The organism is Pseudoalteromonas sp. GABNS16E (assembly GCF_028598715.1).
Lineage (GTDB): Bacteria > Pseudomonadota > Gammaproteobacteria > Enterobacterales > Alteromonadaceae > Pseudoalteromonas > Pseudoalteromonas atlantica.
The window spans coordinates 1-44,477 of record NZ_JAQREZ010000038.1; the positions used below are offsets into that span (position 1 = coordinate 1).

Consider the following 44,477-nt stretch of genomic DNA (forward strand, 5'->3'; position numbering starts at 1 on the left):
TCAGCGAAGGAAGTATTGAAGAAAACCAAACCGATATTTTATGGGGTCACGCCGTATCAGCATATTGGGATACTCAAGCAGGTGTTCGTCTTGATTACAATAAAGAAGGTGAAAATCGGCAATGGTTAGCTTTTGGCTTACAAGGTTTAGCCCCTTATTGGTTTGAACTTGATATGACAGCATACGTAGGTGAGCGAGGCAATACCGCATTTACGTTAGAGGCAGAGTACGAACTATTACTCACGCAAAAGCTAATTATACAACCGCGAGCCGAAATTACACTTTATGGCAAAAACGATAAACAAAACGAACTTGGAAGTGGCCTATCAAGCAGCGCGATTGGCTTTAGGGTTCGTTATGAATTTACACGCCAGTTTGCGCCCTATATTGGCGTTGAATGGAGCAATAAATTTGGCAATACCGCCGACTATGCCACATCAAGTGGACAAAGTAGCAACAACACCGCATTTGTTGCGGGTATTAAATTTTGGTTTTAATCATTTTAAATAAGAGGTAATTATGAAGTTTTTTAATTCTGCAGTAGCCATTTTAGGTTTAGTGCTTACATTTTCCGCATCAGCGCATATATCACTCAAGCAATCAACACCTGCGCAAGAAGCCATGTTAATGAAAAGCCCAGAGCAACTTTCGTTAACTTTTGGTGGTGAAGTAAGGCTAGCAAAAGTCATCATCAAAGATGAAAAAAATAAATCAATAAACTTTGATTTCAAACCCAGCGCCACCCCAAGCACAGACTTTAATTGGTCATTACCGAGCCTAGCCCAAGGCACTTACACGGTTAAATGGACAGCACTGGGTGGTGATGGACATAAAATGACCGACACGTTTAGATTTATGGTACACAAAAGTGAATCGCATAAGATGATGCAAGAACAATCTAATACCCACAGCAAACATAATCATTAAGTAGCAACATAATGCAATTAAGTGAATGGTCAGTACTCTTATTATTATTAAAACTAGCAAGCTATAGTGCTTTGGCCGCACTTGCTGGTACTTTTTTAATTCGTTTTATTATCGCCAGTAATTTATCTGGTCATCACTTTATAAGTTTCTCTCAGTATTTAAAGCGCTGGCAAATTCAATGTGTGGCATTGGGTTTTATTGCTGTCATTTTACAAGTACCAATTGAAGCTGGTGCAATTGCAGAATCTGGTGTAGCGGGAATGCTAGACCCTTTTATGCAAGAGATTGTTTGGCAATCAGTTATAGGAGAACAAGCTCTTTTCAGAGGCGCAGCGCTTTTTGTGGCTATGATTGTTGCACTTAATTGGCGCATTAACATAAAGCACCGTTTTGCAGTGGTTATAAATAATACAGTTATGTTGGTTTTGCTTATATCTATTGCATATAGCTTCACTTTCACAGGTCACAGTGCAAATGAAAATGGGTTAGTAAAAAGCATTTTAACTTTTCACCTTCTTGCAATAGCAAGTTGGGTGGGGTCACTGTGGCCACTATATAAAAGCTGTACCATATTATCTGTTCATGAAGTTAAGAAGGTAATGCACCTGTTTGGGCACTTAGCCATCATCGTTGTATTTGTGCTGCTTATTTCAGGTTTAGCGCTTTTGCTTAATTACCTGCATTCGTTATCAGCGCTGTTCACGTCAAGTTATGGGCAATTAATTTTGCTAAAACTGCTACTAGTGAGCGCGATGCTTATGATGGGGGCTTGGCACAAACTAATTTTAGTTCCGAGAATCACCCAAAAACAGCATGTAGGTACACTAAAACGTTCCATCAGTGTAGAAATGCTGATAGCTGCTTTTGTACTTATTACAACAAGCGTGTTCACCACACTTGTTGGTCCCCCAAATTAATTTAATAAAAAGAGAGCAACATGTTTAATAACTCTGCAAAAATAATCATAACATCGCTATTACTTTTTGGCGCATTGAACTCACTAGCTGTAAGCGCACACAAGAATGAGGAACATGCAAATGAGCGTGTGTTATTTGTTGGTACCGATACCCCAGCTGCGCAAGCAGTAAGTGCCTTTCACCAAGCATTAAATCAAAGTGATCAAAAAAAAGCTCGCTCATTATTAGCTGATAACGTCATTATTTTTGAAGGCGGAGGCGTTGAGCGTTCTGCCGATGAATATGCAAATCACCACATGCTAGCGGATATGAAATACCTCAGTTCGGTTAATAGCAAACTATTAGAACATCAGGTTTATATAAGTGGTGATATCGCTTACTCCATTTCGCGAAGTGAAACGATGGGCAGCTACAAAGGTAAAGCCATTAACACAACGGGTATGGAGTCAATGACTCTAAAAAAGACCCGCAATGGCTGGAAAATCACACATATTCATTGGTCAAATTAAGGAAGTAACATGCGATTAACGTACATAACAACTGCACTTTCAGTGATGTTGGCGGTGTCTATATCAGTAAAAAGTATGGAAAACCCACACAGTGTATTGCCAGTCCAAGAGGCCATAGAAAAAGATAAAACAGAGATTGAGTTGACAGTTTATAAAAGTAAAACCTGTGGGTGCTGTAAAAAATGGATTGAGCATATTAATGAAAGTGGCATTAAAACAAAAGCAATAGATGTTGCTGATATGGGGCTAATTAAAGCTCAATATCAAATAAAGCCAAATATGCGCTCATGCCATAGCGCTGTTTCAGCCGATGGGTATGTTTTTGAAGGGCACGTGCCAGCTAAATATATAAAGCAGTTTTTAGCTGAACAACACCCTCAGAAAACGATCGGGCTGACAGTTCCGGCAATGCCTGTTGGCACGCCAGGTATGGAGATGGGCAATCGTTTTCATAAATATAATATTGAAGTACTTACTCAAGATTCACAGCAACATACTTATAAGCATATCAGCAAATACGCAGTGCAGTTTTAACTCTTATGGCATAGTTATTGAATTAGCCGTAAGTATTAATGCGATGATTAAATATATAGTGGGCTTACGCCTTATAAATTGTAAGTAATACCCCTTAGTATAAATAAAATACAAGTTGAACAACTGAAAAGGAGCCATTGTAATGTCACAGTATTTAAAATTTTTCTTAATGATAGCCACATCAACATTAGTCATGTTTGTACTAATGTATTTGAATAGTTATCAGCTAAGCCATGTGTTTTTTAGTGAAACGCGTACCTATATGGCTATTTATATGGGGGCTGCAATGGCGGTAGTTATGCTGTTGTTTATGCTAAATATGTATAAGGATAAAAAGAAAAACAGCGTAGTTTTAGGGATCAGCATTATTAGCTTTGTAGGCGCATTATTTTTAGTACGTTCGCAAATAACGGTCAACGATCAGTCTTGGATGTCAGCCATGATACCGCATCATTCAATCGCTATACTGACTAGTGATAGAGCTAACATCAAAGACAAGCGCGTCCAAGAGCTTGCAACAAATATTATTGAAGCACAGCGTCGTGAGATTAAAGAGATGCAGTGGTTACTGAACGATATAGAAAAAAATGGCCTAGCAGAAACTCAGGAACAAGCACAATCTAGAGCTGTACCGGATTTTAATGCTAAGTAAAATTTTATAAGAATACGTAAAAGGGAGCTAAACATGAGTAAATCAGCAGAGCTTTATAGAATGGCAACAGATGAGCATATTTGCCCATTTGGCTTAAAGTCAAAAGACCTTCTAGAACGCGAGGGTTATGATGTTAATGATCACTTATTATCTTCTCGTGAACAAACAGATAAATTTAAAGCAAAGCACAACGTAGAGACCACACCACAAACATTTATTGCTGATAAACGTATCGGTGGTTATGACGACTTACGTGATTACTTTGATAAGCCAAAAGCTGGACAGCAAGGTACAACTTACACCCCGGTTATTGCAATCTTCGCGGTCGCATTTTTACTAAGTTTGGCATTTAGTTTTGCAATGGGTCATGGATTAATTTCCATGAAAACCGTGGAGCTATTTGTTGCGTTAACTATGGCTGTGTTGGCAATACAAAAACTTCAAGATTTATTTAGTTTCTCAAATTCATTTATCACTTATGACTTAGTGGCGATGAAAGTAGTGAGGTATGCCTATGTTTACCCATTTTTAGAAGCGTTTGTTGGTATTGGAATGATAGCTGGGTTGCCAGCATATAGTATTGCTCCTATTTCATTATTTATTGGTGGTGTTGGTGCTGTTTCTGTTTTTAAAGCCGTATATATAGATAAGCGCGAACTCAAATGTGCATGTGTAGGCGGTGATAGTAATGTACCGTTAGGCTTTATTTCACTTACAGAAAACCTGTTTATGATCGCTGCTGGGATATGGATGCTTGCCAGGTAGAAGGTAAAGTATTTAATTTAAAAATATAATGAACAGTTTATTTATGGGGGTACCTGACCCAGTCTAAAGTCTGAATTATCTCTTTGAGTCCAGCATCAATCTGTTCTGACACTTCGAAGACCTCACCAACTTCGATTGCTAAATAGCTAAAAGTGTTTTTGACGATAAATAGTTAATTGGCACTGTAAAAACTCACAGTGCCAATTAACAATTAGATTAGAAATCGTTTTTCGATTTTACATCTACAAGCTGACCATTTTTAGCTATTTTGAAATAAACTTGTTCACTATCATTTGATGCTTGGATAATATAAGTATCATCGCTCTCGTTTACGACAGTAAATGCTTCTGAAGAAATACCTTTCCAAGAATCATTTAGTTTTCCAACCTCAAAACCATAGTCTTTAAAGGCCAATTTCTTTATTGATTTAGCTGCAATACTAATAGCTTGTTGATCGCTAACGTGACCATGATCACTATGTGCTAGAACACCAGTACTCATTAATGAAATACAAACTAATGCTATTGGAATTAATCTATTCATTGTTTTCTCCTATTAAGTTTTAAGTTTATTGTTTTAAGCCAATTACTTTATATTGTCCTTTTACTAAAAGCTGTATAGCTACGGGGTTATCTGAGTTGTTTTTCCAGTACCAGCCATGTGAGCCCCCAAATGGGGCGGTAAAGCTGCCCTTCATTTCGCTTAAATTGGCAATTGCATAGCTTTCGAAGTAACCGGTTGTGTCTCCTGCTGGCTCTCCGTGTAAATCAAAATGTAAAGAAGCGCCATCGGTCATCCATTCGTAGGTCATTTTTTCATATTGTTGCATCTCAAATTTATATTCAACCCCGCGATTTGCAGGGATAGTGACTTCAATTGTTTGAAACTCATCACTGCCCACTTGCAATGAATCTGATGTTTTAAGTGGTTTTTGCGCTGATGTCTGAGCTATTTTAGTAACGCCCAGTTGTTTACCGAGCCCGGTTGGATCAATGTTATATTCTGCCGGAAGGATAAATAGCACAAAGGCGATTATCGCAACTAATGAAGCGGTGATACTGGCTTTTATAAGTGTTTTTGAACTAACTGTATGTTGCATATATTTCTCTAAATTAATTAATTATATAGCCGGTTAATTGAAGGCCGACTAGCATTAAGCCGGCACTCATTAACGCACCGTTGATAAATGTTGAAAAACGATGAAATGACGGCCGTTTACGCCACACATTAATGGCAATTAAGATAACTGCGAGCGCTAAAAATTGGCCAAGTTCTACGCCAATGTTAAAGGCAATTAAATTTGTCAGTAATCCATCTTCGGGTAATTGAAACTCTTGTAACTTGGTTGCTAAGCCAAAGCCATGAAACAAACCAAAAATAAGCACAGCCATTTTTGTATTTGGCTGCCAATTAAAACAACGCTTAAACCCACCTAAGTTATCAAAGCCCTTATAAATAACTGAAAAACCGATAATAGCGTCAATTAAATAGGCATTAATCTGAATATCGCCAAGCACACCAAGTAGTAAGGTTGTGCTGTGGCCGATGGTGAACATGGTGACATACAGCAATACATCTTTGCTGCGATATAAAAAGAAGATCACACCGATTAAAAACAATATATGGTCGTAACCGGTGAGCATGTGTTTTGCCCCAATATAAATAAATGGCACAAACTGTACACCTTGGTTTTGCTCTAAAAAAGCGCGAGTACTATCATCGACTCCGTGTGCTAATGCCTCAAAGCTTAATAAAGCCAAAATAAGCATTAAAATCACTATGCTAAAGTTTATTATTTTAGTTGGCATCAGATCGCTCCAACGTTTCACTTTCAGTCAAAATAGACTCCTTTTCTTTGTGTAAAAGTCGATAGAGTGCGGGGATCAAAAATAATGTTAGTAAGGTCGATGAAATGATGCCACCAATCACCACGGTCGCTAGAGGTCGCTGTACTTCTGAACCAATTCCTGTATTAAGTGCCATAGGTATAAATCCTAATGAGGCAACCAGTGCTGTAGTTATAACTGGACGTAAGCGAGTTAATGCCCCTTCTGTTATCGCTTGATTAAGCCCCATCCCTGAGCTGCGTAACTCACGAATAAACGATACCATTACCAAGCCATTTAATATGGCGATACCAGATAAAGCAATAAAGCCAACAGCAGCAGATATTGAAAATGGAATATCACGCAACAACAATGCTGCAATTCCACCTGTAAGCGCTAAAGGCACACCGGTAAAAATAATTGCAGCATCTTTAAGTGAGTTTAAGGCTAAAATAAGTAAACCTATAATCATTAACAATGTAACTGGCACAACCACACTTAACCGCTCAGAGGCCGATTGTAACTTTTGAAACGTTCCTCCATATTCAATCCAATAGCCGGAAGGGATCGTAACTTCATTTTCAATAGTCGCTTGAATCTCACCAACAAAACTTCCTAAGTCTCGCCCTCTAACATTAGTGGTTACTACAATACGCCGTTTGGCATTCTCACGATTAATTTGATTTGCACCATTAGTTAGCTTGATGGTAGCTAATTCTTGTAATGGTATAGAGCTTCCATTTGGTAAGTTAATAGGTAAGTAACCCAACTTTTCAACATTACTACGTTGCACTTCTTCTAAACGAACGACAATATCAGAACGAATATCGCCTTGATAAAACTTGCCTGCGATAGCTCCTCCTAATGCGGTAGCTAACTGTGACTGAATTTGTGCTTTGCTTATACCAAACTGACTTAGCTTTTCAGTATTGGGTATAATTTCAAGCATAGGTAGACCTGTTGTTTGCTCAACCATCAAATCAGCTACGCCATCAACATTTGCAATCGCAGATTCAATTTCTTTTCCTAACGTAGCGAGTGTTTCAAAGTCATCACCAAATACTTTAATCGCTAATTCTGCGCGAACGCCGGCAAGCAATTCATTAAAACGCATTTGAATTGGCTGTAAGAATTCATATCTGTTACCTGGAATAGGCTCGACTAGTGCAGCTAACTCTTCTACTATTTGAGCTTTAGATTTATTTGGGTTTGGCCACTGATCTCGTGGTTTTAGAATAATAAAGTTATCAGCTACGCTAGGTGGTACTGCATCTGTTGCTACATCCGCGGTACCAATTTTTGCAAATACGCGTTCTACTTCAGGCATCTGCGTAATTTTTTCTTCCAAGACTTTTTGTAGCTCAATCGCTTGGCTTAAGGAAGTACCTGGAATACGAAGCGCGTGCATAGCGATATCACCTTCATCAAGATTTGGTGCAAATTCGCTCCCTAAGCGTGTTGCTTGATAACCAAAAAATGTCACAAGTAAACAAGCGATTAGTACTACTGCCCAGCGGCCTTTTAATGCTAATGCGAGTACTGGTTTATAAACACGGCTTAACCCCAGCATAATATGATTAGGTTTTTCTTTAATTGGCTTTTTAAATAATAGGGCGACCATTGCAGGCACAAATGTGATCGAAAGCGCCATTGAACAAAGCAAAGCAATCACAACCGTTAATGCCATTGGATGGAACATTTTTCCTTCAACGCCTTCAAGCGCGAAAATAGGTAAATAAACAACGGTGATGATGAATACACCGAATAAAGCGGGTCGAATAACCTCTCGTGTAGCCGTAAAAACAATATCTAAACGTGCTTTTAAAGAAAGAGGGGTATCACCTCTCATACTTAAACGACGTAAGCAGTTTTCGACGATAATTATCGTACCATCAACCAATAGACCAAAATCTAATGCCCCTAAACTCATCAAGTTTGCACTGACTCGCGTATGTACCATACCGGTTATTGTCATCAACATTGCAAATGGGATCACTAAAGCCGTTAAAAATGCGGCTCTGAAATTCCCCAGTAATATAAATAATACAACAATAACTAAAATGGCCCCTTCGAGCAGGTTAGTTTGAACAGTATTAAGCGTTTTATCTACCAGTTTAGTTCGGTCATAGACGGCTTTTGCAACTATACCTTCGGGTAAACTGGCATTGATTTCTTTTAACTTTTCACCCACGCCTTGTGCAACTGTGCGGCTGTTTTCTCCTATTAGCATGAACACGGTACTCATCACCACTTCGCGGCCATTTTGAGTAGCAGCACCGGTACGAAGCCCCTTACCATCACTTATAGTGGCAACATCTTTAATAAACACTGCGCTACCGTCGATGGTTTTAATGGGTAAATTTGTGATTTCAGTTAAATCAGCCACCTGACCAGGGACGCGAATTAACCATTGTGCACCGCTTTTTTCAATAAATCCTGTGCCTTGGTTTTGATTGTTTTGACCAATAATATCAACAACATCTGCTGAGGTAAGATTATAAGCCAGTAGTTTTTCAGGTTTAAACGCAATGAGAATTTCTCGCTCGTAACCACCAATAGGGTTTACTTCAACAACACCTGGCACCCGCATTAATTGAGGGCGAATTGTCCAATCATGTATTGTTCGTAAATCAATGGGAGTTACCTCACTACCGTCGGGGTTTTTAGCGCCAGGTATAGCATCAACCGTAAACATAAAAATTTCACCTAACCCAGTAGCTATCGGGCCAAGCTCAGGTAAAAGGTTTATCGGTAACTCGGAACGAGCACTAGACAGCCGCTCATTAACCAACTGGCGAGCAAAGTAAACATCGGTATCATCAGAAAAAATAGCAATAACTTGCGATAAACCATAACGAGACACAGAACGTGTGTTTACAAGCCCTGGTAGCCCAGCTAATGCATTTTCGAGGGGAAAAGTAACGCGTTGTTCAACCTCTAACGGCGTATAGCCTGGCGCTTCGGTGTTGATCATAACCTGAACATTAGTTATATCAGGTACTGCATCAATAGGTAGTTTAGTAAAATTCCATAAGCCTAATCCTGCAATGGCTAATACCATGACAAGAACGAGGATATTTCGCTTTATAGCAAAGCGTAAAATCGATTCTAACATTACGCTCTCCTAGTGATCGTGTGACGCGCCAGACTTTTCAATATCGGCTTTGATGATGTAGCTATTTTCAGTAACATACTCAGTACCAGCAGGCAGTCCACCTAGTACCTCTACCCATGTTGCATCTGAACGACCCAGCTCAAGCATCCTGACTTCATATTCATCAGCGACTTTTGTATACACGACCGTAAAATCACGAAAGCTCTGTAAGCCTATTTTCTTTACCGCTAAAGGAACTTCAAAAGAAGCAGTTTCAATATCGGCTTTAACAAAACTCCCTTCCAACAAAGGCTCAGCCTGTTGTGCCAACGTAACCCACACCATTCTTGCCTGATCACTTCTAACTTTTGGCTCTATAAATGATACCTTACCAGCAATATTCACAAGACTACCTTCTGCCTTAATGCTCACTAGAGTGCCTTGAGATACTTTGCTGTAATCGCTCGGGTAGACTGCTAATTTAACGACAGATTGACTCGCGTCTGTGATAACAAGCAGTTCTCGGTTATTCGTTTGCTCACCTGAATTAGCCATTTGTTTTGCGACAAAACCAGCAATAGGCGATTTTATCTCATAGGGGTTTAAACTTTCATTACTTTCAATCGTCATTAAAGTTTGGCCTTTATTTACTTTATCGCCAAGCTTTACATTTAAGTGTGTAATAACACCTTCAAAACGTGCAAAAACAGTGCGGTGCGCACTCGGCGGTAACCAAACCTGTCCATAAGCAGGGATCGTTTGATGAAGCTTTTGAGACCCTGCAATTGCAGTTTCAATCGCCATTGCATCTGCTACTGCGGGTTCGATTTTTGTTCGCCCCTCTAGGTTATCGTATTGCCAACGATATTTTTTTCCTTGGTAGCTCGCATTTACTGTGACAATAAAAGAGTGCGGTTCGTAAATTTCCATATCCCCACGTAAAAAGTCACTTTGGCTAATAAACTTAATATCATCAATCACATTACCTAATCGGGTTAACGTAACCGTTAATTCAACATCGTCGGGATTAATTGGGTTTTTATTATCCGTTAACCATACTCTAAACTCAGGTGGTACGCCTGTTTCGAAAATCGCTAACTCCAATGCGAAGCTTCCTTCACGAAGCATACGACCATTATGCGGCCCTTTTTCAGGCTCTGCTTGCTCTGTAGTAGGTGTTGATACTGCGCTAGCGGGTAAATGTACCCCCGCGCTGAGGCCGAGTAATACGGCAACGGTTATGGAGGGAATAAAGTTTGTCGTTTTCATAAATAATCTCATTGTTCTATCGATGCGCCAGTAAGACGCTGAATTTCTATATGCTGTAAATGTAAGCTTTCATAAGCGCTAAGTAGTTCTGATTGCGCGCTTAATTGCGCCAGACGCACGCTACTCCACTGGTTGTAATTCAATTTACCAACGTTAAATGCTTGTTTTGCTTGGGTAAGCGCGGTTTCTAGCGTGGGAATGATTTCATTTTTTGAGGTGGTAATTACATGAACAGAATGCTTAACTTCTTGAAGCAAAGCATAAAGCTGGCTATTAGCTTGTTGAGTTAAACTCTTCGCTTGCGCTGTTAATACATCTTGCTCGGCACGTAACTTAGCGACCGTTCCGGCATTGCTGCCAGATGCTCCCCACGGAATAGAAACACCGGCCACGAGCCCAAAGTCATCCGTAGATTCATAGCGACGTAAGCCTGTTGTGAATTGCCATTGTGGTTTTGCTTCAATTTGAGCTAATTCAATGTGTGATTGTGCAATACGTTTTTGACTTGCTAACTGCATCAAACGAGGCGCATTTTTAAAGCGCTCGAACTGTGACTGAAAATCTACAATTTTAGGTAACTGCAATAAGTTACCTGTAAGTGTAAAGTCAGTGCGAGGCTCTGCCCACAAGGCTGAAAGCTGATATTTTCCGCTAGCTATTTCATGCTCAAGATCTTCGACAAGTAATTTTTGTTTAATTAGTTCAGCTTTGGCTAAATTTTTATCAATAGCCAACGACTGACCAATACGAACTCGTTTATCTATTGCATTTACAACTTCATTCGCTTGTCTTACTGCCATTTTATTGAGCTTTAGTGCCTCTTCTTTCACCAGTAGTTGAATAAATTGCTTCGCAGTCATCGCGGCTAAATCAAGTGCAATAATTTGTTTATCTAAACGTAACTGCTCAAGTTCAGACTGGCTTGCTTTTACGCGACTATCAATTTGCTCTTGTTGCATCAGCCAAGAGAAAGTTAAGGTTGATTGCATATTTTGCAAACCACTATGCTCACCTGTCCCAAAAGCATCTTCAACCATTAAGCCTATTTGTGGTCTTTGGCCTATACTTGCTTGCTTTATTTTGCCTTGCTGGGCTTTATCTCGATAAAAGAAGCCCTGTAATTGCGGGTTGTTAGCAAGCGTAAATGAGATGGCTTGCTTTAGATTTAATGTTTGATAAGCCTCAGCACTTGCAAAACACGGCAGTGCTGTAAAAGCCATCAATACCCCCACAAAAAACCGACTACCAATCGGTTTTTTGTGGGTAAAATGACTACTAAATGATTTCATTTTAATCCTTACTTAGTGGATGAAAAAAGTTTCGATAAGATGGTGGACACTATCGACAGTCGACAGTGTGAATAAAGTGATAACCACAAAGCTAAACAAGGTGATCATTAAAAGTAGCTTAGGCGTAGTGGAGATTGGCATTAACAATGTTTGTATACGCTGAGTTATTTGTTCATTACTAAAATGACTCATGTATATATTGTCATTCGTAATATGTTGTTGTCGTTGAAATCGAGCAACATTAATAAGTGCTTGAGCCACATCTAATCCATCAAAACTTTGCGTTGCACCGACATCAGCGATTTGTTCTGTTAAAGCCGTATAAGATTGCTGTAACGCCGCGCGCGTTGACGCAGGAAAACACCAACCAAATAGACTAAACAGTGTTTTAAAAAGCGGATCTCGGGCTTTTAAATGTGCTAGTTCATGCTGTATGACTATGTGTACTGTTTTTTCATCAAGTGCTTGTAATCCGCTGGTTATATACACTTTTGGATTGAAAAAACCAACAGTAAATGCCTCTGGTACAAGGTGGTCAATAACGTGTACAGACTGGTTGGGATAATCTTTGTGAGGTTGAGTATTTGATAAAGCCAACAGACTGCTCATTGCTGAACTATGTCTATTAAGACTAAAAAATGCATGTACGCTAGCGCTTGTCATCAAACAAGCTGCTGATATAAGTAATACCGAATGCCAACTATAGACAGAGAAAACCTCTAGGTGATGCCAGTGAGCAACCCCTTGCAACCAATTAGACATTTGGTTTTGATGTGCCTGCCAAAATACAGCTGCACACAATAATGAGATCCACCAAGGGCTGCTAATAGTTAACCAAAGCATGAACTTACGCTCGGTAAACTGGAAAATAGTAAGTTTTTTACAAAGCGAGGTGTGGAAGAAGGAAATCAATATGATCACACAAATAAAAGCGGTCACCGCTGCGCTCGCTAGATTTAAAAACACGGCCCAATTTCCAACAATCATGTTTACACTTTTCCGCTTCGTAGTTTTCGCTGTTGCTCTATAAGCTTTTCGAGCTCATCTAATTGTGTATCATTAAAATTAGTCGAAGTAGAAGAAAATGCAGCAATTAAACTGTTTTCACCCTCTTCAACAAAGTCAGCTGTAATATCATTTATTAAAGTAGCTATAAGCGAGTTACGATCAACTTTAGTTCGGTAATTATAAGCATGACCCTGCTTAGTTCTGCTAAGAAGGCCTTTTTTATAAAGTCTTTCAAGGGTGCTTTGAATAGTATTGAGAGTGCAGCCACGTGTTTTACCTAAACGACTGTGCACATGCTTTGCATCCGCTTCTTTAGAAGACCACAAATATTGAAGTACTAGTTTTTCTAATTCGCCTAACTGCATAATCAAATATCTCTTAACAACATAGCCATATCATGGCAAAATAAAAACCGATAGGCAATCGGTTTTTATTTTTTATTTAAAAAGGAAAGTAATACATGGGTTGGATAATTTTTAAATACTTAGTGACAGCAGCAATTGTTGTAGCGGTTTCAGAGGTCGCAAAGCGCAGTGATAAACTCGGAGCACTAATTGTAGCACTTCCATTGGTAACCATTTTAGCGATGATTTGGTTGTACGTTGAAAAACAGCCGCCAGAGAAAATTGCGAGTCATGCCTGGTACACATTTTGGTATGTTGTGCCTACCTTACCGATGTTTTTAATATTTCCATCATTACTACACCGATTTGGTTTTTGGCCATCACTCGGCCTCAGCGCCTTAATAACTTGTTTTATTTTTGGAGTGTTTGCATTCGTCGTTAGTAAATTTGGAATAAATTTATTACCCTAAAAGTTGTTTCTGAAATTAATAATATGGTGAAATCAAGGATGTAGCTGAGGCAATAATTTCGATACTTATCTCTAAAAAATTTCCCATTACTTAGCAGAGTCAAATAAAAGCTAGCCTTATTTATGTACTAAGAGTGATAATATAAACAGAATATGGCTCATTTTATGGAACTATAAAAATGCTTCTATAACTCTAGTTCTAAGTGATTTAATTTGTATACTGCTTAATGAACAACCTGAAAGCAGCTCATCATAAGCTATACCGCGTTCTGAAGTTAGGCCCCCTAGAACGAGTTTATCAAGGGTTTCTTTTAACTTATTATCCCTGTTTATCTTTGGCGATGTTAAAGGTCTAAATATATCTTCTCTCACCAAGATTGTGTCACATTCCATATCAACATAAGAGCAACTATCTGGTATATCAATATTAATACGCTCAGCAAACTCAACTAAGCTTGTTTCTGCAAATGTGAATAACCATGCGAATTCAATTTTACCTTTGCCAGACCTAAGAATGCGCCCTAGAACTTGCCTAAAATACAACTCTGTTTTTATAGAGCTTAAATGACAGCATACTTGTAGCCTAGGTATGTCGGTCCCTTCACTGATCATACCAACACTAACAATCCACTGTTCAGTAGATGACTTAAATAAATTAATTTTCTGTGTTGAATTATCGTGTAAGTAAGTAACTATGGTTGACGTTTGATTAAATTCTTCAATTAATAAACTATTTATCATTTCAGCGTGCTTAACTGAAGACGCGACAACTAAGCCTCCGGCAGTTGGGTTTGAAGCTCTTATCTCCGACAATTTTAATACGGCTAACTTTAGTAAATATCTAAGTGCAGAGTCATTATTAAGCACCTCTTGGTACGTTGAGTGAGCTTGCCTAACAAATTCAGCTATAGACCCATATGTATCGTGACCATCCGAAATATTATTGCTATCAACTAAAACTATTTTTGGCTCTCTACACACATTATCTCTAATGGCCTGACTCAAGCTGTATTGATAATCGCATATCAACTCACCTTCTGGGTCAGAATAGTTCACTAAAGCGATAGGAAGAGCGTCTGAGCGCCAAGGAGTGCCTGATAGCGCAAGCGTGTAAGTTGCAATATCCTGTAAATGGAAAACAACTCTCTCACCCCACGTATTGATTTTAGATTTATCTTGCGAGAACGAGCAATGGTGTATTTCATCAAAAATAAAAAATGTACGGTATTTACTTAGCCCATCCCAGGTACTTTGAGGAATGGAGCATAAACTTTGATAAGTCATTGAAACACCTACAGCCGTAAATGAGCCATCAAATGAACACCCAATTATTTTTCCAAATGTTCTTTTGATATTATTAGCCACTTCAACCGATGGTGAAAAGCAGATCACTCTGTCTATCATTTTTTTATCAAATAACGTTTTGGCCAATGATGCTGCCATTATTGTTTTACCAGCACCTGGAGTAGCCTGACATAGAAAGTGCTTATCACTAACAGCGTATTTCTTTACCGCTAACTCAACACATTCTTTTTGCCAACTTCTCAACATTGCCGTGCACCATTATCCAAAGAGGCCAATACAGTAGTTAAAGCGTTAACTTTTCCTAATAACTTAGCTGAATTATTTTTAGCATCATCTAATGCAGAGTAGAACAAGCTAAGGTGCTCAGGGAATCGCTTTTGTAGAGCTTTATATTCATCAACTTCCCCTAATAAAATTGCAAGCTCAGCCTCAAAGTGTTTCTTTTCATTTAATAAGGTTTCAACAAGCGGTGATGCTTGATTATCAGTATTACTGCTAATTGATTTTTCTTGTTCAATTACAACCTGTTTCGCCACAAACGTAACGTTATTAAACAGCTCAGTTTTAAAATATTTTTTATGGCGGCCACTTCCTTTTGAATTTAGGAGTTCCTTCCGCTCAAGAGCTGTCGTTTGTCTATAAATGAATTTACGTGCCTCATCTATATCTTGATATGTATCAGTTACGGTTAATAACTCATCCCTGAGCTCGACAATTGTAAAGCCATTGCACTCTTTTTCGATCAAAAGGGAATAAATATGTTGGTTTAATTTGATAACGTGGGGCATTTCTTATACTACAACAATTAAGAAAACTTAGGGTTGCTAAGTATATAGAACAATGCAAAACTTAGAAATACTAAGTTTTATGCTTGAGAGTGATTTTAAGAACATACCCACAAATCAGACTTAGGATTCCTAAGTGTACAAACTATTGTAAAACTTAGACAATCTAAGCTATTAGAGACTGAAAAAATGATACTTTTGTGTTCCAAAATCCAATCCCAATTAGACTCAAACAAGCCCGCGCTAAGTCAGGTATTACTCAAAAGCAGCTGGGGATACTTATCGGTATGGATGAAAACTCAGCGAGTGGTCGCATGAACCACTATGAAAAAGGCCGTCATATTCCAGATTTAACGACTCTAAAAAAGATCGCTGATGAACTAAATGTTCCATTGAATTATTTTTTCTGTGAAGATGAGACAACAGCAGAGCTAGTAATTGAAATATCAAAGTTAGACACGGAGAAAAAGCTTGAGCTAATCAAGGAACTCAAAAAATCAACTAAATAACTAAAGTTTAAGAATAAACAACCTGATACTAACTTGATATTTTTGGATTAAGTGCTGCGCCAACACATTAACTTTTATAACAATTGATCTGAGAGTATATTTTTAACAAACAAGAATTAAAAAAATCAATAAAGGGAAATTAATGTGAAAATTAAAATGTACCCAGCCGAAAATGGAGATGCATTTTTGATTTGCTCTTCCGATACTAATATTTTGATCGATGGCGGTTATGCAAAGACCTTCGATAAACACATAAAACAAGATCTCGATAACTTAGCGAGTAAAGGTAATATTCTAGATTTAGTTATTGTAACTCATATTGATGCTGATCATATTGGCGGAATTATCCGACTTTTATTACTGAACGAAAGTAAAATATTAAGTAAAGTTATCTCGATCAAAAAAGTTTGGCACAATAGTCTTCGAAGCCTTTCATTACCAAATAGTTCTGAAATTTCACAGGAAAGCTTAGAAATCCTGAAATCGTTCATAAGAAGAGGTCACCCCAAGAATTTAATTGCAGAAACTGAGCAAGTAGAAGAAATTAGCGCTAGACAAGGCAGTACACTAGCAACTTTGATAAATAAAGGTCGATATTGTTGGAATGAGAAACATGGTTTAAAAAACATATGCGTAGAAGAGAATTCATACACATCTCTTCCTAATGGTTCAATAAAAGTTATAACCCCTACAAAGTTAAGACTACAAGAACTTCTACACTCATGGAAAAAAGAGCTAAAGCGTTATGGACTTACTGAATCTGTTACATCAAATACAATTGTCGATGATGCATTTGAGCTAAGCTTAGAACATAGGCAAGAAGAAAATACCAAGCTCCCAGAATTAACATCTTCTGGCCAAAATATAAAGCTTGAGGATATATACTCACCTGATGAGTCAAAAACAAATGGAAGTTCAATTGCAACTATAATTGAGTTAGACGGTGTTAGAGTACTTATGCTAGCTGACGCTTGGGCCGAAGATATTATAGTTGAATTAAATGCAATGAAAGCTCAAGGCGATAACTTAGAGTTTGATGCAATAAAAATATCTCATCACGGTAGTATCCACAACACCAGCCCAGAGCTCCTAAAATTGATAGATGCACCGGCATTTTTTATTTCAACTAATGGTAGTGGAAATCATAATCACCCCGATTTAGAACCCCTTTGTGCAATCGTTGATAGAGAAGCGAATTTTATGAGAACTATTTACTTTAACTATTCAACCTCAGCATCTAGGAAGCTTAAAAACTATCAAACAACCACTGGAGCAACTTTCACAGTTGTAGAAAATGCTACAAATTGGATTAATATCAAAAAGGATTAAGATGCTAGATAAAACAGCACAATCAGCGACATGTAGAATTCAATGTGGTGAGGAGTCAGGAACTGGCTTTCTTGTGTCTTCAAAATTAGTATTGACAGCAAGCCATTGTTTGGAAGATCCGACTGAGAGTAACAATGAGGTTGATGTTGTTTTTGAATATGGCACAACCAAATTACCTCACAAAGCAAAAGTGCTGGATTATGATGAGAGCTTAGATGTAGCTCTATTAGAGCTCGACTCAGAACCCGACTTAACTCCGTTAACTATCAGTTGTCAGATGCCACTAGATGGTTCAAAGTTCTACTCTTATGGATGGCCAGTAGCTAAACTAACAATCGGTCACCGTTTAGAAGGAAAAATAATCCAAACTTTTGAAGCTACAAAACTAAAATCTGACATCGAAATTAGTATTAACCAAGAATTATCTCTAAGTAGTTATAAAGGCTTTTCTGGAGCTGCTTTAATATGCGATGAAGCTTGCGTTGGAATAATTCGAGTTTCAATTGAGAAAACATTACATGTCATTTCAACTTTCACACTACGACATTTTTTAGCTCAAAATGATATTCCAATAACACAAGAAGAAAGTTTGTCTAATAATGAAACCATAGCTTCACGATTTGAATTCGTGAAGCAGTTTGATGAACTACTCACCAAAAATTGCAATAGTTATAGGTTCATTAACGGCGCTCATGGGATAGGAAAATCCACTTTTTGTGATACTTACTCCCCATTGAATGACTCACTTGAACACTTCGCTACTTATTGCTTTTCGCAAAGTCAGAAGTCCAAAAATGCAGTACAGCTAGCACAGCCTATAGAGTTCTTTAATTGGCTAAATATGCAAGTATCAAAATTAATAAACGGGACTCCTATAAGGACAGATAACTATGATTACCACAGGTTAATAAAAGAAACAGAACAGCTCCTTTCCATAGCTTGCAATAAATATGATTTAAATAAAAAAGTAGGTATTTTATTTATTGATGGGCTTGACGAAATTTCTCGGCATGACCCTGCTTTATTAAGTAAGTTCATTGGGCTTTTACCAATACAACTACCTAAAGGCTTGATTATTGTTCTAGCAGCCCCTAACTATGAACAATTTGAAGCTCAATTGGGACAAAGGTTGAATAAAAGTTTATGTATTTCGCTCCCTCCCCTGAAATATAATTCAGCCCAAAGTTTCTGCTATACCAACCTATATAATGAATTTGCAGTACCTAAAACTGTAAACTTAATTTGTGAAAGAGCTCAAGGACACCCTCTATACCTTCGCTATTTAATAGACCTAGTAAACTCAGGATTAACTAAAAAAGAGTTATCTGATTTCCCCCTGATTGATGGAACAATCCGAAATTACTACGATTTACTTTGGTCACAGTTAAAAAACGATGAAGCTGCGGTAAATCTATTAGCAATTGTTGCTCGATTACGATGGGGGATTCCTATTAGTTTCTTTTCGGAGATTTTAAATAAAAGCGAACAAGCTATTCTAATAAGTACTCATAGTAGAATAAAACACTTACTTTTAAATGAGAATGAAACAACCGTCTATCACTCATCATTTTCAGACTTTTTGGTTGAAAAAACTCAATTGCTTGAGAAGAGTATTCAACTGAGACTATTTGAGTTTTGTGAAAAAAATCAAAAGAGTCAATACGGCTTACTTAATTTAATTTATCACGGCCTCAAGATAGAGAATGATGATAAATCTCATGTAATTCTATTATGTAATCAAAGTTGGGTAGATAAATGTGTCCTACAAGGAGTAGAGCCTGACACTTTGCAAATTGATATTCATAAAACCTTAGAGGCTGCAACACTGTTAGGTGATTTAGCTGAAACAGTTCGAATATTATTATTGTCCCAAAGAATTAATTTCCGCTATAGCGTTTTATTTGCTCAATCAGCTAGTTTGACAGCTGGAGCACTTATTTCTATTGGGAAACAAGAAGAAGTTTTGCAACATGTAGTTAGGTATGGTCAGTTAATAATACCTCCTCAAGAATCTTTCAAAATAGTTTTACACCTCTCGAATGAAGAAGCTAATCAAGAAGCTCTCAATCTAACAAGAACTACAGAGATGTTTATTGAGGACAAGTTTGAAAATTTATTAAGTGGAGATGGGATTCCATATGACGAATTTATGAACTTCTTTAGCTTGTACTCTCAACTTTTCATGCTTAAAACTCGACTTGGTGACGAATCCGCTTATAAGAAGTTCGTGAACTTTCAACTTTATTGGTCGGAAGTTATTTCATCCAACGCAAAAAATAAAGAGTATAGCGATGCGTTCAAAAACGAAATGGTAGCTAACTCCCAAGCAACCGCAATGTGCCTACTGGAACACTACGTGCCTATTTCAGAGCTACGCAAGATCTATCGAGGTCCTATCAGTGACTACACAGGAATTATTTTATCCTCGATTCCTATTTATTTTGAGTTATGTCGCTATTACGGCTTAACTGCCAATAGAAGTATACTTACAGTAGTTTTTAATGACCTTCTAACCATCATTGCTGAATGTGGTGGTGGAGTTAATAAACTAAATAGTGTAGCTACTAGCGCTCTTTTAACTCTCAATGCGCCAAAAGAAATTATAGAAACCTTTAGTAAAGAAATTGAAGAGTTGAGCTCCTTTACCTTCATCGGAGAAGACGGAATCACGAGTGATGAATACCTTTTCATTCAAAACATGTCTGACTGGCGACTAAAAGCATATGCTAAAACTTGCTTTAAATGTCCGAATTTTATCCCATTCACTAATAACAACTGGGAAGAAAGCATAAGCTCCATCTGTAAAATAGTTGCTTGGTGTAGTGGCAAAGCAAGAAAATACAATCAAAGTAGTGATGCTAAAGAGCTAGAAAATGTATGGGATATACTCAATAAAAGCGTTATTGATAATATAAAGTTTGTTTTGTCAGAGCGAGAGCAATGGCAAGATTCATATAACATACCTGAGGGTATTTTCCCGCTAATTTACAAGGAATTAGCTGAGACGATATCTCAAAGTTTTGAAAACAAAATTAGCTATTTAATAAACCATCTTAATACTCAGTTTGATACTCAATATGGAATATATTCAGAGGGATTTAGAAGAATACTTAAGAATACGATTGAGTGTTTAACGAGAAAAAAAATAGATTCTCAATCAGAAGATCTTGTTTTCAATTTAGTTCATCAATGGAACAAGTATGTAAGTCAAAATCTTAAAAATAGATATGAACTGATCCCTGAGCTTTTAGAAATAATTGCTTTATATAAAAAATTAGACGCACAAGAGGAAGCAAAAAGAACCTATGAGAGAGTTTTATCTCTTTCAATGGGGCCAAGCTGGTATAAAGAGGACCAATTTGGTTTATGCATTACCGCACTCGAATCTTTAAGTACTACTTCGAACTTAAAACATGAAGTTATCAAAGATATTGCAGGTATACTTGACGCAGCTAGCGGAGAAATGACTTTTCAAAGATTTGTTAGATACGCCAAAAGAGATCTTATTGGTGCCTTGTGTGTAAAAGGTAAGTATAAAATTGCTGTAGATTACTTTATTACACAAACATATGGCACATTAGAACAGATGCACATCGAAGTCACTCGAGATAACATTGACCGGCTCAATGAACTTAGGGGATCTCGCTTTCCTGGCAATGCTCTTGACGAGCAAGATTGCATAGTATTGATTGTTAAAAATATTTATAAAGTTGCTGACTGGCAGCTTTGCTGGGCTCTTCTAGAATGTTTTCAATTTGGAGACGATCGCCATTATAGCAGCTTTACCCAAGCATATGGATTAATCTTAAATAATATTTCAGATGACCAAAGTTCAGTGAGTAAAGCTTTTGATAGATTAGAAATAATCTGTGAGTCAGAATTTAATGACGAATTAAGTAAAGCTCAGTTTATTAATACAATTTTTTCAATTATTTCCGAGGGACTCAGAGAGCAGTTTGAAACAAAGTTTCAAACTGAATTAACTCTGATCAATGAGATTGAAAAAGAGGAAATTACAGATAATGATGAGTCGTTAGCTCCAAATGCTGATGTGCATAAAGATGAAAACTTAGGCCGTAACTCTGATGATATGGTTATTCCTGGTATATTTGGTAAACAGTCAGTAACCCAAATTGCAGAGAAGTTATTAGATAACGCTGAGAGTTTACTTCGCCGAAATAATTTCTCGAGTGCAACAAGTAAAATTTTAGCAGGGATGGAGGCAATGCAAGGTGGTGGTTGGACTATTTGGGGAGAAAGCCTATCAACAACTAGCAGAAGTCGTTTTCTATTGGCACAAACCACCGACTCAGTCCCAGAAATAGTAAAACTATTTTCTTCACTTATTTTAAATGAAACAAACACTCAGCGCTGGCAAATAGCTGAAGGGCTAGTTGATTGGCTGGGGAAGCGGTCATCACATGACATACAAAATAAACTACTAAAGTATACTATTGAGCATATCAATATAATAGTCGGAGATACTTCAGAATACATTACTAGCTACACAAAGGAAAAATCAAATAATAAAGTGGGGAGTAGTCTTGAGGAAAGTCTAACACAACTTTTATGCCATACTCTTAACCACCCTGCTTGGCTAAGAAGAGAAAAAGCAGCTGAGTTAACATCTTGGCTATCAAAATCTTATCCTTCTTTTATTAAATTTTTCAGCCCAAAAGCATTCTCTATGGACTCAGGATCACACTCAGATATTATTTGTGGTGCAATTGAGCTAATACCTTTTAATCTAAAGTTATGGGATCAACTTGCGGACACGCTAGATTTTGAATCTATATTAAACAACTGTAGACACACAGGGAGGTATTCTGTTTTAACTAAACTAGCTAATAAAGCTGTAATACAGGAATCTCAATCAGCACAAGATGCATTAAACATACTTAGGCATCGTTTTAATAAATATAATTCTTTAAATCATGATGAAATAGAGTTACCAGAATGGGCTGAGACTATCAAGTATGAGTGGGATAAACTTGTTCAATATGGTGCTATAAATAATGAAGTCGTAGCTAAAGCCGAAAAGATGATGAGGGAGATCTGCTCACCATTACCAATTGAAAAGGCTTTAGAGTTGGAAGAGTTATTGGCTGAAGGTTACTCTAGTAGCACTACTCCTCCCCAACGTTGGAAGGATAAAGTATTTTATGTATTCCAAGTAGCGCTTACTGATAATGCGTCTGAAAAGAACTATGAATACATAGGGAGTCTATTTAGACAATATAATCCTAATTCACTAACCAAAGAACGCATCATCAACTTTAACTCTCCTGTTGATAAATGGTTTAAATCTAATAAAATTACTCCAGTTCATGAAGGAAAAGTTTATTTAGACTACTGTGAGAGACTATTGTTAGAAGGTGAGCTAAAGTTTGTTAGACTAACAGCATATATTGCAGAGTCACAACAAAGCATCCCACTGATTTCTGGCAGATTTTTATCTACCGAACAAATCAATCAATCCAGTGTAAGTGACCTTGACACCTGCGCTAATGTGGTAGCCAATCCTGCATATTTTGGAGGGTTTACACCTGCAAACCCCGCATATCATTTTATGCAAATTACCAATATTAATAGCTCTGACATCACAAGAGGTTACTGGAAGTCAGGTCGTGTATTGGATGACTATAAAGGAGCACCGATGAATGAAGGGTGCTTCCTTGCTATAAATGAAAAGTCTTTCTATCGCGCTATTAACACTAACATTATTTGGCGGTTAGAAATTGATTTCAAAACTGTTGCACATATAACCTACAATTAACACTGGAGAAGTTATGAAGCTTGAGACATATGATACTCCCCATACTAGAGAAGAGTTTGAGTTGAGATTTCACTATCTCAGTGTTCAAATGAAACACGGTAAATGTCATTTCAATGGGAATATAACGATGGATGGATTAAAAAATATGAGAAAGCTACCAAATGGACGAATTGATTTTTTGAGTGTAAATGAAATGGCACGCTTAATGGCAAACCAAATTTACCATATGCGCAACATGAAACTCCCTGATGACAATTAATTTGGGGTGCTGAAATACTTACTAGCTCCCCTAAAGAAATACTCTTTAAATAATAAAAATTAATCATCAAAAGATAGACAAAGCTACTGTCAAAATTAGGATATATTAAATATGAATAGATCTGGAAAACTATTTTCCAGACCTCAAAAAAGTCCAAATTTCTTTGCTATTTTTCACTTTTTCTGGAAAAGCCTTCTAGACTAGGTAAAGTGTAGGTTTCCAGAGTATTTCCAGATTTGGATGTACAGAGTAAATGTCAGACGATGCGCTAAGCAAACTCTGCTTATAACGTTAAAAGCCCTTACTATGTTTTAGTAAGGGCTTTTTTATGCTTAACGCATTTAACCCTATGCAGCACAACTAATTAACTCAACTTATTACAAAAAACACATCATAAATACATAAAATAAAAACATAACCCATTAATTTAACAGCAAAAAAATTAGACCGATAAATTATAAAAAGTTTCTATAATGTTTTGGCTTTTAGCTATTTTTATAATTAAACTGCCGCGCATTGTTTTCTATTTGAGCTTTTATATGTTTTTACTGCGATCTTTTATTTACTTATTATGCTTAGCAGGTGTGGCTTTTTTAATTCAGCTTGAAGGTTTTGATTTACAGCAAAATGCACTTTACAGTGAAGAAACACTAACCGAACACATGCAAGATATTTTAACCTTTTAAGTTGTATGCTGTTTTTTTACGCCTCACGTATTCACTCTGATCTTAAAATAGCCGCGCTGTTACTGGCTGCTTTGTCGGCTGCTATGTTTGTTAGAGAATTTGACACCTACCTAGATATGTATGTGTTTGATGGCGCATGGCAAGCAATTGTATATACGCTGTTAGGGAGCGTACTACTTTACTTAAAAGCCCAACGAGGCTTTATTTACAGCTCGTTAAAAGCCTATTCACAAACACCAAGTTATGGTATTTGCCTATCTGGCTTAGTGACCTTACTCGCTTTTTCGAGAATGATGGGCAAGGGCGAGTTTTGGCACTCAGTTATGGGAGAGCAATACGTTCGGGTCGTTAAAAATATTATTGAGGAAGGCATAGAAACCCTGGGTTACACACTTATTTTTATCGCTGCCATTGAGCTTGTATTGTTTTGCCAAAAACACGCTAAACACACGCAAGCCTCTATTACAGAGCACACAGCCTAGCTGCTAAGTAATACCGGTTTAATTAAGTATTAGCCATTCTAGCGTGCAAAATAAAGCGCTAATAGGGTTTTAACGCTATTCACCTATTACTATAAATGGCTCATGCCTTAACACAATTGGTATAAGTGATTTTATGTAGCTTAAATTTGCTAATTGGTTTGATTACTCAATATACTTAGCGTGCCTATTGCTACTCGTATTTGGAAGTTATGATTAAAGACATACTCATGCACCCTTTTTTAGTTTCTGTGCTCGTGCTTGCCATTGCTTTTGTGCTTAAAGTACTGGTTGATAAACTAGCAAGAAACCGCGCTGAAAAAAAAGAAAAAGACATTCGTTACATCACTCATAACATTAAGCACTTTATTAATTTTGTTATGGTGCTGTCGCTGCTATTTGTGTGGTCGACCGAAATACAAAATTTTGCGCTGTCTATTGCTGCGTTTGCAGTAGCTATAGTGCTTGCAACTCGCGAGTTTATACAATGCGTTATAGGCTTTTTTTACCTAGTTACCACCCGCCCATTTAGAGTAGGTGATTGGATACAAGTAGGTGACTATTTTGGCGAAGTAGCCGAAACAGACTGGGTAAAAACCACCATGCATGAAATAGACATGCACACTTATCAGTTTTCGCGCAAAACAATTTATATACCAAATAATAAGCTGATCACCAGCTCAATTAAAAACCTTAATTATGTAAAGCGCTTTGTTACTCATCATTTTACTATTGTACGCAGAGAGAGCTTTAACCCTTATGTTATTCATGACGAATTAGTCAATCAGGCAAAACTATACTGCGAAGAGTTTCACGATGTAGCAACACGTTATAATTCGATGATAGAGCGTAAACTCGATGCCAAAATTTCGGGTCCGGCACCGGTTATTCATTTTGGCACTACAGAGCTTGGTGAGTTTAAAGCAAGCTTTACGCTATTTTGCCCAACCAACAAAGCACTTGAAATAGAGCATAAATTAACTGAGTGTTTTATGGCTTTGTGGTACGAACAGACGAAGAAGAACAAAGAAGAGCAAAGCGAGGCGTAAACCTCGCATTGGTAACCTATATAGCGCGAATTGCTTCGCGCTTTATTGTTTTATGCGGTGCCACCGACTGTAAGTTGGTCTATTTTAAGGCTTGGTTGACCTACCCCTACAGGTACGCTTTGGCCATCTTTACCGCAGACACCGACGCCTTTATCAAGGGCTAAATCGTTGCCTACCATAGAGATATGCTGCATCACCTCTGGGCCATTACCAATCAGTGTTGCACCTTTAATTGGCTGGGTAATTTTACCGTTTTCAATTAAGTACGCCTCTGATGCGCTAAATACAAACTTACCTGAAGTAATATCTACTTGGCCGCCACCAAAGTTTGGTGCAAATACCCCTTTTTTAACTGAGCTTATAATATCGGCTTGGCTATGCTCGCCCCCTAGCATGTAGGTGTTGGTCATACGCGGCATAGGTAAATGCGCATACGACTCACGACGTGCATTACCCGTTGGGTTTACACCCATTAAACGCGCATTGAGCTTATCTTGCATGTAACCTTTTAAAATACCGTTTTCGATAAGTACGTTATAAGCTGCAGGTGTGCCTTCATCGTCAACGTTAAGTGAACCGCGGCGATCGGCCATGGTGCCATCATCAACTACTGTACACAGCTCAGACGCTACTTTTTGCCCCACTTTACCGCTAAATGCCGAAGCTCCTTTACGGTTAAAGTCGCCTTCAAGGCCATGGCCTACCGCTTCGTGTAAAAGCACGCCAGGCCAGCCATTGCCTAACACAACTTCCATTGTGCCAGCTGGTGCATCAATTGCCTCTAAGTTTACTTTAGCTTGGCGTACTGCTTCTTCGGCAAAGCCCATCCAACGTGGCTTGCCTTCAACTAGTTCTTTAAAGTAACCATAATCTAAGCGTGCGCCGCCCCCTGCACCACCGCGCTCACGGCGGCCATTTTTTTCAAGTAAAACGGAGCAGTTTAAACGAATAAGCGGGCGTATATCGGTAGCAAACGTGCCATCGCTGGCAGCAATTAATACTTCTTCGTATACAGCCGACATTGAACTAATTACTTGCTCAGCATCAGGGGCGAGTTCGCGTATGTAATTTTCAAGCTCACGCAATAAACTCACTTTATCGCTGTCACTCATGCTTGATATTGGCTGATGCGGGGCAAATTGCTCTTTTGCTTTCACATCGCTAAATACTTTAATGGTTTTATCTTCGCCTGCATCGGCAATGCTACGAGCCGCCGTTGCGGCTTTGTTTAACGCTTCAAGGTTAATGGCATCAGAATAAGAAAACCCTGTTTTTTCACCACTAACGGCACGTACACCTACTCCGCGCTCAACATTGTAAGAGCCTTCTTTTACTAAGCCGTCTTCAAGCACCCATGACTCATGATGGCTTGATTGAAAGTATAAATCGGCGTAATCCACTTTGTGCTGATGAATATACCCAAGCGTTTTTTCGAGTTCTTCTCGATTTAGCTGGCTGTCGTGTAATAAATGCTGTTCAACCGAATTCATAATAAATGCTCTCTAAATCGTTGATGAGATTGCACGGGCATATCTCTTCTAATTTTATTTAACTGGTTTAGGTCGGCGTAACCGCTTATAAACCCTACCCCACTTTCAAGCGTTGCTATTTGCTCGCCCCATGGTGAAATAATAATACTGTGGCCGTATGTTTGGCGGCCATTTTGATGTGTTCCATACTGCGCAGTTGCAATAACGTAACACTGCGTTTCTATTGCGCGTGCTTTTAATAAGGGTTGCCAATGTACTTGCCCTGTAGGGACTGTAAAAGCACTGGGCACTAAAATTATTTCAGCCCCTTGGCGCGTAAGTGCGCTAAATAATCCGCTAAAGCGCAAATCATAACATACTGTTAAGCCAATTTTACCAAACGGTGTAGCAACAACCACCACATCATCGCCTGCTTGAGTAAAGTCTGACTCTCGATAGCTGGCGGTTTTATCGGCCACATCAACATCAAATAAATGCATTTTATTGTACGTGGCTACGCATTCACCTTGGCTATTAAATAAGTGCGAGGCCGCAAAGTATTTATTATTTTTGTGTGGCTCAGGGATAGTGCCCGCATTTAACCAAATATTATGCTTTTTACACAATGCACTTAATTGCTGCTTATAGTGTGTAATACGTTTAGCAACCGCTAGCGTATCATGGCCACTTTTACTAAATACTAAAAACGCCTCGGGTAAACATACAAGCATTGGCCTGGCTGCGGGGAGTTTATTTAACGCCTCGCCAAGGGTTGCCATGTTTTCGTCGGGGTTGGTGCCTGAGCACATTTGCAAAGCAATTATATTAGCGTTTAGCGTACTCATTGTGTTGCTGTTACCGCGGCATCTTTAAGTGTGAGAGTACTGGCCGCTTGCGGCTGATTTTGTGCAGCTTGCGGTAAGGTAACTTCTTTACTTTTACGCTCAAGCTCTTGTACCACAGGGTCATTCATTTTGCCGGTTACTTTAAAGTTAATTTCGGAGATCACCCTTGCTGAGTGAATAACCTTATCAAGCGCTAAAGCGGCAAGCCCTGTGACGGGATTAACCATCCAAGCCACAATAACCGGAATACTAGATGTTACTTGTGGTGCCACAGCTAAATCGTAATCTATTTCAAGGGTGTTTAAATTAGCATAGCCGTTAATCGTTAAATCGGCTGGCACGCCATCCATTTTGGTATCTTTTGTGTAGGCTATACCTTTATCTAGCTGCATAGAGCCTTTTAAGCTGTTGTAAAAAAAGCCTTTTGAAAATACATCTCTAAAATCGAGTTTTAATTTACGCACTAGCGAGTCAAGGCTAAGTAACGAAAACACACGTGCCCCACCATCACTTATTTCAGCAATGTGGCCTTCGCCTAAATCCCACTTAACTTCACCGCCCAAACTTGGTATATCAAAGTTATACGGGGCGCCTTGCCAAGCAAGGTTGTAGTTAATATCGGCTTTTGAGTCTTTTATTGCGGTGGTGATATCAAATTCATCAAATAGCGCGCCTATATCGTCACTTTTAAGTTCACCATTAAATTGCGTAAAGCCACCTTGCCATTGCCCTTTGGTACGTAAAATATGGTCGCCCTTATCAACCACAAGCTCAGAAATAGTGAGCTTGTCGCCTTCACCGACCAGCGAAGCGCTCACTTTATCAAGCTGATAACTTGCCACTTTACAATCTGCACATTCAAATTCAATGGCAGGTACTGTGTTAAGCCACGCTAGGTTTTGCTCTGGCAGTACATCGGTGATCTCAAGATCTTCTTCTACTTTAGGTGCAAAGTTAAGTCTTAAGTAATCGCTATTTATACGTATCGGCTGGCTTGGCTGAGAGTTGGGAATAAACACGTCAGCACGCAGCTCTTTGGCATTAAGCTTTAAATATAAGTCGTTTTGCTGGGGCGCTAAGCGCATTTCAAAATCGTTAAAAATAATGTCGCTAGCATTAACCTTGTCAATATGCGCAACCACTTCATTTAATGGCGGCATAATACCCTCAGACTGCTGGTCTGGCTTAGCTTGAGCGGCTTTAATTATTTGGTCTATTAATTCAAACCATGCTTCTAGTTGCGTTTGTTCAAGGTTAATATTAACGCTTAAATCTTTTTGATTTAGCCCTAAATCTTGCTCACCAAGAACAATATGCATATTACTAAATTGCGGCTGACCGTTTTCTAAAATCGCATTAAAATATAGCTGCTGATTAGCATTAGCCGTAATAAGATTTGAAATATCATCGCCTTGCACTATGCCCGTTAACGGCCAAACCTGTTCACTTGTTTTGCCATAGGGCGCTGGTAGCGTGCTCGTTAACCCTAGTAGCTCTGAGCTTACCTGAGCGCGGTAATTAAATCCTTGCTCAGTAAAATTAAGTGCAAGGCCTATATCAACTTCACTTTGCCCACTCAGGTACCCTTTCAGTACACCTTGCGCCTGGGTTGTTAGTGTATCTGCATTTAGTAAGGCCGTTATATCAATATTAGCGGTGTACTGCTGTGCTTCGCTTGCACTATTATAGTTAATGCTAAGCGGCATACCCAACCATGTAGCGCTGGCGTTTTGCATGCTAATTGTATCGTTTTCAAAGCTGAGCTCGCCGCTTAGTTTTTCAAGCGCAATGCCTGGGGCCGCAATATAAACAGGCAAATCGTTTAGTTTTACTTTGCCGCTTACACTGGCTCCACCTTTAAATTTAGAGCCAATTAAAAGAGTTACGCTTGCATCGGCTTGACCTTTGCCCTGCACCACTTCAAAAATATTGGCCAGTGGGTTTGCAATCGGGGTGGCTGCAAAAAAGTCATGCAGTTTTTCCATTTGCGCGCGTTTATCTATTTGTACAATGAGTTCATCAGCGTGCATTAAATCGGCAATACTCACTTGCACGCTATCGCCTACTTCTAAATTAACTAACTGGCCTTGCTGGCTATAAATATCCATTCGCTCGTTGGCAAAATGCAGCTGCACATTAGCGTTAGTTACTGCCGGCCAATTGGGGTCAAACGCATATGTTGCGTTATCTATTTGCGCGAGTACATCAAATTGGCCGCTGCCATCGGTGAAAGGAAAACCTGAAAGCGGACCTGCAAATAATACTTGCGCCTTAGCTACTTCGCCCCCTTTTATTGCACCATTTAAGTAGCTTACAAGTTGAGGGCTCATTGCCTTTAACGGAAAGTAGTGCCCAGCTACTGTGGCATCCGCTGCATAGGCTTCTGCGTATAGATCTAAGCGAGGATGGTCGCTAAGGCTTACATTTAACTCAGCCGCTAAGGTAACTTCGTTATTATCAAACCAAATATTATTACTGCTTACATTCCAGTAATTATCTGTTTTTGCTAAATCCAGATCGATATTAATTTGGTTGTAATCAATATTTTTACTGAAGCTGTCGCCGGTTATTAAAGTCCCGTTTTCGCCAAATAGCTGCACTCGCCCGCGCTGCTGATTTATAAGCCCCGAGACTCTAAGCGCCTGCGCTGCAGGAATACCAGACACTTCTTGCCAGCCAATATTATTAGCTGAAAACCATAACTGCCATTGCTCATCTGGATTAAGTTCTAGGTAGGCTTGATCGATAAAACCACTTGGTTTGCGGTTTAAAAGTGGCTGTAATGCTTCAAAGTTAGTTAACGACGCCAAGTTACTCAGTAAAGAAAGATCAACCTGCTGCAGCCATACTTTATTTTGCTTACCTAAGTTGGCCTCAAATTCTAGACTTGGCCAGGTTGTGTCGTTATTACTAAATGTTAGGCCCGTGCTTTTTAAGTGCCAAGCGTTTGCCTCAGGAAATAAATGAAATCCCCCTTCACTTAAGCTTACTTGTTTAGCTTGTTGGTTGTTTTGCCAGTGCACAAAGCTAGGTAACCACTGCATTTTTACATCGCTGATAAAACCATTTTCGAGCTTAAGCCAAGACTTTAAGTTTATGTCTGTGTAAAGCTGCTGTTTTTCAGTATTAATATATTGCGCCAACCAATTAGACACATCTACGCTATTTGCTTGTACGTAAATATCACCCGCAATTTGCTCTATAGTTTTGCCACTAAGCGCGATACGTGCGTCAAAGCTACCCACACTAATGCCGGGCAAGGCGAGGCTGCCGCTTCCTAAATGTTGTTCATCTTGGTTTTGCCATACTATGTTTTCGAGTAATAGCTTGCGCTCTCTACCGTCTTCTAAAATGAAATTAATACTCGAATTTTCAATAGCAAAATGCCCTGTATCTCCTAAAAATAGCTCTTCAATTAGCTCTTTTTGTTCAAACGAAACATCATCGTTATTAGTGTTATTAAATAAATTTTGAATATTTACACTGGTATGAAAGCCATTAATAACAAAGTAATTAGACTTTAACTGAAAGGCTTTAATGCTCTCCCATAGGTTAAGTTCTAAGCTTGTTTTGGCAATAGTGAGCGATATAGGCGCAGTTTCGTTATCCTTAAAGGAGAGCTCTTCTAATACCAAGGCAGGGCCGGCGCCATGCCAACTGGCAGAGATTGCGCCTATAGAAAGACTAATGGCAAATTTATCGTGCAGGTAGGTTTCTATATCGCCTTTGTAGTCGTTTGCATAAGGTAAGGTGTACTTTAAAATAGAAACAATCACGGCCAGTAATACTAAAATTATGGCGCAGGTTTGCCATAACTTTCTAAAACAAAAAAAACAGACCGCTTTCGTTTTCATTACATCATTACCACATCAAACTGCTCTTGGCTGTATAGGCTCTCTGTTTGAATATTGACCTGTTTTCCAATAAATAGTTCAAGTTCGGCAAGGTTATGATACTCATCATTGAGTAAGGCTTCACTTACAGCAGGTGCCGCATACACCATGAATTTATCGGCATCGTAGGCACGATTAACGCGCACTATTTCGCGCAGTATTTCATAGCATACGGTTTCGACTGTTTTTTGTGAGCCGCGTCCAGAGCAAGCCGGACATACATCACACAAAATATGCTCAAGGCTTTCGCGGGTGCGCTTACGGGTCATTTCTACTAAGCCTAATGCGCTTAAGCCGTTTATGTTGGCTTTTGCACGGTCTTTAGATAGTGCTGACTCTAGTGAATGTAATACTCTGCGTTTATGATCTTCGCTGATCATATCGATAAAATCGATAATAATAATACCGCCTAAGTTACGCAGGCGTAGCTGCCTAGCAATGGCTGATGTGGCTTCCACATTGGTATTAAAAATGGTTTCTTCTAAATTACGATGCCCTACAAATGCACCTGTATTCACATCAACTGTGGTCATCGCTTCGGTTTGGTCGATAATTAAATAACCGCCCGACTTAAGCGTGACTTTACGATGCAATGCTTTTTGAATTTCGGTTTCAACGTCAAATAAATCAAAAATTGGGCGCTCACCTGGGTAGTACTCAAGTGCCTGCGAAAGCAAAGGCACAAACTCCTCAGTAAACAGCTTTAGTTCTTGATAGGTTAGCTTAGAGTCAACTCTAATGCGCTCCATATCTTCACCTACGTAGTCGCGCAGGGTTCTAAATGCAAGCGTTAAGTCTTCGTGTAATATACTGGCTTTATTGGTTTTTTTACGACGTGATACAATTTTTTGCCACAGTTTTCGTAAAAATTCAGCATCGTGTCTTAGCTCCGCTTCGCTAGCGCCCTCTGCCGCTGTACGAACAATAAAACTGCCATTATCGTCGCCGTATTCTGCCACTATTTTTTTAAGTCGCGCACGCTCTTCTTCGGTTTCAATACGCTGACTAACACCAACATGCGTAGCGTCTGGCATAAACACTAAATAGCGCGAAGGTATAGTGATATCGGTAGTAAGCCTTGCTCCTTTAGTGCCTAGTGGGTCTTTAACCACTTGCACCATAATGTATTGCCCTTGGCGTACTAGCTCACGTATGTCTTGTACTTTTTTTATTGGCTCGTCGTCTACACCCTCAACTATTGAGGCACTATTGACTATGTCTGATGCATGTAAAAAAGCGGCTTTTTCTAGGCCTATATCAACAAAAGCAGCTTGCATGCCTGGCAGTACGCGGCTTATTTTTCCTAAATAAATATTGCCTACAATACCTAGGTTGCCTATACGCTCTAGTTGAATTTCTTGTAATACACCGTTTTCGATTAGGGCAACACGGCTTTCACTTGGCGTGACATTTATTAGTAATTCTGTACTCATGTTACCTTCTTAAGAATGCTTGTAATAATTGTTCGGTCTCGTATAAAGGTAAGCCTACAACAGCAAAATAGCTACCCGCAATGTGTGTAACAAAGCGACCACCTAAGCCTTGAATGCCATAACCACCGGCTTTATCTTGTGGCTCGTTTGACTCCCAATAGCTATTTATTTCTTCATCGCTGAGGGTTTTAAAGGTCACATCGGTACTCACCACACAACTTAGTACATCTGTTTGTGTAGCAAAAGCAACGGCAGTAAGCACTTGATGTGTATTACCAGATAAACGTTTAAGTGTTGTTATGAAATCGTTTTTATCGCGTGGTTTACCCAATGATTCGTTATCAATAACAACCACAGTATCGCTACCAAGCACTGGGCGGTCTGTGTAACCAAGCGCTACGCCTGTTTGCGCTTTTAAGCGAGCTAAGCGCTCAACCAATGCATGAGGCTGCTCGTTTGCAAGTGGGGTTTCATCTGCATCTACACTAAATTGTTCAAACTCAATGCCTAACTGACTCAACAACTCTTTACGTCGCGGGGAGGCTGATGCCAAATATACTGCGGTTGTCATTACCTGATCCTAAAATGTCTACGGTATTTGCGAAGAAGTAAAAAGACCCAAAACCAGCTGACCATACCGGTCGCCACTGGCCACAGGTATTGTGGATTAAAATAAACACCTAATAAAAAGTGATTTAACCAAAATTGCATTAAGTGATACAAGGTTAAAAATAAGCCCACTAATAAGCTTTGCTGCCAAAGCGAAAAGTTACGTATTTTTTGAAAGTTACTTGCGGTCACAAATATACAAATAGAATACGTGAGTGAGTTAACCCCTAATGGCGAGCCTAAGGCTAAGTCCATGAGTAGGCCAACAACCCACGCGGTACCAATATTTAATCTATGCGGCACTGCCAGCGACCAGTACATTAATACCAGTAACACCCAATCAGGTCTGAAGGGCTCAAACGAAAAAGGCAGTGGCATTAATGCCATAATTAAAGCAAAAAAGATGCTTAGGGCAATTAACAATGAATAACGATTAATCATCGCTGATTTGCTCCTGTTGATTGCGCCATAAAATAACCAACAAACGAATACGGTCTAGCTGTGCAATAGGCTCTGCAAATACTTGAGCAAATGGGCGCCCTTCATCGCGGTTTATTTCGGTGACAACGGCCACCGGATAACCTTCAGGAAACGTACCGCCAAGCCCCGAGGTCACGAGTACATCGCCAATGCGCACATCAAGGCTATGAGGTACATGCGAAAGCTTAACAACGTTAATTTTACCTATGCCTTCAACTACCGTGCGTACGTCGTTTCGTAGTATACGTACCGGCGTAGCATGAGTTGTGTCGGTCATTAGTAGCACGCGCGATGTGGTAGAGCCTACTTTTGTTAATTGGCCAACAACCCCCATTTCATCAATTACGGCTTGGCCTTCGCTTAGGCCGTCGGTGGTACCGCGGTTAATAACCACTTGATGACTATAAGGGTTTGAATGTACAGAAAGTACTTGGGCTATTTTTTTACGATTAGATTGCTTAGCCGATGAGCCAAGTAAAGCGCGTAGCTTTTGGTTTTCGCTGGCTAAAAATTGGTATTGCTGCAATTGCTCGCTTTGTAGCATTTGCTTTTTTTTCAGCGCTTCGTTTTCGCTCAGTAACTGATCGCGGGTATGCAGGCTTTTAGCACCTAAGCTAAATATTTCGTAAGGTAGGTTGGCAACGTAAATTAATGGGCTAACAAGTGTATTAAGGCTTGTACGTACAACCGTACCGCCTTGTGTAAACTTATCGCCCGCAATGAGCACTATGCTCAAAAGCACTGCGACAAAAAGTCGCAGTTGCAAAGAGCTGGTTTGTCCAAACAGTAATTTCATTAATCGTAACTAAAAACGTCACCACCATGAACATCAATCATTTCAAGTGCTTTACCGCCGCCACGTGCTACACACGTAAGTGGATCATCGGCAACAACCACAGGAATGCCTGTTTCTTCCATTAATAAACGATCTAAATCTTTTAATAGTGCACCACCGCCAGTCAGAACCATACCGTGAGCTGAAATATCTGATGCAAGCTCAGGTGGAGACTGCTCAAGTGCAACCATTACGGCACTTACAATGCCCATTAGCGGCTCTTGGAGTGCTTCTAAAATTTCGTGCGAGTTAAGTGTAAATGAGCGAGGAACACCTTCGGCTAAGTTACGACCGCGTACTTCAATTTCAATTGGTTCGTCAGTTTTAAAAGCAGAGCCAATTTGATGTTTAATATTTTCAGCCGTTGCTTCACCAATTAGGCTACCAAAGTTACGGCGCACATAATTAATAATGGCTTCATCAAATTTATCGCCACCGATACGCACAGACGATGAGTAAACAACACCGTTTAGTGAAATAATAGCAACTTCGGTAGTACCACCACCAATATCAACAACCATAGAACCGGTTGCTTCTGATACTGGTAGCCCAGCACCAATTGCTGCGGCCATTGGCTCTTCAATTAGGTACACTTCGCGCGCGCCGGCACCCATTGCTGATTCGCGGATTGCACGCTTTTCTACTTGGGTTGCACCACACGGTACACAAATAAGTACACGCGGGCTTGGGCGCATAAAGTTATTGTTGTGCACTTGTTTTATAAAGTGTTGTAACATTTTTTCGGTTACATAAAAGTCGGCTATTACGCCATCTTTCATTGGGCGAATCGCTTTAATATTACCCGGTGTACGCCCTAGCATTTGTTTTGCTTCTGTACCCACAGAAGCAACACTTTTAGGTCCACCAGCGCGTTCTTGACGAATAGCTACAACTGAAGGTTCGTTAAGTACAATACCTTCTTCTTTTACATAGATAAGGGTATTGGCTGTACCCAAGTCGATCGATAGATCGTTTGAAAAAATACCACGGAGTTTTTTAAACATGAGGCTGGATGACCTTTGAAATACGTTCTTATGTTAGCTGCACTCACTTTAACATGCCTAATTAGATGAGCAATATAAAGCGCAGCTACCTTTGTTAATTTGTGAAAAAAGGAAGCTAGGCTTCCTTGGTTAAATGCTATCGTTCGCGGACTAAGCGAAAGCCAATGTAGTTAGATCTAAAATCTGGCGCTAAAATTAATCGTGTTGAAGCACGTGCAAGGCTTGGTGCAAAGTTCCACGCTCCGCCTCTTACTGCAACATCAGATTCGCCTGACTCTTTAGCTGTCCATTCCCACACATTGCCTACGGTGTCGTATAATCCAAATGCGTTAGGAGAAAAAGAACCCACCGGTGCTGCACGTTTGTTTGACCATTCGCTACCACACCAACCACAGTTAGCTAAATTTTTACCTATTTCGTTACCCCAAGGGTATTCTGTTTCTGTACCTGCGCGAGCGGCGTATTCCCATTCAACTTCATTAGGTAAACGGTACTGCTGCCCGGTTTCGCCAGAGAGCCATTCGGCGTACGCTTTCGCGTCGTTAAATGTTAAACACACAGCAGGAAAATCGCTGCTTTGTTCAAAACCTGGGTTACGCCAGTTTAAATTAGCTTCCCATACGGGTTCGCCATTTAAATAATAAGCACACCCTTTGCTTTGCTCTGCTTGTGTTTTATACCCAGTACTTGCTACAAACGCTTCGTAGGCACCTACGGTAACCTCTTTGGTTTGCATTGCAAATGAGCTGGCTATCACTTTTTCAATAACCGGGCGTTCATTTGCTAAACCATTGCCGTTAATATCGCCCATCTTAAATTTACCGGCGGGCACAACTACAACATTATTTTGTACATCAGCAGAGCGATTAGTGCTTGCTGTACGACTTACAGGTTTTGGTTGCTCGCGAGTGTAAGCCGGTGCAGCAATCGACTCAGACTTTTTTACTAAGTTAGCATGAATAGTCTGTGCTTTAGTTAAATCAACTCTTACTTTGTAAGGCTTATAACCTAATTTACGTATTTCTACGTTATGCACACCACGCGGTAAACGCGTAACTAAACGCGTAGAGCCAAAGCTCACCCCATCAATAAACACTTCATCATCGTAAACATTTGAACGTAAAGTCAGCTCAACTTGCTGATTTTTCTCTTTATTTATAATTGATGGATAGTTTTTTTTTGTAGGTGCAGCTTTCACTGAGTAATCGCGCACTGGCTGATTGTTCATTCGCGATACAGACACAGTGTCGGTATTATCCGCGGCGTTGCTGAATGTTAACTGACTATCAGAGTAGGTTGTACCGTAACCAGGCTGATACGCTGTCGCGAGTGGCGAGCCATATTCAGAACAATAACGGTTATCTACGTTTAATAAGTTACATAGGCGGCTGCTGTTTACTTCGCCGCGCATGGTTACGCTTAAGTTAACGTTGTAATTGCCTTGTCCGCTAAATGCACTGTTAACTACATGGCTACTTAAAATTTGTACTTGTGCGCCTGCCATGTTGCGTTTTGGTTCAACAATTCGCTCTTCTGTTAAATTAGCAAATATTTGATCAACAAAGCGCTTAGTGGCTTTTTGTAAACCCATTTGCTGGCCGCGTTGCTCACAAGCTGCGAGCGTTTCGGTACGCTTACAGTTAATTGTGTGGTTTACTTCCAGTGTACCTTCGCGGGTAAACTCATTACGTAAACGCTCGACTCGGGCTGTAGTTAATTGCTCTTTTAAGCTTTCTAAGGTGTTTAAAAGCGTATGTTTTGCAACACGAATTTGCTCTATATCTTTACGATGAGATGCAATTGCCGCCAACTGCATTGAGATGTCGTCTTTATTTTGCTTATGATCAACCACGGCTTTTTGATAGCGCGATTGGGCAGCACTAATATCAAGCGTAGGATCGTCAATTAAGCGGCGATACATTTCGTTCATCGCATCAAGTGCTTGGTTTTTCTCTTTATCAAGCTCTGTAGAGCGAGAACGAAGTAGTTCAAGTTGGTTTTGTAACTGACTTTCTTCTTTTAAGTGTTTTTCAAGTATTTGTGTCGAGTTATCGTATTCTGTTTGTTTAATACTAATCTCTGATTCAATTCCGGTTACTGTTGCTGTGTCTTGTGCAAATGCACTACTAGCTAACAAACTAGCGGAAATTAACAGAGATAAAGGAGCAATTCGCATATATTCCAGTCCCAAAAAGCGGCAATTATTTGGTCGTTATTATTGTTTATTAGAGTGTACTCACTTTTGAAAGCTGAACATTTTTCAACCATCAAAAATCAATACACCCAACGCCTTATGCTATGTACTTGAAGCACAAAACACAAGCTTTGTTCAATTATTATCTTAGTTTACAACTATTCTCTTGTTTCACGCCAGTAAATAACCCGATCATTTCCTCTAAAGCGACCAAATTGCAAAATAGCATGGGGATCTTGCTGTGAATTATCACCAAGCCAATCCCACTTTAACCAATTTTCTGTTTCGTATTCTAATGTAAATGTACCACTGTCATTTGGTGATGCATAAATAGCATTGTTTGTAGGGTAGCTGCCTGCTTCTAATGAACCCGCTGCACCTGCACCATACTCATAGCTTAATATTGGCGTTGATGGCGATATTTGGGATAACTGCGGATGCTCAAATACACTGCAGTTATCTTCGGTATTTAATACAAAGCCTGTTCCATTAAAGTACTGAGCCTGCATAGGCACACGTAATGAGTCTAAATCTGAGCCGGCATTGTTGCCTAGCACTAAGCGTCCAAAGCGAAAGTCTATTGGCACATCATTTAAACGCACGCTATTGCAATCAGTGCTGCAGCTTGCTTGCGTACTCGGCTCATCGTTAGCATCAATTAACGTAGCGCCTTCTGTATTAGTGACGGTGGCCATAAGATTAACCATAGTAAATGGGCCGTCGGGGTTATTTATAGCCAAGCGCGTTAACATGGCAGTGCTGTCGCTCATTTGCCACTGTCCATCGGCTAGGGTGTTCCAATTATTGCTGCTTATATTGGCTAACCTGCTGGTTAGCGTGGTTGCTGGTACATAATTACCAGCTTGATTGTTTTCGGCATTTATTTGTACTTGGGCTTTTTCAAAGCCTTGTTTGTAATTAGCCATTAGCTGGTTGTTATGATTAAGCGCTTGTACCGTAAAACCAAGCTCAAATGGCTGATCTAAATAGGTTAAATTACTGCCTAACTGTGTACATTGCGCAGCAGCTTGAACACCTAATATTTGATAGTGCGATGGAGCAAATCGCCCTACGTTGTTTAGCTGCCCTTTTACATCGCCCACACCAAAATAATCGCCATCTTGTAAACCCGCAAATACGTTTATAATACCCACTTGGTCATAAGCGTACTGTGATATGGATTCACTCAAGTTTCCCGTATCAGTAAAGGCAAGGGTATTTAGCGCTTCAATTTGCCCCTCATTACCAGAGCTGGGTAATACTAAGCTATGTGTTACTAAAGGTGACTCGCTAATGAAGTGTTTGGCAATGGGATTGCTATGAATAGCGCTATAGTTATCAGGTATCCCATCGTTGTTATTGTCTTGCCCTGCACGCCACTGTACTGCATTCATTTTTAAATCAAATGACTCACCCGTTAATCTAAATAAACTATCGTTTGCTGTTTGGGCATAGCCGTCACTTGCAACTTGCATCGCTAACCCAAAGGGCTTAACTACATATTCGTTAGAGCTGCCGGTGAAGCTTACTGATAAATTAGTTACTGGGTCTAATACAATTGTTGCCCGTGCATTTAAGCTTAATTTAGCGGCATCAGGGTAGTTAATAGCAATAGGGGCTTTTGAGTCTTGATCAAAGGTGAGCGAAAAAGTTTGATATGCTTGCTGCACGCTATACGTATTGGCATTATTACTAAGTTGTATTGGATCTGAACACGTAGCGCCGGCACTGCAGCTATAAGCTAAATCTAAATCAACTTGACCACCTGCAGGGAATGCGGCTTCGCATACGGCTGTTGTGGTATTTGTTTTAACCGCTTGAATGGATAGCTCGGCGGCATTAAAACCCTCGCTAGAGGGTTTACCTGATAATTGAGTGGGGATACTCGTTGTATTGGCGGTGTCATTATTAAAAATAAACCCTGCATCAGAAAAAACCACTTTGCACCCGCCCAGCCCTACGTTATTACCATTAATATAACAACGCAGCGGTGCGGATGGGTCGGCGGTATTATAGCCAAGTGTGACGGTCCCTGTGGTACGCTTTGCAAGCGCTACGGTGGCAGAGCCTGTAAAGGTAATATTTTCACCGCTTACCCAGCTTTGTTGGCCACTGTTATCTGGAGACAGGTCAAGTGCGGAGGGCTCATCGTACAGTAAATCACATGCATCGTTTGCACAGGCGGTTAATGTCATTTCTTTAGCTTGACAGGTTAAGCCTTGGTTATCACTTAATGATATGCGGTAGTGATCAAGCAAAACCGGCGTAAAAATACCGCAAAATCCAGGAATACTCTCTGGCACTGTTAACGCATCAAACGTAGAGCTGCCCTCGGTTATTACTTGTGTTGCAGCGGTTATAGAGCCCTGGTATGTGACATTTTGGGCAATTCTTACCTCCCCCGTTGCGACAATGTATGCAGCAATATTTGCATCGGCCGCAATGGCAACATCACCATCGACGTATATAGCTAAATACGCTCCTTCCTCAACCGCAATATTCGTTTTGCCTATGTTCAAAAATGCGCTAGAAATTAGCGACGATGTATCTTTTAAAAAGATACGGGTGGGCGCTGTTACCTTATACTCATCTTCCAATAAGTTAAGTGCTAGTTCGTCATAAAAATAATCGCCCGCTAACGATACAGGCACATCACCGGTAGAGCTTCCATCGTTTGTGACCGTGGGTACTTGCGCAGCTTGATTTGGCTCAAGGGAGTTATACCCAGTGGCCACACAGCCTTGGCCATTACACAAAGGCGGGTTGGTGAGTGCCGTTGATATTAAATTAGTGGTGGTAATAAATTGTGCATTGCTATCGGTTATTTCCACACCTTGAACAAGCTGCACTTGTCCATCATTGTAGGTAGAAATAGCGCCAGGAAATAAAGTATCGCAATCTAAAATATCGCCATTAAATACAAACGTACTGGTCATAGCTAATATAGAAGCTTCTTCTTTTACGTGGTTACGCTCTCTGTCGCCATCACGGTCTTCATCAACCACCAGCCCTAACCGATCCGCTCTTAAATTACAGCTGCGCAGCCACCCACCGTCTTCTTCAAGTCGGGAATTTTTACTTGCCACCACCAGCGGTGCCTCACTAAAGTTATTGTTAAAATTAAAGTAGTTACACCCATCATTCCAACCATCAACTTCGAATCCTGTAAAAAAGGTCTCCCACGACACTTCTACCCCATTGTCATCGGTAAAGGTGCGATTGCTGCCAGGCTCTACAGCCATGTAGGCCACCGTTTCAGTTTGAATAACACCTAATGCGGTTTCTGAGGCCTCTAACGCTATATTTACCCCGCTTATGAACAACTCCCACTAAACGCTGCGCGTTTTGAAGGAGTTTCAAAAAGAAAGCCTAAGCTACCTTTTTAGGCTGGTTCCCAGCCTGAATACCTAACGCCCAGTTTAAGTTAACTTGCGCACTGGCTACATCGCGGGGCTTCTCACAACCACATTCGCATGAGTGCCAGCGGTCTGCTAAGGATTTCTTCTTCTTAGCTCCGCAGTCTGGGCAGGTTTGACTTGGCTTAACTTGCTTTGTTGGTACTTCAACAAATTCGCTACTAGCTTCTTCCGCTTTGTATCGCAGCAAATTAAGAGTCATGGCTGGCGCGGTGTTCAGAATTTCCCGATTCAGACCAGCCTTTTGTTTCACCATTTTTCCGTTTTTCTCGACAGTACCTTTGGCACTGCGAGTCATGTTCTTAACGGTGAGTTTTTCGGTGGCGATCAATGCCGCCACTTCAACTAGTTTTGCAGTTTCTTTATGAGTAAAATCGAGTCTTTGACGGGCGATTTTCTGGTGGAGTTTGGCTATTTGATGCTTTAATTTTCGCTGGGTGCGAGTGCCTTTTTTCGCTAACGCGAGGTCACGTTGTAAAGAGGTTAATCGCTCTTTGCTGTTTCTGAGGTAACGGGGGTTTTCGACTTGCTCAAAATTACCATCCTGATCGATTGTCGAAAAGTAATGAGAAACACCCCAATCCAAGCCAACAGCTTTAGTGCCACAGTTTCTCTCAATGGTGTCATACTCCATTGAAACTGAAATGAACCACTCACCATTCTTTCGGATGATTTCGCCAGTTTTCGGCTTGCCTCCTGTGTTTCTAGCTTTACCTCGGATCTTAACGATACCAACATCAGCCAAATAAACAGCACCATGCTTTTTTTCTTTCAGGTTGAGCTTCCAACCATCACCATGAGCCTTGTAGCCCCAACCTTTAAAGCGTTGAAATGGTTTAAAACGTGGGAATCCAGCTTTCTTATCACCTTTTTTGAGCCGTCTAAAAAAACCGTCAAAAGCCAGTGCAACACGTTTTAATGTGACTTGCTCACTCTGAGCATTAGCATTGAAAATGCCATGCGCTTTACGATTATTACGCCACAGAGTGTTGATTTTGCACTGTTCGTGAAAGTTAAGACTGTAATTAGAATCACGATATGTTTCGATGCGATCACGTAAAGCCCAGTTGTACAACTGGTGATGGTGGACAAACAAATCCATCAGCGATTCTTCTTGAGAAACTGATGATTTCATTTTATATGTAACTTTACGGATTGCTTTTTTCATAACAACTAATTATATTTAGCTGTTATGAAAAAACAAGCCCTAAATACGCTGTATCACAGCGTTTATAATATTCACTATCATTTAGTTCTTGTGACTAAATATCGTCATCGCTGTATCACGCCAGAGGTTGCCGCGTACTTAGAATCTCAGTACAAAAGGTTGTTAAAATCTTGGGATTGTGAGCTTTTGGAGTGCAATGGTGAGCCAGATCACCTTCACCTTTTAATTTCTGCTAATCCCAAGATGCAACCAAGTAAAATGGTGAACAGTTTAAAAACTGCTACATCAAGACTTGTGCGAAAGGAGTTTTCCGAACACTTGGGTGAGTTTTACTGGAAGCCAGTTTTTTACAGCAGAAGTTATTGTCTGGTTAGTTGCGGAGGTGCACCACTTGAAATCGTGAAGCAATATTTAGCTCAGCAGGAAGGATTTGATTAAAGCCACCACTTCGTGGTGGTGCGCCTTTCACCACCACCTAAATTAACTCGCTTTGGCTCATTAGATTTAGATGGAGCACTTGGCGCTATTGGGTAGATAAGGAACCACTTTGCACTGCAATGGTTAAAAAAGGCACAAGCGCTTGAGACGGCGGGTTACTATCTAAACTATTTAGTGTTTGTAACGAATGAAAAAAGTTAGGCCTTACGGCAAACGGTTTATTAAAAGTCAGTGATTTGTAACCTTTAGGCGTGATGGGGGCAAACCCCGACTTATCACCGTATTGTAGCTCAAGGCGTAAGTCGGTGTTTCCCACTTCCATAATGGTCCCATCAGGAAATTCATGCACACCATATTCTACCGCTAAATAGTGCGCGCCCATGGTTATATGCTCACCATCTTCTCCTGATGGCTCAAGTGGCAATGCTTCAAACCCTGTGGTTGTTACATTGCGTATTCTCACTATAGCGGGGTTACCGCCTTGATTAGTGGACAACATAAATACCGCAGGTGGGGTTATGTATTGCTGCTGAAAATTTATTTTTGTCCATATGGGTGAAGTGTACGTGTCTTGTAGCTCTATAAATCGCCCTTCAATTTTAGGCGGTACAGCCATAGCGCATCGGCTTAGTAGCAAACTTAATAAACATAACATACAGAGGGTATATTTGCTCATGGTAATGTTTTAGCCTCCACACTTAGAGTACGTTGAGTTTGCCAATATTCCTTTTGACATGCTGCACCGGCAGCACAATCATTGGCAGCGCACGTTGCAGAGCTTTGTAAGTAACCTGAGCTGCACATAAGAAATGGAACTAAATGCCCTTGCGGTGATCAGATCTTTCGACCAAGAAACATAAGATTACCAAGGCAAGGGCATGAATAACTTAGATGCAATTTACGTAGATGTCGA

General features: G+C 39.8%; 37 protein-coding genes. 15 read left to right on the forward strand and 22 right to left on the reverse strand.

Annotation, left to right across the window (positions count from 1 at the left end):
• The 7 genes from PSI06_RS14695 to PSI06_RS14725 form a co-directional block, all read left to right on the forward strand.
• A partial coding sequence (locus PSI06_RS14695) for a copper resistance protein B (RefSeq protein ID WP_273588111.1) occupies positions 1 to 497 on the forward strand: 497 nt, incomplete at its 5' end.
• Positions 498 to 519: 22 nt separating this feature from the next.
• The gene (locus tag PSI06_RS14700; protein ID WP_008109924.1) at positions 520 to 927 is read left to right on the forward strand and encodes a copper resistance CopC family protein; all 408 of its coding nucleotides are present in this window, start codon (positions 520 to 522) and stop codon (positions 925 to 927) included.
• Between the two features lie 11 nt (positions 928 to 938).
• Positions 939 to 1,844 (forward strand): copper resistance D family protein, encoded by a 906-nt coding sequence (locus PSI06_RS14705; protein ID WP_273604127.1) that lies wholly within the window; start codon positions 939 to 941, stop codon positions 1,842 to 1,844.
• Positions 1,845 to 1,864: 20 nt separating this feature from the next.
• Complete coding sequence (locus tag PSI06_RS14710) at positions 1,865 to 2,353, forward strand: YybH family protein (RefSeq protein WP_002963268.1); 489 nt, start codon at positions 1,865 to 1,867, stop codon at positions 2,351 to 2,353.
• A 9-nt stretch (positions 2,354 to 2,362) separates the two neighbouring features.
• Positions 2,363 to 2,887, forward strand: coding sequence for a DUF411 domain-containing protein (locus PSI06_RS14715; RefSeq protein ID WP_182758722.1), 525 nt, complete (start codon positions 2,363 to 2,365; stop codon positions 2,885 to 2,887).
• A 142-nt stretch (positions 2,888 to 3,029) separates the two neighbouring features.
• Positions 3,030 to 3,539, forward strand: coding sequence for a DUF305 domain-containing protein (locus PSI06_RS14720; RefSeq protein ID WP_016900198.1), 510 nt, complete (start codon positions 3,030 to 3,032; stop codon positions 3,537 to 3,539).
• A gap of 33 nt (positions 3,540 to 3,572) precedes the next feature.
• Complete coding sequence (locus tag PSI06_RS14725) at positions 3,573 to 4,304, forward strand: MauE/DoxX family redox-associated membrane protein (protein WP_016900199.1); 732 nt, start codon at positions 3,573 to 3,575, stop codon at positions 4,302 to 4,304.
• A 216-nt stretch (positions 4,305 to 4,520) separates the two neighbouring features.
• Here the strand turns inward: PSI06_RS14725 and PSI06_RS14730 are convergent, their stop codons facing one another.
• The 8 genes from PSI06_RS14730 to PSI06_RS14765 are packed head-to-tail and all read right to left on the reverse strand — an operon-like array spanning position 4,521 to position 13,155.
• Positions 4,521 to 4,847, reverse strand: coding sequence for a DUF6488 family protein (locus PSI06_RS14730; protein WP_016900200.1), 327 nt, complete (start codon positions 4,845 to 4,847; stop codon positions 4,521 to 4,523).
• 25 nt (positions 4,848 to 4,872) lie between these two features.
• A complete protein-coding gene (locus PSI06_RS14735; protein WP_165724355.1) occupies positions 4,873 to 5,403 on the reverse strand; it encodes a hypothetical protein in 531 nt (176 codons plus the stop codon).
• Positions 5,404 to 5,416: 13 nt separating this feature from the next.
• Positions 5,417 to 6,112, reverse strand: coding sequence for a HupE/UreJ family protein (locus PSI06_RS14740; protein ID WP_273604126.1), 696 nt, complete (start codon positions 6,110 to 6,112; stop codon positions 5,417 to 5,419).
• Entirely contained in the window at positions 6,102 to 9,245 is a 3,144-nt protein-coding gene (locus tag PSI06_RS14745) for an efflux RND transporter permease subunit (RefSeq protein ID WP_182758724.1), read from the reverse strand. The genes PSI06_RS14740 and PSI06_RS14745 overlap by 11 nt, the downstream gene beginning before the upstream one ends.
• Before the next feature lie 9 nt (positions 9,246 to 9,254).
• Positions 9,255 to 10,493, reverse strand: coding sequence for an efflux RND transporter periplasmic adaptor subunit (locus PSI06_RS14750; protein WP_182794240.1), 1,239 nt, complete (start codon positions 10,491 to 10,493; stop codon positions 9,255 to 9,257).
• An 8-nt stretch (positions 10,494 to 10,501) separates the two neighbouring features.
• Complete coding sequence (locus PSI06_RS14755; protein WP_182758726.1) at positions 10,502 to 11,782, reverse strand: TolC family protein; 1,281 nt, start codon at positions 11,780 to 11,782, stop codon at positions 10,502 to 10,504.
• Positions 11,783 to 11,794: 12 nt separating this feature from the next.
• On the reverse strand, positions 11,795 to 12,769 hold the full coding sequence (locus PSI06_RS14760) for a M56 family metallopeptidase (RefSeq protein ID WP_182758727.1): 975 nt from the start codon (positions 12,767 to 12,769) through the stop codon (positions 11,795 to 11,797).
• Between the two features lie 2 nt (positions 12,770 to 12,771).
• Positions 12,772 to 13,155, reverse strand: coding sequence for a BlaI/MecI/CopY family transcriptional regulator (locus PSI06_RS14765; RefSeq protein WP_008467191.1), 384 nt, complete (start codon positions 13,153 to 13,155; stop codon positions 12,772 to 12,774).
• Between the two features lie 95 nt (positions 13,156 to 13,250).
• Between PSI06_RS14765 and PSI06_RS14770 the strand changes: the two genes are divergently transcribed.
• Entirely contained in the window at positions 13,251 to 13,604 is a 354-nt protein-coding gene (locus PSI06_RS14770; RefSeq protein WP_008467186.1) for a DUF3147 family protein, read from the forward strand.
• A gap of 170 nt (positions 13,605 to 13,774) precedes the next feature.
• Here PSI06_RS14770 and PSI06_RS14775 read toward each other — a convergent pair whose 3' ends face one another.
• Together PSI06_RS14775 and PSI06_RS14780 are read right to left on the reverse strand one after the other, a co-directional pair.
• Complete coding sequence (locus PSI06_RS14775) at positions 13,775 to 15,154, reverse strand: DEAD/DEAH box helicase (protein ID WP_182758728.1); 1,380 nt, start codon at positions 15,152 to 15,154, stop codon at positions 13,775 to 13,777.
• Positions 15,148 to 15,696 (reverse strand): hypothetical protein, encoded by a 549-nt coding sequence (locus PSI06_RS14780; RefSeq protein ID WP_182758729.1) that lies wholly within the window; start codon positions 15,694 to 15,696, stop codon positions 15,148 to 15,150. The genes PSI06_RS14775 and PSI06_RS14780 overlap by 7 nt, the downstream gene beginning before the upstream one ends.
• 197 nt (positions 15,697 to 15,893) lie before the next feature.
• On the opposite strand from PSI06_RS14780, the gene PSI06_RS14785 reads away from it, so the two are divergent.
• The 6 genes from PSI06_RS14785 (at position 15,894) to PSI06_RS14810 (ending at position 25,780) form a co-directional block, all read left to right on the forward strand.
• Complete coding sequence (locus PSI06_RS14785) at positions 15,894 to 16,202, forward strand: helix-turn-helix domain-containing protein (protein ID WP_165724362.1); 309 nt, start codon at positions 15,894 to 15,896, stop codon at positions 16,200 to 16,202.
• 144 nt (positions 16,203 to 16,346) lie between these two features.
• Positions 16,347 to 17,531 carry an AVAST type 1 anti-phage system MBL fold metallo-hydrolase Avs1a gene (gene avs1a, locus PSI06_RS14790; protein ID WP_165724364.1) on the forward strand — a complete coding sequence of 395 codons (1,185 nt, stop codon included), beginning with the start codon at positions 16,347 to 16,349 and terminating at the stop codon, positions 17,529 to 17,531.
• A gap of 1 nt (position 17,532) precedes the next feature.
• Positions 17,533 to 23,307, forward strand: a complete 5,775-nt coding sequence (gene avs1b / locus PSI06_RS14795) for an AVAST type 1 anti-phage system protease Avs1b (protein ID WP_165724365.1) — start codon at positions 17,533 to 17,535, stop codon at positions 23,305 to 23,307.
• Positions 23,308 to 23,320: 13 nt separating this feature from the next.
• A complete protein-coding gene (gene avs1c, locus PSI06_RS14800) occupies positions 23,321 to 23,566 on the forward strand; it encodes an AVAST type 1 anti-phage system protein Avs1c (RefSeq protein WP_165724367.1) in 246 nt (81 codons plus the stop codon).
• 691 nt (positions 23,567 to 24,257) lie between these two features.
• Positions 24,258 to 24,734, forward strand: a complete 477-nt coding sequence (locus tag PSI06_RS14805; protein WP_273604125.1) for a hypothetical protein — start codon at positions 24,258 to 24,260, stop codon at positions 24,732 to 24,734.
• 209 nt (positions 24,735 to 24,943) lie between these two features.
• Complete coding sequence (locus tag PSI06_RS14810; protein ID WP_273604124.1) at positions 24,944 to 25,780, forward strand: mechanosensitive ion channel family protein; 837 nt, start codon at positions 24,944 to 24,946, stop codon at positions 25,778 to 25,780.
• 50 nt (positions 25,781 to 25,830) lie between these two features.
• On the opposite strand, the gene tldD is transcribed toward PSI06_RS14810, so the two are convergent.
• The 11 genes from tldD to PSI06_RS14865 form a co-directional block, all read right to left on the reverse strand.
• The gene (gene tldD / locus PSI06_RS14815; protein WP_024032486.1) at positions 25,831 to 27,270 is read right to left on the reverse strand and encodes a metalloprotease TldD; all 1,440 of its coding nucleotides are present in this window, start codon (positions 27,268 to 27,270) and stop codon (positions 25,831 to 25,833) included.
• A complete protein-coding gene (locus tag PSI06_RS14820; protein ID WP_273605036.1) occupies positions 27,267 to 28,094 on the reverse strand; it encodes a carbon-nitrogen hydrolase family protein in 828 nt (275 codons plus the stop codon). Before PSI06_RS14820 ends, tldD begins: the two co-directional genes overlap by 4 nt.
• Positions 28,091 to 31,948, reverse strand: coding sequence for a YhdP family protein (locus PSI06_RS14825; protein ID WP_273604123.1), 3,858 nt, complete (start codon positions 31,946 to 31,948; stop codon positions 28,091 to 28,093). Before PSI06_RS14825 ends, PSI06_RS14820 begins: the two co-directional genes overlap by 4 nt.
• On the reverse strand, positions 31,948 to 33,420 hold the full coding sequence (gene rng, locus PSI06_RS14830; protein WP_004585759.1) for a ribonuclease G: 1,473 nt from the start codon (positions 33,418 to 33,420) through the stop codon (positions 31,948 to 31,950). Before rng ends, PSI06_RS14825 begins: the two co-directional genes overlap by 1 nt.
• A 1-nt stretch (position 33,421) precedes the next feature.
• Positions 33,422 to 33,991, reverse strand: coding sequence for a Maf family protein (locus PSI06_RS14835; protein ID WP_024032489.1), 570 nt, complete (start codon positions 33,989 to 33,991; stop codon positions 33,422 to 33,424).
• Positions 33,991 to 34,470 (reverse strand): rod shape-determining protein MreD, encoded by a 480-nt coding sequence (mreD, locus tag PSI06_RS14840; protein WP_004585757.1) that lies wholly within the window; start codon positions 34,468 to 34,470, stop codon positions 33,991 to 33,993. Before mreD ends, PSI06_RS14835 begins: the two co-directional genes overlap by 1 nt.
• Positions 34,463 to 35,305, reverse strand: a complete 843-nt coding sequence (gene mreC / locus PSI06_RS14845; protein ID WP_273604122.1) for a rod shape-determining protein MreC — start codon at positions 35,303 to 35,305, stop codon at positions 34,463 to 34,465. Before mreC ends, mreD begins: the two co-directional genes overlap by 8 nt.
• Complete coding sequence (locus PSI06_RS14850) at positions 35,305 to 36,348, reverse strand: rod shape-determining protein (protein WP_002958401.1); 1,044 nt, start codon at positions 36,346 to 36,348, stop codon at positions 35,305 to 35,307. Before PSI06_RS14850 ends, mreC begins: the two co-directional genes overlap by 1 nt.
• A 136-nt stretch (positions 36,349 to 36,484) precedes the next feature.
• Positions 36,485 to 38,524 (reverse strand): SUMF1/EgtB/PvdO family nonheme iron enzyme, encoded by a 2,040-nt coding sequence (locus PSI06_RS14855; protein ID WP_004585755.1) that lies wholly within the window; start codon positions 38,522 to 38,524, stop codon positions 36,485 to 36,487.
• Positions 38,525 to 38,700: 176 nt separating this feature from the next.
• Positions 38,701 to 41,784 (reverse strand): DUF6701 domain-containing protein, encoded by a 3,084-nt coding sequence (locus PSI06_RS14860; RefSeq protein ID WP_273604121.1) that lies wholly within the window; start codon positions 41,782 to 41,784, stop codon positions 38,701 to 38,703.
• A gap of 127 nt (positions 41,785 to 41,911) precedes the next feature.
• Complete coding sequence (locus tag PSI06_RS14865; protein ID WP_273604120.1) at positions 41,912 to 43,126, reverse strand: RNA-guided endonuclease InsQ/TnpB family protein; 1,215 nt, start codon at positions 43,124 to 43,126, stop codon at positions 41,912 to 41,914.
• Positions 43,127 to 43,150: 24 nt separating this feature from the next.
• On the opposite strand from PSI06_RS14865, the gene tnpA reads away from it, so the two are divergent.
• A complete protein-coding gene (gene tnpA / locus PSI06_RS14870; protein ID WP_036932744.1) occupies positions 43,151 to 43,564 on the forward strand; it encodes an IS200/IS605 family transposase in 414 nt (137 codons plus the stop codon).
• A gap of 85 nt (positions 43,565 to 43,649) precedes the next feature.
• Here tnpA and PSI06_RS14875 read toward each other — a convergent pair whose 3' ends face one another.
• Positions 43,650 to 44,180 (reverse strand): H-type lectin domain-containing protein, encoded by a 531-nt coding sequence (locus PSI06_RS14875; RefSeq protein ID WP_273604119.1) that lies wholly within the window; start codon positions 44,178 to 44,180, stop codon positions 43,650 to 43,652.
• Between the last annotated feature and the right edge of the window lie 297 nt (positions 44,181 to 44,477).

What these genes read in the sequence shown, in the direction of transcription:
- PSI06_RS14820 (WP_273605036.1), bottom strand. Translation starts at nt 28,094, where the DNA reads ATGAGTACGCTAAACGCTAATATAATTGCTTTGCAAATGTGCTCAGGC.
- PSI06_RS14725 (WP_016900199.1), top strand. Translation starts at nt 3,573, where the DNA reads ATGAGTAAATCAGCAGAGCTTTATAGAATGGCAACAGATGAGCATATT.
- PSI06_RS14715 (WP_182758722.1), top strand. Translation starts at nt 2,363, where the DNA reads ATGCGATTAACGTACATAACAACTGCACTTTCAGTGATGTTGGCGGTG.
- rng (WP_004585759.1), bottom strand. Translation starts at nt 33,420, where the DNA reads ATGAGTACAGAATTACTAATAAATGTCACGCCAAGTGAAAGCCGTGTT.
- PSI06_RS14745 (WP_182758724.1), bottom strand. Translation starts at nt 9,245, where the DNA reads ATGTTAGAATCGATTTTACGCTTTGCTATAAAGCGAAATATCCTCGTT.
- PSI06_RS14710 (WP_002963268.1), top strand. Translation starts at nt 1,865, where the DNA reads ATGTTTAATAACTCTGCAAAAATAATCATAACATCGCTATTACTTTTT.
- PSI06_RS14705 (WP_273604127.1), top strand. Translation starts at nt 939, where the DNA reads ATGCAATTAAGTGAATGGTCAGTACTCTTATTATTATTAAAACTAGCA.
- PSI06_RS14765 (WP_008467191.1), bottom strand. Translation starts at nt 13,155, where the DNA reads ATGCAGTTAGGCGAATTAGAAAAACTAGTACTTCAATATTTGTGGTCT.
- PSI06_RS14805 (WP_273604125.1), top strand. Translation starts at nt 24,258, where the DNA reads ATGCTGTTTTTTTACGCCTCACGTATTCACTCTGATCTTAAAATAGCC.
- PSI06_RS14740 (WP_273604126.1), bottom strand. Translation starts at nt 6,112, where the DNA reads ATGCCAACTAAAATAATAAACTTTAGCATAGTGATTTTAATGCTTATT.
- PSI06_RS14750 (WP_182794240.1), bottom strand. Translation starts at nt 10,493, where the DNA reads ATGAAAACGACAAACTTTATTCCCTCCATAACCGTTGCCGTATTACTC.
- PSI06_RS14755 (WP_182758726.1), bottom strand. Translation starts at nt 11,782, where the DNA reads ATGAAATCATTTAGTAGTCATTTTACCCACAAAAAACCGATTGGTAGT.
- PSI06_RS14780 (WP_182758729.1), bottom strand. Translation starts at nt 15,696, where the DNA reads ATGCCCCACGTTATCAAATTAAACCAACATATTTATTCCCTTTTGATC.
- PSI06_RS14865 (WP_273604120.1), bottom strand. Translation starts at nt 43,126, where the DNA reads ATGAAAAAAGCAATCCGTAAAGTTACATATAAAATGAAATCATCAGTT.
- PSI06_RS14735 (WP_165724355.1), bottom strand. Translation starts at nt 5,403, where the DNA reads ATGCAACATACAGTTAGTTCAAAAACACTTATAAAAGCCAGTATCACC.
- mreD (WP_004585757.1), bottom strand. Translation starts at nt 34,470, where the DNA reads ATGATTAATCGTTATTCATTGTTAATTGCCCTAAGCATCTTTTTTGCT.
- PSI06_RS14850 (WP_002958401.1), bottom strand. Translation starts at nt 36,348, where the DNA reads ATGTTTAAAAAACTCCGTGGTATTTTTTCAAACGATCTATCGATCGAC.
- PSI06_RS14720 (WP_016900198.1), top strand. Translation starts at nt 3,030, where the DNA reads ATGTCACAGTATTTAAAATTTTTCTTAATGATAGCCACATCAACATTA.
- avs1b (WP_165724365.1), top strand. Translation starts at nt 17,533, where the DNA reads ATGCTAGATAAAACAGCACAATCAGCGACATGTAGAATTCAATGTGGT.
- PSI06_RS14835 (WP_024032489.1), bottom strand. Translation starts at nt 33,991, where the DNA reads ATGACAACCGCAGTATATTTGGCATCAGCCTCCCCGCGACGTAAAGAG.
- PSI06_RS14760 (WP_182758727.1), bottom strand. Translation starts at nt 12,769, where the DNA reads ATGATTGTTGGAAATTGGGCCGTGTTTTTAAATCTAGCGAGCGCAGCG.
- tnpA (WP_036932744.1), top strand. Translation starts at nt 43,151, where the DNA reads ATGAAAAAACAAGCCCTAAATACGCTGTATCACAGCGTTTATAATATT.
- PSI06_RS14730 (WP_016900200.1), bottom strand. Translation starts at nt 4,847, where the DNA reads ATGAATAGATTAATTCCAATAGCATTAGTTTGTATTTCATTAATGAGT.
- PSI06_RS14770 (WP_008467186.1), top strand. Translation starts at nt 13,251, where the DNA reads ATGGGTTGGATAATTTTTAAATACTTAGTGACAGCAGCAATTGTTGTA.
- PSI06_RS14810 (WP_273604124.1), top strand. Translation starts at nt 24,944, where the DNA reads ATGATTAAAGACATACTCATGCACCCTTTTTTAGTTTCTGTGCTCGTG.
- PSI06_RS14875 (WP_273604119.1), bottom strand. Translation starts at nt 44,180, where the DNA reads ATGGCTGTACCGCCTAAAATTGAAGGGCGATTTATAGAGCTACAAGAC.
- PSI06_RS14860 (WP_273604121.1), bottom strand. Translation starts at nt 41,784, where the DNA reads ATGGCTGTAGAGCCTGGCAGCAATCGCACCTTTACCGATGACAATGGG.
- PSI06_RS14700 (WP_008109924.1), top strand. Translation starts at nt 520, where the DNA reads ATGAAGTTTTTTAATTCTGCAGTAGCCATTTTAGGTTTAGTGCTTACA.
- tldD (WP_024032486.1), bottom strand. Translation starts at nt 27,270, where the DNA reads ATGAATTCGGTTGAACAGCATTTATTACACGACAGCCAGCTAAATCGA.
- mreC (WP_273604122.1), bottom strand. Translation starts at nt 35,305, where the DNA reads ATGAAATTACTGTTTGGACAAACCAGCTCTTTGCAACTGCGACTTTTT.
- PSI06_RS14775 (WP_182758728.1), bottom strand. Translation starts at nt 15,154, where the DNA reads ATGTTGAGAAGTTGGCAAAAAGAATGTGTTGAGTTAGCGGTAAAGAAA.
- PSI06_RS14855 (WP_004585755.1), bottom strand. Translation starts at nt 38,524, where the DNA reads ATGCGAATTGCTCCTTTATCTCTGTTAATTTCCGCTAGTTTGTTAGCT.
- PSI06_RS14825 (WP_273604123.1), bottom strand. Translation starts at nt 31,948, where the DNA reads ATGAAAACGAAAGCGGTCTGTTTTTTTTGTTTTAGAAAGTTATGGCAA.
- avs1c (WP_165724367.1), top strand. Translation starts at nt 23,321, where the DNA reads ATGAAGCTTGAGACATATGATACTCCCCATACTAGAGAAGAGTTTGAG.